The sequence below is a fragment of the Amycolatopsis pithecellobii genome, from assembly GCF_009707865.1.
GTDB lineage: Bacteria > Actinomycetota > Actinomycetes > Mycobacteriales > Pseudonocardiaceae > Amycolatopsis_E > Amycolatopsis_E pithecellobii.
This window is the reverse complement of record NZ_WMBA01000029.1, coordinates 1-57,223: the sequence shown is the minus strand read 5'-3', so window position 1 is coordinate 57,223 and position 57,223 is coordinate 1. Positions and strand designations below refer to the sequence as shown.

Sequence of the window (57,223 nt, the reverse complement as noted above, 5' to 3'; positions counted from 1 at the left end):
TTCTGTTGCACACCACCGGCGCCCACAGCGGCAAGGCGTACGTCACGCCCCTCATCTGCCTGCCTGACGGGGAGCGGCAGCTCATCTTCGCCTCCAATGCGGGCGGGGACACCCACCCGGCTTGGTACCACAATCTCAAGGCCAACCCCGACACGACGATCGAGATCGGCGTCGAGAAGGTCCAGGTTCGCGCCACCGAAGCGCAGGGGGACGAACGGGACCGCTTGTGGGGCCGCCTGGTCGAGCACAACCCCGTCTTCGGCGAGTATCAGAAGAAGACCAGCCGGGTCATCCCGGTGTTCGTGCTCGAACCGGTCCGGTGAGCAAACGCGTATCAGGTACGTTTGTATCTGATACGCGTGTACTGGAAGGCGGAGCCGTGAGTGATGCACGCACGCTGACCGCCCGTGGGGCGGCCCGGCGCACCGTGCTGTTGGACGCGGCCATCGCCGTCGTCGCCGAGGCCGGGTCCGCCCGCCTGACGCACCGCACCGTGGCCTCGACCGCCAAGGTGTCCCTGGCCTCGGTGACGTACCACTTCTCCTCCATCGACGACCTCCGCCGGTCGATGTTCGAGCGGGCATTGCAGATCGTCGACGATCAGCTCACCGAGACGGCCGCGACAGGCACTCCCGACGAACTCCCGAGGCTCGCCGCCGACTACGTCATCGCGCTCGTCGAGCAGCGCCGCGCCGCCGTCGTGGCCATGCAGGAAATGATCGTCGCGGCCATCCACGACCCCGCCCTGCAATCGACCTACCACGCCTTTCACCACCGGCTCGCCGAGTTGCTGTCGCCATGCGTCGGCGGATACCGCCGCGGCCTCGCCGTGGCGGCCACTCTCGAAGGGCTCATCCTCACCGCCCTCACCTATCCCGGGCCGGACGCCGAAGATCTTCGACAACTCCACGCGGCCGTCCTTGATCTGATCAACCGCCTGCGCGTCGAACCGCCTCGCTGAGCGCCGGCCGTCCCTTCGTTCGTGAACTGCCGTCCTTGAAACTGTACATATGTACCTGGTACATATGTACTGAAAGATCCGCGAGCGAAGGACACTTCCTTGACTTCCACCCTTCTGGACGGCTTCGACCTGCGTGGCCTGCCGCTTCCGAACCGCGTCGTGATGGCACCGATGACCCGTGCCCGCGCGCTGACCGAGGTCCCCGACGACCTGACGGTCCGCTACTACGAGCAGCGGGCCAGCGCGGGCCTGATCGTCACCGAGGGCGCACCGATCTCCCAGGAAGGCACCGGCTACCTGTTCACGCCGGGCCTCTACACAGACGAGCAGGTGGCCGGCTGGCGTCGCGTCACCGACGCCGTCCGTCGCCGCGACGGGCGCATCTTCGCCCAGCTCTGGCACGTCGGCCGCGCGTCGCACGTATCCCTGCAAGCGGACGGCGCGCCACCGGTCAGCGCCAGCGCGAAGGCCTCCGGCGACACGGCCTTCGCCTACCAGGAAGACGGCACCCCGGGCCGCGTCGTGGCCTCCACACCTCGCGCACTGCGCGCCGATGAAATCCCGCGCGTGGCGGCCGATTTCGCCGCAGCGGCGGTGAATGCGAACGCCGCAGGCTTCCACGGCGTCGAGTTGCACGCGGCCACCCAGTACCTCTTCGAGACGTTCCTCAACGCCGAGGTCAACGACCGCACGGACCGGTACGGCGGGGGCAACGTCGCGGACCGCATCCGGTTCACCCTCGAGGTCGTCGATGCCGTGGTCGAGCAGCTCGGCGCCGATCGGGTCGGGATCCGGCTGTCACCGTTCAGCACGGTGGGCAGCATGCCCGTCGACCCCAAGCAGGAGGAGACTTATCTCGCGTTGAGCCGTGAGCTCGCGGCCCGCGATCTGGCCTACGTCCACTACATCGATACGTCCATTTTCCTTCCCGAGGACGACGGTGGCGCGCTGACGCGACAGGTCCGCGCGTTGCTGCACGCGGTGCGTCAAGAACTGGGCGACACTCCGCTCGTACTGGCCGGAGGCCTGACGCAGGAGAGCGCCACCGAGCTGATCGACAGCGGACTGATCGACCTCGCGGCGTTCGGGCGGCCGTACATCAGCAACCCCGATCTGGTCGAGCGGTTCCACGGCGGGGTCCCGCTGGCGACCCCGGATCCGGCCACGTTCTTCGGTGGTGACGCGACCGGATACGTCGACTATCCGGTGGCCACCGAAGCGGTCCCGGTGGGCTCAAAGTGAGTCTCGTCAGGCGGGACGACCACCGACGGCGACCGGGTGCCGCGGTGTTGACTCCGCACATGGCCGACACACACGTGGAACTCCCCCCGGCGAGCAACTCCCGCGACCAGACCGAGAAGATTCTCGCCGCCGGTACGACCGACGGTGTCGAGATCGCGGGAATGCCGGTCGTCCTGCTCACCATCAAGGGCGCGAAGTCCGGCAAGCTGCGTTACGTGCCGCTGATGCGGGTCGAGCACGACGGTCGGTACGCCATCGTCGCCTCGAAGGGCGGCGCCCCGCAGCACCCCGTCTGGTACGGCAACGTCAAGGCCAATCCCGAATTGACGCTGCAGGACGGAGCCGTCACGAAGAAGTTCGTCGCGCGTGAACTCGAAGGCCAAGAGCGCGACGAATGGTGGGACCGTGCCGTTGCCGCCTTCCCGCTTTACGCGGAGTACCAAACCAAAACCGACCGGCTCATTCCTGTCTTCGTTCTGGAGCCGGTGGCCTGAGATTCACCTCGCTCTCGATGAGGAGACCGACATGTCACAGTGGATCGATGACTACTACGCCGATGTGGACGCCGGCAATCTGGACGGCTTCCTGAACCGGCACGCCCCCGACGCGAGCGTGGTCTTCGGGAACAACCCGCCCGCGGTCGGCAGGGCGGCGATCAGGGCGGCGATCGGCGGACTCTTCGCCGCGGTTTCGCTTATGCGGCACGAAAAGCACAACGTGTGGCCGGTCGGCGACGGTAAGAGTGCGGTCGTCGAGCTGTCGGTGTTGTACCGGACGCACGGCGGTGCCGAGGTGCGGTTGGCGTCGGTCGCACTGCTGGACCGTGACGACGCGGGGCTGGTCACGTCCCTGCGGGTGTTCACGGATCTGGCGCCCCTGTACACCGTGATCGAAGCGGAGAAAGCGAGTCAGACGCACACCTGGGACCCGCACGCCGAGCTGCACTCGCTGGAGACGTCGGCGCATGGTGACATGGCCGCCCCCTATGCCGAGCTGTTGGGCCGGTGCCCGGTCGCCCGGATCCGGGTGGACGGTTCGAAGGTGAACTGGTGGGGCGCGTTCAGCCACGCCGAGATGGTCGAGGCGGCCAGGGCGCACCAGACCCTGAGCAGCACCACGCCTTCGTCCGGGCCGGCGATCATCCCGCTGCAGGCGGACCCGCCGCTGCACGGCAAATATCGCAAGGCGCTCAACCCGCATTTCACCCGCGAGATGATCGACCGGCTGGAGCCCGATATCCGGCGCTACGCCCGCGAGATGATCTCCGATCTCGTTTCCCGGGGAAGCGCCGATCTCGCCCAGGATTTCGCCTTCCCGTTCCCGACCCGGGTGCTGTGCCGCTTTCTCGGGGTGCCCGATGACCAGTGGACCTTCCACCACGAGTTCATCGCCGACGTGGACCGCTCGACCGGCCACGGGCTCAACGACCCGGACGACCCGGTCCCGGACCGCCTCTTCGCGACCATCCTGCCGCGTTTGCGGGAGCTGATCGAGGATCACCGGCGCAACCCACGCGAGGATGTGGTCAGCGGGATTCTCGCCGGGGACTTCGAGGAACCCGAAATACTCAACCTGATCCTCACCATCATGTTCGCCGGCCACATCACCACGACCAGCGGCCTCGGCAACACCCTGCTCCGGCTTGCCCGAGACACCGAGCTGCAGGATTATCTCCGGGCCAACTCGCACCGGATCCCCGATGCGATCGAGGAAAGCCTGCGGATCGACACCCCGCAACAGGCGATGCCACGCAAGGCGCTGGTGGACGTCGAACTGGGTGGCGAGACGATCCGGGCGGGCGAGCTCATCCTGCTGAACTTCGCCTCGGCGAACCTGGACCCCAAGGTGTGGCCGGACGCCGGCCGCTTCGATCTCGACCGGGCCGATAAACGGCATGTCGCGTTCGGCCGTGGTCTGCACCAGTGTATCGGGCAGAACCTGGCGCGGCTGGAGCTGCGTATCGCGCTGGAGGAAATCCTTGCGGCGACGAGCAGTTTCTCCATTTCGGGCGACATCGCCCGGCGGACCTGGCCGCTGCTGTGCGTGAACCACCTGCCGACGTCGCTGCAGCCGGTAGCGGCCTCGGCAGTGCGATGACGATCATGCTCCGAGTGGAGGCCCGCAGGCACGCCGCTTCGGGCGTGCTGGAACTCGAGCTGGCCTCGCCCGACGGAACACTCCTGCCCGCATGGGAACCGGGCGCGCATATCGACGTGCGGGTGGGCGACGGCGAGTACCGGCAGTACTCGCTGTGCGGCCCGCCAGGGTCGCGGCAGGCCTGGCGGATCGCGGTGCTGCGTGAGCCGGACGGCCGAGGCGGATCGCAGTGGCTGCACGACGCGGTCAACACCGGTGACACCCTCGAAATTCGCGGCCCGCGCAACCATTTCCGGCTCGAAACGGCCCCGCGGTATCTGTTCATCGCAGGCGGTATCGGGATCACCCCGATCCTCCCGATGCTGGCGGCGGCGGAATCGGCCGGGGCTGGGTGGAACCTCGTCTACGGGGGCCGTAGCCGCGAAACCATGGCCTTCCGGGACGAACTCGCCCGCTACGGCGACCGGGTCCAGATCCGCCCGCAGGACGAGTCGGGGCTGCTGGAGCTGGAGCCTCTGTTGCGCGGTATATCCCCGGAAACCCGGGTGTACTGCTGCGGACCGGAGGCATTGCTGGACGCGGTCGAGCGGCTCGCCGAGGAGTTCGAGGTCGGCTCGCTGCATACCGAGCGGTTCCGGCCGCAGCCACTCGAGGACGCTCGGCCCGCGGGCGCATTCGAGGTGGAGCTGGCGAGCACCGGCACAGTCCTCGAAGTGCCGGCTGAGCGGAGCGTGCTGTCGGTGGTCGAGGCGGCCGGCGTCGACGTGCTCAGCTCATGCGCCGAGGGAACGTGCGGGACGTGCGAAACGCGGGTCCTCGCCGGGGAGATCGACCACCGCGACTCCATATTGGACGAAGGTCAGCGTGCCGGCGGGGACCGGATGATGATCTGTGTGTCGCGGTGTCTCGGCGCGCGGCTTGTGCTCGATCTCTGAGTCTCACTCAGCAAGACGATCTCAGGAAACGGTGCCGGAGCTTCTAATACCGTTCTGGATAACGTCACCGAACGAAGGAGTTCGAGATGCCACGAGAATTTGTTGTCCGTGACGCCGAGTCGGAATGGCAGGACACCGCCGACGGGGTGTGGCACAAAGTTCTTTCCGTTGACGAGCGAACCGGTGGGTTTTCGATGATGACGAGGATGGCACCGGGTGCCGTCTTTCCCAGTCACCGACACCAGGGTGCGATCCACTACTACGTCGTCTATGGCGAGGTCGAGGTCCAGGGGCAGCCTGCCAGGACAGGCGACTTCGGATTCGAGCAGGCCGGAGCCATCCACGACAGCACCATCACGCCCATCGAAACGGTCTGTTTCAACCATTACTTCGGTGCGCTGGAACTGCTCGACGAAAAGGGCGAAGTCGTGTCGGTCATCGACTGGAAATGGGCGAAGGACCAGGCAGAAAAGGCCGGCCGGCTGCCGTCGGTGACGGTGGAGCCGCCACCCGTGGCGACGAATGCCGGCTGAAATGGCGCGCGCCTACCTGGTCTTCAAGGTCGACGTGCACGACAAGGAACGATTCGAGGAATACCGCGCCAAGGCTGCGTCGTCACTCGAGCACTTCGGGGTCGAGGTGGTCGCCGCGAGCGACCCGGCGATGCAGGTGGAAGGCCAGGTCGGACCACGCCGGACCGTGATACTGGGCTTCGATTCTCTCGACGCCGCAAGGGCGTGGCACGGTTCGGAGCAGTACGCCGACGCGCTGAACCTCCGCAAGGAGATCGCGCGGTCCGATGTGGTTCTCGTCGAAGGACGGGAGCGGCCCGAGGATCTCACGCGGGCCTTGGTGACCGATGTCCTGACGGCACGTGAGCAGCAGGACGCGGGCTTGTTGCGCAACCTTCTGCACGAGCGTGTCACCTATGAACGACCGAAGAGTTTCGGACCGGAACCAGTGACCGGTGCCCGTGCCGTCGCCGCCGCGCTGGCCGGCGGCGCGGCCGGGCAGCACCTACTGGTCGAGTCCATCCACCGGGAAACCCATGCCCTGCTGGTGGATGGGAAACGAGCGATCGTCCTGCAGACGATGTCTGCGGTGACCAGGTCAGGCGACCCGTTCACCAACGAATACGCCTGGTTTTACGTCCGTGACGGCGAGCGCATCACTTTCGTGAAGGAGTACGCCGACTCCTTTCTCGCCGCACGAGCGTTCGGTCTCGCCGACTAGGGCCGCATACGGCGATGTGATCGCCGACCTCAACGTAGAGGACTGTACCAATGCTCAGACGTATCCGAGGCCGGGGTGTATTCCTGGCCGCATTGGCGGGAGCCTGCTTGCTCGCCGCGTGCTCGACCACCTCGGCCAACACCGGAGAGCAGCACTCGATCGACGTCGGTGCGGGTGATCCGGTCTCCGTATCCGGCTCGCCGCGAATCGCCGTGTTCCTGGCCGGTGCCAACAACACCCTCGGCCAGGTGACGGTCGACGAGTCCAAAAAGGTCGGTGCGGAGCAGCACATCGACGTCACGGTCTTCGACGCCCGGTATGACTCCCAGGTCCAGTACGACCAGATCCAGTCGGCCATCACGAGCGGCAGGTACAACGCATTCGTCGTGGTCGCGATGGACCCGAACGGAGTCTGCGACCTGGTGTCCAAGGACGCACCGGCCGGCGGGGTCGTGACCGTCACGGAGGCGGTTCCGTTGTGTGGCCGCGCTTTCGGTCCGCCTGACCAGCTGTACCAGCCCGGCACGCTGTCGTTTGTCAGCGGGCAGAGCGACTCCGCCAACTTCGTCCGGTGGGCCGGTGAGATCCGGAAGCGAAACCCGGGACCGCAGAAGGCGCTTTTCGTGACAGGACCGGAAATTCTCCCGTCCAGTGTGAACTCGAGCAAGCCGTTCCAGGCGTTCGCGGCGCAGGACCCCTCGTTCAAGGTGATCGTCAGTCATGGGGATTACACGCAACAGTCGGGTCAGGACCAGACCGCAAACTTGCTCACTGCGAATCCCGACGCGACGCTCATCGTCACCGACTACACCGACCTGACCAAGGGTGCCGTGCAGGCGTTGAAGGATGCCGGCCGGACCGGCGTCAAGGTCTACGACTACGGCGGCGGTCAGGATGCCGTGCAGCTGATCAAGAGTGGTGACGTCGAACTGACCGCGGCGATCCTGCCTGCCTCGTGGATCCGGACGTCCATCGGGCAGATCGTCAACGCCTTCGCCGGTAAGCCGGTCGATCGCATTGTGCCGCTCGGAGCCAACGAGCCCTTCATTACGCGGGACAACGTCAGCACCTTCAAGCCGGAGTACTAGGGAGCGTGTTGATGTGGTTTGCCTGGCGGCCCCGCGCGAGTTGACCTTTCCCGCTGCGCGAGTTGCGCGTTCCCGCCGCACGCAACGCTCAACTCGCGCGCTCCCAACGCTCAACTCGCGCGACAGAACCTAGGCGCGTGGCGAACCGAACGGAGGACGCCGTAATGCAGACAGCAGGGGTGAGCGTAAGCGGTTCGGCCGCGGCCGGGACGGTTCCGGGCGAGCCGGCGGCGCTGAGGTTGGTCAATCTGACCCAATGGTTCGGCAACACCCAGGCCCTTTCCGATATCAACTTGGCGGTGCGACCGGGCACGATCCATGCCTTCGTGGGAGAAAACGGGGCGGGGAAATCCACCTGCCTCGGCGTGATCGCCGGCCGCGTCACGCCGACCGCGGGCCGCGTCGAGGTGTTCGGCGAACGCCTGCCCACCGGTCCCCGCGCCGCCGGCCGCCTCGGTATCGCCGCCATCTACCAGGAACTGACCATCGTGCCGGCGCTGACAACGCAGGCCAACATGTTCCTCGGAAACCCGTTGGCACGCCGAGGTTTTCTGAGCGAGTCCGCGATGCGGACCCGGCTAGCGAAGGCGAGTGCCCGGCTCGGGCACATCCCGCCGGACGTGGCCGCCGGCGCGCTCTCGGTCGCCGATCAGCAGCTCATCGAGATCATGCGGGCGCTGGAGGCGAACCCTCGTGTCCTCCTGTTCGACGAGCCCACCGCGTCGCTGGCCAAGTCCGAACGGGATCGGCTGTTCGCGATCATGCGGGACCTGCGGGCCGGGGGCGTCACGATGGTTTTCGTCAGCCACAACCTCGAAGAGGTGCTGGCGATCAGCGACGCCATCTCGGTTTTCCGGGACGGCCGGCTGATCACCACGTTCACCGGGCCCGACACGACGAAGGCCGAACTGGTGACGGCGATGCTCGGCGAGGGCGCGGAAAACCTCCTGACACCAGGTGAAAACCGGGCCGCGGACAGTGATGCGTCGGTCCGGCGCGAGGAGGTTCTCCGCGTGGAGAACCTGTCCGTGCCCGGTGCGGTCAGCGGTGTGTCGTTCACTTTGGGCGCCGGTGAGGCACTCGGTATCGCCGGGCTGGTCGGCGCCGGCCGGACCACAGTGCTGCGAGCGCTGACCGGGCTGGAACCCAAGGCGAACGGGAAGTTGTGGATCAGGGGAGCCGAGAAATCCTGGCCACGCACGCCGGCGCAAGCACGCGCGCTCGGCATCGGGCTGGTGCCGGAGGACCGGAAATCACAGGGCCTCGTGCTGCGCCGCTCGGCGGTGGACAACATTTGCCTCGCCGATGTGGGCCAGGGAGCGAAGCTCGGGTTCCTCCGGAATCGCTACACCGCCGATCGGGCTTATGCGGCCGCGAAACCGGTCGGCTTCGCGGCCGAGAAGATGGCGGCGCTCGCAGGCAACCTTTCCGGCGGGAACCAGCAGAAGCTCCTGCTGGCCCGCTGGCGGTACGTCCGCCCGCTCATCCTGCTGGCCGACGAACCGACGCGTGGCATCGATATCGGTGCCAAGGGCGACATCCTGACGGCGTTGCGAGAGCTCGCCGAGCAGGGCATGTCGATGGTGATCGTCTCGTCCGAGTTCGAAGAAATCACCGAACTCTGTGATCGCGCGATCGTGCTCAACAAAGGAAACATCGTGGCTCGCATCGACTCACGTGCTGACCTGCGACCCGAGACCTTGCTCAAGGAATCATTCAACGCGGAGCCGATGTCGTGACGATTACCAGTATTGAACCTCCTCGCGGCGCCACCGGACGTGGCCGGTCGAGCGTCCTCGATTTCGCGCTGCGCTACGCCATGGTCGTCGTGCTGATCGCGGTCGTGATCGGCGCGCAGGTCGCCTACGACAAGTTCCTCACCTGGGACAATATCCGGAACCTGTTGTCGCAGAACGCACCGCTGGCGATCGTCGCGGTGGGGATGACGATCGTCATCCTGTCAGGGGCCTTCGATCTGTCGGTCGGATCGGTGCTTGCGGCCGGCTCGACGGTGTATGCGATGTACGCCAAGGAGGGGCACAGCCTGTGGCTCGCCGCGCTCATCGCCATCCTCGTCGGCTGTGTTTGCGGTGTCCTGAACGGCGTTGTGGTCACGAAGTTGAAGGTCACCCCCTTCATCACGACACTTGCGTCCGCCGCCATCGTGACCGGGCTGACTTACGTGTGGTCCGACTCGCGGCCGATCACCGTGCGGGTGCCCGGCTTCGGTGACCTGGCACGCAAGACCTTTTTGGACGTGTCCTGGAGCGTCTGGCTCACGGTGGGCATTTTCGTCGTCGGCGGCGTGCTGGTGGGCCGAACCGTGTTCGGTCGCTACATCTACGCCGTCGGTGGCAACCTCGAAGCGGCCCGGCTCGCGGGTATCCCGACCGACCGGATCCGGCTGGCGGCCTTCGTCGCGGTATCGGTCTCCGCGGCGATCGGCGGCATCGTCCTCGCGTCACGGCTCGGCGTTGGCAGCGCGGACCAAGGCGCGAACGTCACGCTCGATTCGATCGCGATCGTCGTCATCGGCGGCACGTCCTTGTTCGGCGGCGAGGGAGCGGTCTGGCGCACGGCCGTGGGGCTGCTGATCCTGGCCACGCTGAACAACCTGCTTTCCTCGCTGGCACTGGAATCCGCCGTGCAGAACGTGGTCAAGGGATCGGTCCTGCTGCTCGCGGTCATCCTCGACTCCTATACCCGGCGCCGGCGCGCGCTGTGAACGAACTTGATCCACAAAGGAGGGACACAATGGACGGAGGACGGTTCCGCGGCCGGGTAGCACTCGTCACCGGTGCGGCACGTGGTCAGGGAAGGACGCACGCGGTCAGCCTTGCCAGGGAAGGCGCGGCGGTCGTCGCGCTCGACCTCTGTGAACAGTCGACACGATGTGCCGTGCCGACCGCGAGCAAGGAGGATCTCGACGAGACCGTCCGTCTCGTTCGTGACGCCGGCGGCGAGATCCTGCCGGTGGTCGCGGATGTGCGTGACTTCGCGCAGTTGCGGGCGGCGGTGGACGAGGCTACGCAACGCTGGCGCGCACCGGATATCGTCGTCGCGAACGCCGGTATCTACAGTGGATTCCGGCCGTTCTGGGAGCTCGACCAAGCCGATTTCGCCGATGTGCTCAACATCAACGTGCTCGGCGTGTGGAACACGGTCCGCGCGGCGGTGCCCGGGATGATCGAGCAGCGAGCCGGTGCGATCGTGCTCGTGAGCTCGATTCTCGGCCTCCGGGGCGCCAAGAACCTCGTCGACTACGCCGCCTCGAAGCACGGCGTGCTGGGCATGATGCGGACGATGGCGCTCGAACTCGCCGACTTCGATGTCCGGGTGAACTCGGTGCATCCGACGAACGTCGACACCGATCTGTTCAACAACGAGCCGACGCGGCGGCTGTTCGTCCCGCAACCCGCGGGCAAGGAAATCACGAGGGAGGAATTCGAAGCGGTCGCCAAGGAAATGCATCCGCTGGACGCCGGCTGGGTGGATCCACAGGATGTCACCTCGGCTGTGTTGTGGCTGCTGGACCCGGCGAACCGGTTCATCACCGGCTCCGCGATCGCCGTCGACGCCGGCTTGATGGTGAAGTAGGGATCCGCCGATGAATCACGTCGAGGAGCTGCGCTCGTTGTTGTCCGGCATCGCGGCGGCCGTGGACAAGCGAGATCAGGATGGCATCGCCGCCGCGTATCACCCGGACAGTAGGCACCGGCACGGAGATGTCGAACTCACCGGCGCCGACTTCGCGAAGTGGGCCGTCGAGTACCTGCGGGAATGCATTTCTTCGCGGCATGAGGTCAGTGACCACCGGTTCACCGTTGACGGCACGAAGGCGCGTGGGACCTCGAAGTTCGTCGCGACGGAACTGTGGCCGGGCAAGGACTCTTCGCTGCGGGAGCTGCGGACATATCGCGGGTCCTATTCGGACGAGTACGTGCTCGAGAACGGGAAGTGGCGGGTGCTGTCGAGACAGGTCGACATCACCTCGCAGCGCACCGAGAACACCAACCGGGGAGACATCTTGACGGAAGAAACGCGGTCGCTCTGGCTCGATCTGACGAACCTGGGATTCGAGCAGCGATTCTACGATGTCGGCGGCGTGCGAACCCGGACGCTCGAGGCCGGCAGCGGGCGGGTGAGCACGGTGCTGCTGCACGGATCCGGCGGACATGCGGAGACCTGGGTGCGCAATCTCGGTGCTCTCGCCGAGTATTCGCGGGTCATCGCGCTGGACATGATCGGGCACGGTTTCACCGACGCCCCGACAACGCTGGAATACACGACCGCCGAAGTCGTCGCGCATGTCGTCGACTTCATCCGTGTGGCGAAGCTCGGCCCGGTCAACGTGATCGGCGAGTCGTTCGGCGGACGGGTCGGGGCCTGGCTGGCGATGGACCATCCTGAGCTGGTGCGCAGTCTCGTCCTGAACACCACGGGCGGCCTACCGGTCGAAGGCGATCACCACCAGCAGGATGTCGGCGAGCTGCTGAAACGCAGCACGGCCGCGATCACCGATCCCACCCGGGCGAATGTGGAGGCGCGGGTGCGGTGGCTGTTCGCGGACCAGGATGCGGTCACTGACGAGCTGGTCAGGCTCCGGCAGGTGATCTACCAGCGACCAGAAGTGCAGGTGGCGCTGACCCGCCTGTTCAGCCGCCTGTTCGATCGCGACGACCTGGCCCGGTATGTGCTGACCCCGGATCGGATTCGGCGGATCAGCGCACCGACTCTCGTCGTATGGTCGGATTCCAATCCCTTGCACGGATTCGACGACGCCCAGCGGCATCTCAAGCACATCCCGGACGTGCGTTTCGAGCTCATCTCCGGTGCCGGTCACTGGCCGCATTACGAGCGACCCGAGGAGTTCAACCGGATAGTGACGGAATTCTTCGTCGAAGCGAAGGCAACGTTGTGAGCACCATGGAGGTCGCACTCGTCGTCAACGACCTGTCCCGGTCGGAGAAGTTCTATCGGGAGCTGTTCGGGTTCGACCGCGTGGGAGAGTTCACCACCGCAATCAATTCGGCGGTGGCGTTGTCCCGGGACGGAAGCGTACTGAAACTGATCCAGTACCAGGAGTCGCCGGATCAGCACAATCCACCGGGGCGGGCATACGGTTTGCGTTTCCTGACACTGGAAGTACCCGATCTGGAACACGCGGTGACGCGATGCCGTGAATTCGGCGCGACCATCGACGGCGTTCCGGCGCGATTTCAACCGGTAAACTCGACACCACGGCAGTCGGGCGAAGACGTTTCGTGCTGGTATGTCTTCGTGCTCGATCCGGACGGGAACCGCATCGAAGTGCGCGCGGGTTCCCCGTGGGCACACTGAGCGAAGGAGTGAGCCATGCAGGAGCACGACGATGTGCGGCCCGCAGTGGCTTCGATGGACACTTCGGCGTCCGGGGTGACCGAGCGCGTGGCCCGGTTGCTCCTGGCTTTCCTTGGTACAGAAGGGCACTTGACGCTGCCGGAGCTGATGCGCCGGACCGGCCTGCCGAAGTCGACGACGTACCGGATGGTCAACGACCTGATCGAGTACGGCTTGCTGGAGCGAACGGCGGGCGGCTCGGTCATGCCGGCGATGAGCATGTTCGAGCTGGGCCTGCTCACCGGACGTTTCCGTCACTTGCGCGAGGGAGCGGCGCCCGTCATGCAGCAGCTCTACGACGAGTTCCGGCAGGTCGTCCACCTCGGCGTGCTGACCGGGATCGATGTGCTGTACCTGCTCAAGATCGGGGGCAGGCCGGGCAGCGTGCTGCCGACGCGGGACGGCGGCCGGATGCCCGCCTACCTCACCGGGCTCGGCAAGGCGATGATCGCGTTCATGCCGGACCCGGAGATCGGCACCTTCATCGGCACGGTGCTGACCGAGGTGCCGGAGATCGGGTGTGATCCGAGTGCGCCGTGGGGTGAGCTCCGGAAAATCCAGAAGTACGGCATCGCCTTCGATTCCGAAGAAGCGGTGCGCGGAATCAACTGTGTCGCGGCGCCGATTTTCCTGCCCGGCACGCATGGCACTGCCGCGGTTTCCGTGACGGGCCCGATTCGTTCCTTCGATCTTCGCCGGGCCGCGAATTCCGTGGCGCTCGCCGCTGCGACGGTGACTCGTGCACTGGGTGTGCGGAGAACATACAACTGTCCCTGAACAATTTCTTAGTGCTTTTTTCGCCACACCCTTCCTGAAGGGAAGTTCCATTCGTGCTGAACGTGTGCTGTGTCTCGCATTCCCCGCTGCTCGGCCATAATCGGGTTCCCGCCGAGATCGAACGCACGGTGACCGACGGAATCGACCGCCTGCGAAAGCAGGTGCAGAGTTACGCGCCGGATGTCATCATCATGTTCGGTCCCGATCACTACCGTGGATTCAATTACCGTTTGATGCCGCAGTTCTGCATCGGCCTGCAATGCTCGACGGTCGGCGATTTCGGCACCCCGAAGGTGACCTTGGACGTTCCACGTGAACTGGCGGAGGGATTGGCGAGTCACGTGCTGGAGGCCGGCGTCGATGTCGCGGTTTCCGAGGCCATGCGGGTGGATCACGGCTTCACTCAGGCGTTGTTCCTGCTGACCGAAGAAGCGAGCACACCGCCGGTCATCCCGGTCTTCATCAACTGCGCGGCGGCCCCGATCGCGCCGATGGCCCGCGCACGTGCGTTGGGTGAAGCCGTCGGCACCTATGCGTCGGCCACGGGCCTGCGCGTGCTGCTCGTCGGCTCCGGTGGGCTGTCACATGACCCGCCGATGCCGAAGAAACTCACTGCAAGCGGGGAGGTCTCGCCGCGGTTGCTCGTGGACGGGCCGCTGGACGATTCGGCGACACAGGGCCGGGTAATCCAGGCCGGCCTCGATTTCGCGGCGGGTCGGACCACGTTCACCCCACTGAACCCGGAATGGGATGCCCGGTTCCTGCAGGCGTTGCGCGACGGCGATATCGACGCCGCGATGGCAATGGACGGTGACGAGCTGAGCCGGGTCGCCGGCAACGCGACGCACGAAGTGCGCACCTGGATTGCGGCGTTTTCCGCGCTGGGAACAGAGGGCCGCTATCGGGCAGTTGAGGAGTTCTACAGCCCGGCGCCCGAATGGCTGGTCGGGTTCGGCGGGATGTACTGCGCGCCGGGCGAACCGGCATGAGGTTCCTGGTTGCCGGCGCCGGAATCGTCGGGCTCGCGATCTGCCGTGAACTGCAGCAACGGCACCCGGCCGCGAGGGTGACCTTGCTGGAGAAGGAATCGGCGGTCGGGCGGCACCAGACCAGTCACAACAGCGGCGTCATTCATGCGGGTCTGTACTACCAACCGGGGAGCCTCAAAGCGCAGCTTTGCCGTCGCGGTGCCGGGCTGATGAAGGACTTCTGCCGTGCGCACGGAATTCCGTACCAGGAACTCGGCAAGCTGGTTGTCGCACGCGATCCGGCCGAGGCGGAAAAGCTCGTGCAGCTCCACGAAAGAGCTGTCGCGAACGGGGTGCCGGGTATCGAAACCATGGGGCCGCAAGGGATCCGGGAGATCGAGCCGCACGTGCATGGCGTTGCCGCGATTCTGTCCCCGACCACCGCGGTTGTCGACTATGGACAGGTCGCCGCGAAGCTCGCCGAGGAATTCGTTGCGGCTGGGGGAGAACTGCGGCAAGCGCGGGGATTGCTCGGTGTGCGGCAGGGCGATACGGGAATCGAGGCGATCACCGATTCGGGACGGGTCAACGCCGACCGGGTGATCGTCTGCGCCGGGTTGCAGTCGAGCCGGCTCGCGCGGAAGCTCGGCCACCCCAGCGATCCGCGGATCATCCCTTTTCGTGGCGAGTACCTGAAACTCCGGGACCACGCGGCACACCTGATCAAAGGCATGGTCTATCCGGTGCCGGATCCCCGCTTGCCCTTCCTGGGGGTGCATCTGACCCGGCATGTCGACGACACGGTGAGCGTGGGCCCGAACGCGATCTTGGCTCTGGCACTGGAAGCGTACCGGCGGCGGGATATCTCCATCGCCGATCTCGCACAGACGTTGACGTGGCCGGGTTCCTGGCGGCTGGCGAAGCAGTACTGGCGGGTGGGCGTCAAAGAGGTCGCGTCGTCGGCGAACCGCCGGCAGTTCCTCCGGCTCGCACGTGACTATGTGCCGGAGCTGTGCCTGGCCGACCTCGAGCGTGGCCCGGCGGGAGTGCGGGCCCAGGCGGTGTCGCGGGACGGCAGGCTCGTCGACGATTTCGCCTTCTCCGGTGATCGCGACGTCCTCATCGTGCGCAATGCGCCGTCACCGGCGGCCACCTCCGCTTTCGCCATCGCCGAGCACGTCGTTTCCGGCATCCTCGCCGGCAAAGTGGCTTGACCGAAAGGAAAAACGCATGGACCTGGGCCTGAAAGGCAGTAGCGCGCTCGTCACCGGATCGACCGCGGGGATCGGCTTCGCGGTGGCCGGCAAGCTGGCCGCGGAGGGCTGCTCGGTGTATCTGAACGGGCGTTCGCCGGAACGCGTGGCGGAAGCTCGCGAGAAGCTGCTGAAGGAGCAGCCGGATGCAGATCTCCGTGCGGCAGCAGGGGATCTGTCCACCGATGCGGGCACGGCCGCCGTCCTGGAAGCGGCGCCGGAGGTGGACATCGTCGTGCACAACGCCGCGACCTACGGGTCGCCGCCGTTCTTCGAAATCGAGGACGAGGAATGGCGCCGGAAGTTCGAGACGAACGTGATGAGCGGGGTGCGGCTCGCCCGGCACCACCTGAAATTGATGTTGGCGCGCAACTCCGGGCGCATCGTGTTTCTCGGCAGCGATCTGTCCGTGACGTCTTCACCTTTCGCCCTCGACTACGCGGTGACCAAGGCGGCCGGACTTTCGCTCTCGCGGGGACTGGCCGAGCAGACGCGGGGGACAGCCGTGACGGTCAATACCGTCCTCGCCGGTGCCACGGAGACCGAAGGGTTTCACCGGCTGGCCACCGAGTCGGGGCTGGCGTACGACCAGTTCGAATCGATGATCCTCAACGAGGTCGTGCCCGCGTCACTGGTCCAGCGGGTGGCCCGGCCGCAGGAGGTGGCGAGCACCGTCGCGTTCATCGCCAGCCCGCTGGCGAGCCTGACGAACGGCGCGGCGGTCCGATGCGAAGGTGGTGCTGTCCGCTCGTTCGGGTAAGGGAATACCGGTTTCGAATTCGATCCCGCATTCGTTGCGCGGAATGAAATATTCATTTGAAAAAGGTCATGGACTTGACAGCGTGAACTGGTAGTACCAGTCTGGCATGAGCTGGGGGTTTATAGGACCAAAGGGCGAATGCGAACGTGTACGTCGCGCGCGTTTGCCGCTGGAGGGACCATGACCAGGGCGAAACCCGCCTCAGATCGCGGCTCCGGCCGGGAAGTCACACCAGGTATCGACGACGCCGACCGCGCGTTGGTGGAGGTGCTCATGCTCAACCCGAGGCTCTCGTCGGCCGCGCTGGGCCGTGCCACCGGTCTGAGCGCGGCGGCGGCCGAACGCCGGCTCCGGCGGCTGGGCCAGCTCGGCGTTCTGCGCGGTTGCCGGGCGGTGGTGTGCACGGAGCGAACCGGCATCCCACCGGACACGGCGGACCTGTTCGTCGCGATGTCCACGCCGGGCGATCCGGCCACGGACGGCACCGTGCCCGGCTCCGCCATCCGGACTGTCTATCGCACCGCAGGCCGCTGGAGTTCGGTGCTGCACGTCGAGGCCGACGAGCACGAACACCGGCAGCTGCTGCACGCCCTTTCCCATCCCGCCTTCCCGGGCTCCTACCAGGTGGCCCGCATCCGGCGTACCTACGTCAAGGTTCACCGGGGTACGGGCGGCGGCAGAGTGCGTTCGCCCTGATCCGTCACCGGGTGAGCCCGCGCAACCGCTCGCCGACCTCTTCGATCGGGTGGCCGGCTGCGGCCTTGCGGGCGGCCAGGAACATGGCGCGGCCGGACTCGTCCTCCGCAATCCAGGTCCGGGCGAACCGGCCGTCCTGAATCTCTTGCAGCAGGCCGGTGAAATGCGCGCGAACCTGGCTCCACACCGGGCGGTTCGCGGTGTGGTAGTCGCCGAATTCGGCGGTGTCCGAGATGAACCGGTACATCCCGGCGAGCCCGTGCTCGTAAATGAGATCGACGACCAGCTTCAGCTCGTGGGCGCACTCGAAGTACGCCGACTCCGGCTGGTAGCCCGCATCGACCAGGACTTCGAACGCGGTCCTGATCAGCCCGGTGACACCGCCGACGAGCACGGACTGCTCGCCGAACAGGTCCGTTTCGGTCTCCTCGGCGAAGGTCGTGGCGAGGATTCCGGCCCGGCCGCCACCGATCGCGTCGGCATAGGCGTTGGCCAGTTCCGTTGCCTGCCCGGTGAAGTCCTGCGACACCGCGGTCAGGCAGGGGACGCCGTGCCCGTCGGCGAAGGTGGTGCGGACCGCATGACCCGGTGCCTTGGGCGCCACCATGATCACGTCCACCGTCGCCGGAATGTCCACAGTGGAGTAATGGACGTTGAACCCGTGCGCGAACAGCACCGCGTCGCCCCGTGCGAGATCCGGCGCCACCCACTCCCGGAACACGGCGGGCGCGGCGGTGTCCGGGATCAGCATGGCGACCAGCGTCGCCTCGGCGACGGCGGTGGGCACGTCGACCACGCGCATCCCGTCGTCCCGTGCGCGCTCCGCGGAGGGCGCGCCGTCGCGTAGACCGACCCGCACGTCCACCCCGGAGTCGCGCAGGTTCAACGCCTGCGCGCGCCCCTGCGAGCCGTAGCCGAGCACCGCGACCGGTTTTTCCAGCAGTATGGTCTGATCGATATCGGCGCTGGTGAGTACCTGGGCCATCAAACTCCTCCGTTCCCGGTGGGCCGTGTTTCGGTCAGATAGCTGGACACCTCGTGCATATCGCCCCACAGTTGCCGGCGCAGCTGGCATCGCTTGAGTTGCAGGTGCAGTGGTTCGGACCAGCGAAGCCCGTCGGCGCCGAACAGGTGCAGCGCCGTGGTCAGCACCCCGAGCGACTCGTGCCAGACCAGCAGCCACGCCTGTGCGGCCAGGCGCCGGTCGGGGATACCGCCGCCGTCGTGGGTGACCGCGGCGGCGTAAACCAGCGAGCGGCACAGTTCGACCGTGCACAGCAGGTCCGCGCACTGGTGGGCGACGGCCTGGAACGCACCGATCGGGCGGCCGAACTGCTGCCGGGTGCGTGCCCGTCCGACCGCGGCGTCGAGTGCCCACTGCATGACCCCGACCAGTTCGGCGGCGGACAGCAGCCGGCCCAGCGAGTTCAGGTCGGTGAGCGATCCTGCCGTTGCGGGCAGCGGAAAAACCTGGTCCGGGGCCAGCCGCGCGTTGGTGAAATCCAGTTCCAGCAAGGTGGTTCCGGCCGCGACCGGATGCCGTTCAGTGGCCTCGATCCCGGGCTCGGCCGGGTCCACCGATACCAGCACGATCCGCCCGTCCTGCTTGGCCGGCAACAAAACGCGGTCGGCGGGCTGACTGCACACGGCCTGACACCGTCCGCTCAGCTGGTAGTTGCGGCCCGCCCGGCGCAACCGCGCGGTCGGCGTCCCCGGAGCGCACGAGAACGCCGCAACATGCCGCCGTCCGGCCAGCGCTTCGGCCAGTTCCGCGGAACCGGCGGCCAGCCTGCGCAGCAGGACGAGTTCGACGATGCTCGACACCGGGAAGGCGCCGCCTGCCGCCTCGGCGACCAGCGCGGTGCGCAGCAGCCGGTCGTCACCCGCGGCGGGCTCGCCGTCCCACACCCCGTCGATGAGCGCGCCGAACTGCGTGACCTCCTGCCGGTCGTCGGCCGGCTCGGCAGGCATCAGCCGGTCGCCGGGATAGGGCGGCCACGGCACCGGCAGCGGCCGGAAGGACTCCGCCGCCTTACTGCGTAAGGCGATCTGGTCTTGGGTGAGAGTGAACCTCATGGATGCGCTCCGTCCGGGTTTTCAGCAGGGCAGCCCCAGGACGTGCCTGGCGATGATGGTGCGCTGGATTTCGTTGGTGCCGCCCTCGATCTCGTTGGCGAATGACCGGTAGAGGTGGCGGCGCCAGCCGGTGGAACCACCCCACGGGCCGGCCTCGGTGACACCCAGCAGGCCCGCGCTGTCCAGCGCCAGCTCCGCCAGCTGGGTCGAAAACCGGGCCCACAACAGCTTTTCCGTGGAGGCGATCGGGCCGGGCTCGCCGTCCTCCACCATTTCCCCGATCTTGCGATAAGCCAGGAACCGCAACGCTTCCAGGCGCGCGCCGGTCAGTGCCAACGGCTGCGGCAGGACGTCATGTGCGGTCCGTGCGGCCAGTGTCTCGGTCGCGAAGTGCCGGTACAGGCTGCCCAGGGTGCGGATGCGGGCGAGCGTCGCGGCGCCCCTGGCCAGGCTGAGGCTGGTCATCACGACTTGCCAGCCCTGGTCCACCTCACCCACCACGGCATCGGCGGGCACGTGCACGGAATCCAGGTGCACGTCGCATTCCTCGGCGTCGCCGTAGAGCATCGGGATCGGCGTGACCCGCACCCCCGGCGCCGAAAGTGGCACGATGAAACAGGTCAGCGCCCGGTGCCGGGCGCTCTCCTCGCCGGTTCGCGCCAGCACCAATGCGTACTGGGCGAACTGCGCCCAGCTCGTCCACTGTTTGTGCCCGGTGAGCACGAAACCCGTCTCGGTGCGGGTCGCAGTGGTCTGGACCGCGGCGAGGTCCGACCCCGCATCGGGCTCCGAAAAGCCCTGGCACCACACTTCGGTCCCGGCGAGGATCGGCGGCAGGTGCCGCTCTCGTTGCGCGGGCGAACCCCAGCGCAGCAAGGTCGGCGCCACCAGTTCGACCCCCACCCAGGTGGCCAGCTGTGGGGCGTCGATGGCGTCGAGCTCCTCGTTGAGGATGATCTGGTACGCCCCGTCCAGCCCGCGCCCGCCGTATTCGGTGGGCCAGTCCAATCCGAGCCAGCCGCCCTCGGCGAGCGCGCTGTGCCACCGCCGGCCCGCGGTGAACCGCATGGCGACCGTATCGCTGTCATCCGCGGAGCCCTGCCGGCGATGCGGCACCGATGCCAGCCACTTCCGTAGCTCCAACCGGAAGCGGGTTTCCTCATCCGTCTCACGAAAGTCCATGGCAACTCACAACTTCGTGCCGCAGTGACCGCAGAAGGCGTGCCGCTCGGGCAGTTGCCGCGCCCCGCATTCGGGGCACTCACCGACCGGGGGGCCATCGGCGAACTCCGGTGATTCGTCGCGGACCGCGCGCTCGCGCAGCCCGATGCGGTCCGGCTCGCGCTTGTCCAGAAACGCCCGCATGCCTTCGTGTGCTTCGGGGGAGCCGGCGTGGATGGCCAGCCATTCGGCGGCGTGGGGTGCGGTCGCCGACCACACCTGCTCGCGCAGGGCGTTGACCTGGACCTTGGCGTAGCGCAACGCTTCGGGGAACTTGTCGGCCAGCTTGCCCGCCATCGCGGCCACCGCGGTGTCGAGCTCGGCCCGCGGCACCGCGTGGTTGATCATGCCCCACTCCACCGCCTGGGTGGCGCTGATCGGCTCGCACAGGAAGATCGCCTCCCGCGCGCGCCGGTCTCCGACCGCGAGCGGCAGCCACTGGGTGACCCCGATCCCGGAGACGCTGCCGCGGGCGGGCTCGGCCTGCTGGATGATCACATCGTCGGCGGCTATCGCCAGGTCGCAAGCCATGTTCAGCTCGTTGCCCCCGCCCAGCACCAACCCGTTGAGCCGGGCGATGGTGGGTTTGGGGCAGCGCATCAGCGCCGTCTGCATGGCCACGAACTCGCGGATCCACTTGAGGTAGTCCCGCGGCCGTTGGCACAGCTCCCAGTGCTCCCGGATATCGGCGCCGGAACAGAAGGCCCGCTCACCCGCGCCGGTCAGCACCACCACCGCCACCGCGTCGTCGCGTTCGGCGATCCGCAGGGCGTCCTGGATCTCCTCGAACAACCGGAGGCAGAAGCTGTTGAGCGTGCGTTCCCGGTCGATCGTGATCGTGGCGACCCAGCCGTCACGTTCGTATCGCACCGTGTCGAACGACTGGTGCGCCACGCCGGCCAGGCCCGCAACCCTCGCCATCGCTACTCCCGGATGTCTCGATCGAAACTTGTCTTGACTGGACACATATGCAGTTCGAAACCCGAACGGTAAACTTTCGTACGGAAAAACCCGCCGCTGGCAGGACACTGTTTCCGGAGGAGGTCATCAGGTGAAAAGCCCCGGTCTGCGCAAAGCCGCCCAGCCGGCAGGTCCGAACAGCTCCCGGCTGGACGAGATCGACCGCAGGATCCTCGAACTGCTCACCGCCGACGCGCGGCGTTCCTCGCGAGCGCTGGCCAGGGAGATCGGCATGTCTCCCGGCGCGGTCACCGAGCGGGTCAACCGGCTGGAGTCGACGGGCGTGATCCTCGGTTACCACGCGGATGTCGACGCCGGCGCCCTCGGCTTCGGGATGGACGTGCTCGTCGGCACGCAGCTCAACCGGCAGCAGGACGTGGACGAAACCGTCCGCGAGTTGCTCGCCGTGGACGAGGTGCAGGCGGTGCACGTGACCAGCGGAACGTGGGACCTGGTGATCAGCCTCCGGGTTCGTGATCACCTGCACCTGCGGGAGATCATGCTGGAGGTGCTGCACAAGATGCCCAACATCCAGCGCAACGAGGCGATGATCATTCTGCAGAGCGAGCATCGGCGTAAGCACCTCCCTGGCGGGGCCGAACCGGAGGAGCTGACGTCGCGGCGTCCGAGCGCCGACTGAACTCGGTGACCACATTGGACACGAGGCGATGCCCGTTGCGGTTGTCCAGTGTCAGCAGGGATTCGGGATGGAACTGCACGCCCAGCAGTGGCAGCCTGCGGTGGCGCACGGCCATGACCACGCCGTCGTCGCTTTGCGCCGTCATCCGGAGTTCGCCGGGCAAATCGAGCTGCCGGGCGCGTAGCGAGTGGTAGCGCCCGGCGACGAATCGTTCCGGCAGCCCGGCGAACAGCGGGTCACCGGGCTCGGTGACGGTGATCTTGGTGCCGCGCCCGTGCACCGGCCGGGGCAGCGTCCCGATCCGCCCGCCGCAGTACTCGACGATGCCCTGCAAACCGAGGCAGACCCCGAATACCGGCAGTCCCCGGCGCACGCAGCGCTCGATGGTTTCCCGCACGACGAAGTCCTCGGGACGGCCCGGGCCCGGCGACAGCACGACGAGATCGGCTTCGTCCAGGTGGTGTTCGGCGAAGCCCCACCGCCGGGTCGTGGTGAGGCAGCCGGCCTGGCGGAAGTAGTCGGCGAGGGTGTGCACGAACGAGTCCTCGTGGTCCACGACCAGCACGGACGGGCCATCCGGTTCCGCCTGAGCCGCGGCTACGGGAGTCACGGGCGCGGGGCCTTCGATCGCGGCGACGACCGCGGCCGCCTTGAGCCGCGTCTCGGCCTCTTCCGCTGCCGGGTCGCTGTCGGCCAGCAGTGTGGCCCCGACCCTGATCTCGGCCGAGCCTTCGCACATCCGCGCGGCCCGCAGGGTGAGCCCGGTTTCCATCGACCCGTCGAACCGGGCGACTCCGACCGCGCCGCCGTACCAGCGCCGGGCCGAAGTTTCGTGGTCCTCGATGAACTGGGTGGCGGCCCGTTTCGGCGCGCCGGTCACGGTCACCGCCCACATGTGGCTCAGGAACGCGTCCCACGCGTCGCAGTCGTCGCGCAGCCTTCCCTGCACGTGATCCACGGTGTGGATGAGCTTGCTGTACAGCTCGATCTGCCGTCGCCCGATGATCTCCACCGTGCCGGGGCGGCACACCCGCGACTTGTCGTTGCGGTCCACATCGGTGCACATCGTCAGCTCGGCTTCGTCCTTTTCGGACTTGAGTAAAGTCATGATGTGCACGGTGTCGTCGAGCGCGTCCGCACCCCGGCTGACCGTGCCGGAGATGGGGCAGGTCTCGACGCGATCCCCGCGCACCCGCACGAACATCTCCGGGGAAGCGCCCACCAGGAACTCGCCGCGGCCCAGGTTCAGCAAGAACTGGTACGGGCTGGGGTTCGCGGTGGTGAGGCGCCGGTAAACGGCGGCCGGGCTTTGCCGCACCGGCTGGACGATGGTCTGGCTCAGCACCACCTCGAACAGATCACCGCGGTGGAAGCGCGTCAACGCCTCCCGCACCCCGGCCTGATAACGCTCCGCATCGGCGGTGCAGCCGGGCAGCGAGTGCGAGCTTTCGGCTGTCCGCACGTAGTCCGCGGTGCCGTCCGGCACCGGTGTATCCGGGTCCCCGCAGCGGTAGACGTGCTCGGTCAGCGCGTCCCCGTCGGCCCCGGCGACGAGCAGCCTGCCCGGCAGATACGCCACCACCGTGCGCAGGTCGTCCGGACGCGGCAGGCGCGGCTCGATCGGGTCCCATTGGGTCAGCAGTTCGTAACCGAAGGCGCAGTACCAGCCCAGATAGGCGTCCGCCGTGGTGCGCAGCGCCGCGCCGGTCGCCCGCAACGGGTGCACCGCGGTCGGGCGCAACGTGCGCTGCTCCTCCGTCAGCTCCCCTTCGGTGGTCTCGATACGGCCGGTGAATCCGTCGGGCGACCACGACAGGTCCGCGATGGCCGGCGCGGATTTCAGTGCGGCGTAAAGGAAATCGAGCACCGGACGCGCGTCCGAGCGGAGGCTCAGGAACCGGAAGCCGGTCCCGGTGGACTCGTATACGACGTACGGATCGGCGAAGCCGAGGCGCCACGGCAGGTAGCGGCCCGGGTAGGTCACCTGGCATTCGAGCACGCCGCCGGGCCGGTGATCGACCCCCGCGAGCAGCTCCTGCCAGTCCCGGTCGGTTGCGGCGGCGCTCGTCCGCCGGATCCGCAACCCGCCCGCGGTGTCGAATTCGGTTCGCTCGACGATCACCGTGCCGCTGCCTTTCCTTGCCGCAGATACCTTTCGGCCAGCGCCCGGTACAGCTGGGGCGGGCGGACCAGACCGGCCCGCTCCTGCTCGGTGAGTTCCCGCACGACCTTCGCCGGTGACCCGACGGCGAGCACGCCCGGCTCGATCTCCCGGCCCGCCGGCACCAATGCCCCCGCGGCCACGAGCGCCCCGGCGCCGATGGAAGCCCCGTCGAGCACGATCGCCCCGGACCCGATCAGCGCGCCGGAGCCGACGCTGCACCCGTGCAGCACCGCGCCGTGCCCGACCGTGACGTCTTCGCCGAGCAGCACCGGATATCCCGGGTAGTCCGCCGGATCGGCGTGCAGTACGGCGTTGTCCTGGATGTTCGTCCCGGCGCCGATTTCGATCCGGTTCTGATCGGCGCGCAGCACCGCCCCGAACCAGATGCTCGCGCCAGGTCCGATCCGCACCGCGCCGATCAGCGCCGCGGTGGGTGCGACGAAGACGTCCCCAGCCAGTTCCGGGGTGGCGCCGTCGAGGGTGAACGTCAGGTCCGCCATCGGCTGACCTCCTTCCGGCCGGTTCAGATCTCGAGCTCGGTGAGGTGTTCGAACACAAGGCCCAGATCGGTGACCGCGATGGCCACCGCGGCCAGCGCGTTGCGCAGATTGGCCTGGGTGCTCGGGGCGAGGTCGTCCCGCCCGAGCAGGTCCTTGAGTTGTTGGTACACGGTGACAATGCGCTTCTCGGCGGCATTCAGCGGCGCGCCGAGCAGATCGGTTGGTTCAGACATGTGCCGGCACCATTTCCGGCCGGTCGTCGACAAGCCGTCTGGCCTTGAGCTCGAACCGCGGCAACCCGCCCGGTTCGCAGAACTCGACGCGGAACCGCAGCCCCTCGTGCGCCTGGGCCAGCTCGTCGAGCAGCCGCTTCCGCAGGCCGTCGTCGGCCCGGCCGGCCTCCACCCTGAGCGTGATTTCGTCACGCGTGCCCTCGCGGCTGATCCGCAGCTGGAACTCGCTGATCTCCGGATGTCCGCGCACGATCGACTCGACCGCCCGCGGGTAGACATTGGTGCCACGGACCAGTTTCATGTCGTCGACCCGCCCACGCACACCTCCGGAATAGAGGTCGAATATCCGGCCGCACGCACACCGCGAGCCGGGTTCTCTGATCACCAGATCCGAGGTGCGGTACCGCAACAACGGCACCGCGCTGCGCCCGAAACTCGTCACCACTCGCTCACCGAGCTCGCCGTATCCGACGGGGGTGTCGCCACCCGGTTCGAGCACCTCTTCGAGCAGGTGGTCCTCGATGATGTGCGCGCCGCCAGGCTGGTAGGCGCATTCGAACATGAAGATCGTTGACACCTCGGTCATCCCGGCGGTGTCGAAGGCCCGTGCGCCCCACTGCTCTTCGATGAGCTGCTTGGTGGCGGGGATCGACCCGGCTGGTTCGCCGGACAGGATCACCTTGTCCACAGTGGACGAAGGAAGGTCGACGCCCAGTGCTCGGGCCTCTTCGGCGAGCCGTAGCGCGTAGGTCGGAGTCGAGGCCACCACCGTCGCGCCGAAGTCGACGATCTGGCGCACCCGGTTCGCGGTGTCCTGCGCGCCGCCGGGAACCACCAGCGCACCGATCTTCTCCAGCCCGTAGTGCAGTCCCCAGAACCCGATGAACGAGCCGTAGCCGAAGGCCACATAGGCGGTGTCGGCCGGGCGCACCCCTGCGCCCCACAACCCGTAGCACCACATTTCCGCCGCCCACGCCCAGTCCTTGCGGGTGTCGAGTGCGCGCAACGGTTCCCGCCCGGTGGTGCCGCTCGTGGTGTGCACCCGGACGGCCTGGTGTGCCTCGATCGCGGGCAACGTCCCGTAGGGCGGGGAGGCCGTCTGCGCCGCCATCCACTCGTCCCGGGTCAGCAGCGGCAGGGCGGTGACGTCGGCGACCGTGTGCAGGTCGGCCGGCGTCACGCCCGCATCGGCGAGCCGCTGCCGGTAGAACGGGCTCCGGTCGGCCGCCCAGGCGACGACGCGACGCAGCTTCGCCGCCTGTAGCCGTTCGAGACCGGGCCGGTCGAGCGTCTCGGTACGCGGATTCCAGAACGTGTGCATGGAGATTGCCACCGCACAATCGAAAAGCCGTTGTGCCAGAAAATGATCGATTGACTGGCTCAAGCTATGGTTTTTCTGACATATGTCACTCTACTGAGAGGACGGGTCACCAAGCAAGTGGCAAGTTCGATCGGGCTTGAGTGCACATTTGTGCACCCGCGTACCGAGAGGCCGGACAGTCAGCTCTGCGGAGGGGTGGCCAGCGTCGACGACACCCCGCGCGGCTCGGAGGCGTACCCACGTGGCGTGTCACCGAGGCTGCGGGCCAGCATCCCGCCCGCCGTCATCACCAGGCCGATGGTGACCAGGCCCCACTGAGCCGACCCGAACAGGCTGGACATCCAGCCCACCCAGTACGGCCCGATGAACCCCGAGAGGTTGCCGATGGAGTTGATGATCCCGATCGCCCCTGCCGCCGCGGCGCCGGCCAGGAACGCCGAGGGCATCGTCCAGAACGCCGGGAACGCCGCCATCACGCCGATCGCACAGGCACACAGCCCCGCGTAGCCCAGCCACGGCGCACTCGTCAGGAACGCCGAAACGACCAGCGCCACCCCGCCGACCACCATGGGCAGCATCGTGTATGTGGCCGACTTGCCCGCCCGGTCACACGCGCGGCCCCAGACCACCATCGCCACCGCACCCACCGCATAGGGCGCGGCGGTCAGCAACGTGACGCTCAGATTGTCCTTGATTTCCAGGCTGGACTTGATGATCTGCGGCATCCAGAAACCGAGACCGTAGAGCCCGAAAGCGATCCCGAAGTAGACAAGGCCCAGCGCCAGCGTCCTGCCGTGCAGCAACGCGCGCCGCACCGGCATCGGGTTGCCCTTCTCGGTTTCGGCCGTCTCCTTGGCGAGCACATCCTCGATCGCCGTGCGCTGCTCGTCGGTCAGCCACTTGGCCTTCGCCGGCCGGTCGGGCAGCAGCCACAGCAGCGCGATCCCGAGGATGACCGCGGGCACGCCCTCGGCGAGGTACAACCACTGCCAGCCGCTCAGCCCCGCCGCCCCATCGAGTTTGAGCAGCAGTCCGCCCAGCGGTGCACCCAGTGCCGTCGACAACGGCACCGCCACCATGAACAGGCCGGTCACAGTGGCCCGCCGCGCGGCCGGGAACCAGTAGGTCAAGTAGAGGATCATGCCGGGGAAGAACCCGGCCTCGGCCACGCCGAGCAGAAACCGCAGCACGAAGAAGCTGACCTCGCCGGAGATCGTCGCGCAGGCCGCGGCCACGATTCCCCACACGATCATGATCCGGGCCATCCACCGCCGGGCGCCGACCCGGTGCATGATCAGGTTGCTCGGCGCGTCGAGCAGCACATACCCCAGAAAGAGCACGCCGGCGCCGAAACCGTAGGTCGTCGCGTTGAAGCCGAGTTCCTTGTTCATGGTCAGCGCGGCGACGGAAAGATTCGTGCGATCGAGATAGGCGACGAAATAACAGATCGCCATCAGTGGGACCAGCCGTTTGGTGGCCTTCCGCATCGCCGCGGACGTCAAGTCGGTCATGACCTCTCCTCGCAACCCGGGTGAGGCCGTTTGTCCGACCCCCCTGTCGGTGATGACGGCACAGCGTCGCCGGTCGGGCGCGCCGGTCGTCTCGGCAGAGCGACGCTAACAGAGTGCGGCGAAAATCGGTAGAACCAATTGGGGCCGTCGTCCTGCCGTCAGACGGACTGACAGGCCGCCCGTGATCAGGCAGGATTCCCCTGTGGCACAGGAGCAGGTGTGGAGCGCAACCGTGGATCACCTGCGTGCGCTCATCGACAGCGGCGAGCTCCCCGCGGGGTCTCGGTTGCCCGCGGAACGCAAGCTGTGCGACCAGCTCGACGTCAGCCGCGGCTCGCTGCGCCAGGCGCTGCGGGTGCTGGACTCGATCGGATATGTCTCCATCCGCCCGGGCTCGGGCACCTACGTGCGGGACCGTGACAGTGGGGACAGGCAGCTGCGCAGCTGGTTCCGTGAGCACGACCAGCTGGTGGACCGGCTGTTCGACCTGCGCATGATGGTCGAACCGACACTCGCCGAGCGGCTCGCCCAGCAGCACACCGAACCGGTGCTCGCCAAGCTGCGGGCCAACGTGACGGAAATGGAGGAGGCGGCGGCCGGCGGCGACATGCTGCGGGTGATCGCCACCGACGCCGAGTTCCACCGGGTCATCGCGGAGAACGCCGGCAACGACGACGTGGCCGCGTTGTTGCGTTCGGTACTGTCCCTGGTCGGTGCGGAACGCCGCGCCGCGCTGCGGTTGCCGGGCCAGATCAGCAAGGCGGTCAAGGAACATCGTGAAATCCTCGCGGCCATCCGCCGCTCCGACGGGACGTCCGCCAGGGAGCGCACCCTGAGCCACCTGCACGAGGCCAAAGCGCTGGTGCACCAGTACACCGGCGACGACGAGCCCGCTCAGTCCACTTCGGACTGACGAGGAACCACGGCCACTGCGACCATTTCGATCATGGCCGTGGCGTCGAACAACTCCCGCACCCCGAGCAGCGCCATCGCCGGGTAATGTCGGCCGAAATGCTTGCGCCACAACCGGCCCAGCGGTCGCAACGCGGCCCGGTACGCGCCGACGTCGGTCACGTAGACCGTCATCGAAACCAGATCCTCCGGCACGCCGCCCGCCGCCCGCAACGCGGTGACCACATTGCCCGCCGCCACGTCGAACTGCTCCGCCATGGTCGTCCCGGCGATCTGCCCGTCGCGGTCCTGTGCGGTCTGCCCCGCCAAGTGGACGAGTGCGCCAGGGGCGGCGACGATCGCATGCGCGAACCCGGTCGGTGTGGCCAGCAGTGGCGAGTCGACCACCCGGTGCGGGCTCACGGGATTCCCCCTCCGTCGAGTGCGAGCGCGCGCCCGTTGACCGCGCCGGAACCCGGGTCGGCGAGATAGCCCACCGCGGCGGCCACCTCCGCCGGATCCAGCAGCCGCCCCAGCGGGTTCATCCCGGCGAGCGTGGCTTCGGCTTCCTGCGCCGTGCGGCCGGTTCGGGCGACGATGGTACGCACGGATTCCGCCGTCAGATCGGTGCGCACGAAGCCGGGGCAGACCGCGTTCGCCGTCACCCCGGTCCCGGCCACCTCCGCGGCCACGGTTCGCATGAGCCCGACCGCGGCATGCTTGGCGGCCGTGTAGGCGGCGGTGTACCGCGTGCCGGCCAACCCCGCGGTGGAGGCCACCGTCACGATCCGGCCGCTGTCCCGGCTGAGCATCCCGGGCAGCACCGCCCGTGTGCACAGGAACGCGCCGAATGCGTTGACAGCCATGGCTTTCTGCCACTGCTGCACCGTCGTTTTCGCCAGTGGTGCACTGCTGGCGACACCGGCGTTGTTGACCAGCACGTCCACCGGCCCGGTCCGGTCGAAGAACGCGGCCACGGCGGCTTCGTCCGTCACGTCGCATTCCGCGTGCCCGATCGCGATCACCTCGTCGCCCGCGGCCCGGAAGCGCGCCGCGATCGCCGCGCCGATACCGCGGGTGCCGCCGGTGACGACGATCCTGCGGGCGCTCATCCCGGCATCACCGGCTCCAGCGTCACCGGGGCCAGCACGCACAGGTCCGCGCGACCCGCGCCGACGGCGGTGTTCACCTCGTCCGGGGTGGTCAGATAGCCGCTCACCAGCGTGGGTACGCCCGCTTCGGTCCGGACCCGATCGGACAGTGCAGTCAGGTGTCCGCTCCGGTAGTCCGCCCGGCTGTCGGCGACCGAATGGCCGGCGCGTACGTGCACCAGATCGGCGCCGTGTTCCCGCACGGCGCGGGCCAGCCGGATCCCTTCGTCCTCGGTCAGCCCGCCGGGGAACCGATCGGCCACGGTCAACCGCACCGACAGTGGCCTGCCCGCGGGCCACGCCGCCCGCACCGCGTCCAGTACCGACAGCGGATAAGCCCACCTGTCCTGTCCCCAGCGGTCGGTGCGCCGGTTGGTCAGCGGGGACAGGAACCCCGCCAGCAACCGGCCGTCGGCCATGTCCAGCTCCAGCAAGTCCACTTCGGACAGAGCGGTTTTCGTTGCTGCATCGGCGAAAGCCGTGCGTACCTGGTCCAGTTCGGCTTCGTTCAGCTGGGACGGAACCGGCGCGAACGGCGTATACGGAATCGGCGATGCCGCCACCAGGGGCCACGACTGCGATGGCGGTAACGGCAGGTCCACGCCTTCCGAGGAAGCCTGCGTCGCCCCGCGCGCGCCGGCGTGTGTCAGCCGGACCCCGAGCCGGGCACCCGCCTCCCGTACCTTTGCCGCGACCACGGTCCAGTCCACTTCGGACAGTACGGGGGTCTCCGGGCTCACCCGTGCGGCGCGGTCGATCGCCACCGGGCCGGCCAGCACCAGACCTGCACCGGTGGCGGCCTTTTCCGGTGCACCGGCCTCGTCCGGAGTTTCCACCACGATCCGGTTAGCCAGCCGCAGGCCGCCCACCGTCAGCGGGCTGAACATCGGCGGCGCCGCGACCGCCCCCGGCGGCGCGGGTTCACCGAGGCGGCAGAAGGCGTCGAGCGCCCGCACCAGGTGCGGATCGCGTTGCGTCAGATTGGCGTGCGTGATCCGGCCGCTGCGGGTGAGCAGGTTGAACGCGAACTGCACGGGCTCGAACCGCTGGTAGCGCGCGGTCCGCAGGAAGTAACCGGCGCTGTCGGCCGCCGCCTGCTGAAACCGTTCCACCATGGGCCTTCGCGCCGACTCGTACTCGGTCAGCGCCACGTCGAGTTCGCCCGCCCCCTCCAGCGCGGTCGCCAGCTCGATCGCGTCCTCGATCGCGAGTTTGGTGCCGGAGCCGATGGAGAAATGCGCGGTGTGCGCGGCGTCACCGAGCAGTACGACGTTGTCCCGGTGCCACCGATCGCACTGCACCAGCGGGAAATCCAGCCAGAGCGACCGGTTGGACAGCACCCGGTGCCCAGCCAGCTCGGCCCGGAACAGCTCCTGGCAGAACGCGATGTTGCCCGCTTCGTCAAGGTGGTCCAGACCAGCGGCGCGCCACACGTCCTCTGCGCATTCGACGATCCAGGTACTGGTGTGCCCGTCGAAGGGATAGGCATGTGCCTGGAAAAGCCCGTGCTCGGTTTCCCGGAAGGCGAAGGTGAAGGCGTCGAGCACCAGATCCGTACCGAACCACACGTACTTGCCGCCCTGCGGACGCGTGCGGGCCCCGAAATCGAGCTGGGCGCGGCTGCGGCTGTTCGCCCCGTCGGCCGCGACCACCAGGTCGGCCTCGACCCCGGCGGGACCGTCCACTTCGGTCTCGAACCGCAGTGACGCACCCAGTTCCCGCGCCCGTTCCTGCAAGATGGCGAGCAACCGCTTGCGTGCGATCGCGGAGAACACGTGTCCGCGAGAGCGAATGGTCCTGCCACGGAACCTGATGTCTACTTCTGCCCATCGGGCGAACGAGTCGCGGATCCGTACGTAGGTCGGCGGGTCGGCGTCGCGGAGTGAGCCGAGGGTTTCCTCGGAAAAGACCACGCCCCAACCGAAAGTCGCGTCCGGCGCGTTGCGTTCGAGCACCACCACCTCGTGCCCGGACTTGCGCAACTGAATCGCGGCGTACAACCCGGCGGGGCCGCCCCCGAGTACGACGACCTTCACGACAGGATCTCCGCGAGCCGATCCACTTCGTCGGGATCGCCGGTGGTGGGGAACAAAAGCAACTCGTCGCAGCCCTCTCCGGCGTAGCCGCGTACGAAGTCGCGTACCGAATCCGCGTCGGTGAGCACACCGGCCGCGATGCGGGCGGCGAACGGTCCGGTGAACGCGTAGTAGTCGAGCAGGTAGTCGCGGCCGCGGTCGGCGTCGCCCAGCGCCACGTACCCCTGGCCCCACAACACGGGTTCGCCAGGGCGGTCGAGATCGCGCCACGCCGCACGCGCCTTCGTGGCCGCCGAGGCGAAGGCCCGTGGCGGGCCGCCGCCGTGCACGTAACCGTCGGCGTACCGGGCCATCCTGGTCAGCGCGGCCCCGCCGGCGCCACCGATCAGCACCGGGATGCCACCGGCGCCGAACTTTGTGGCGGGTCCGATGCCCGCCGAGTCGAAGGGACCACGCAGGTAGGCCAGTTCTCGCGACAAGGCCGTGCCCCGGTTTTCGTAGGCGGCCTCGGCCACCTCGTAGTCATCCGGCCGGGCGCCGACCGCGAGCCCGAGCGTCATCCGGCCCGGGGCCAACGCGTGCACGGAGGCCGCTTCCTTGGCCAGCATCGCGGCGCGGCGCAGCGGGCCGATCGCGATCGTCGTGGCCAGGCCGATCCGTTCGGTCACCGCCGCGGCGGCGGCCAGCGCCACGAACGGATCGACGCTGTCGTAGCGCAGCCTGTCCAGCACGCCGAGCGTGCTGAACGGCCCGGCGTCGGCGCGCCGCGCCCACTCGCACAGGGTGGCCCCCGTGGTACCGGGGACGGTGCTGGGAAGTCCGATTCCGACCTGCATCACGCCCCCGTGAGACTTGTCAAACGGTCAGTGCAACATCCGATGTTAAGACAAATTCTCGGTTGGAGGCAAGAATTATGATCGTTCGTCCTGTGGTTCCTCCGCGGCTCGCGACGGCAGCCTGCGGACTCCCACCTGCGCCAGCAGGGCGATCACGGCCGCGGTCACCACCGTCCCGGTCGCCGACGTCGCCGCCAGCGTGAGCCCGCCGAGCGCTCCGGCCGCGGCTACCCCGAGGAACTGCGCGGAGAAGTGCAGGCTCAGCGCCGCCGATCGCTGTGTGGGCGCGAGCAGGGCGAACCGTGTCTGCTGACTGATCCCCGCGCACCAGAACGCCGTGCCCAGCAACAACACCGCCGGGAACAGCACCACCAGGTGCACAGTCTCGCCGGGGCCGGTCGCCGTCAGTACCGCGATGACGATCATCATCGCGGCGACCGACAGCAGCCCGATCCGCAGCACCCGGCCGAGGTCGTGGCGGGCGAGGAGGCGCCCGACCAGCCGGCCCCCGGCCAGCCCGCCGATCCCGAAAACGGCCATCAGCGACGCGACCGTGTCGCTGCCGCGGCCGGTGGCCGCCGCCGTCACCGGCGCCAGGTACGTGTACAGGGTGTACGTCGCCAGCAGCAGGCCGAACGTCGTGATGAAACCCCACCGCACCGCCGGCGATCTGAGCAGTTCCGCCCGGTCACCGGCGCCGCCCGCGGCCGGTGGCACGTCCGGCAACAGGAGCCTGACCAGTACGGCGGCCGCGACGGCGAGCACCGCGACGAACACGAACGCCGCCCGCCAGCCGAAAGCCGAGCCGATCACGGTGCCGATCGGCGCACCCGCGGTGAGCGCGAGGGCGTTGCCGGTGGCGGTGAGCGCAATGGCCCGTGGCAGGTCCTCCGGTTTGCTCAGCGCGGCGGAAAAAGCCGCCGCGGGCGCCATGAACAACGCCGCGCCGGCGGCCGCCACGACACGGGCGGCGATGAGCGTGCCGAGGTCCGGAGCGCACGCCGCCAGCACGTTGGCCACCGCGAAACCGAGCGCTGCGCCGACGAGCAACCGCCGGGGGCGGACCCGGCGGAACCGCGCGATGAGCGGTGGGCCGCCGAGGGCGTAGGCCAGCGCGAACACCGTGACCAGCTGACCGCCGACGGCCACCGTGGTGTGCAGATCGCGCGCCACCTCCGGCAGCAGGCCCGCGATCACGTACCCCTCGGTGCCGACCGTGAAGGTGCCGAACGCGAGGATATGCACCCGTGGGTTGACCATGCTGTGATTGTTCTTGTCACGGCCGCGCGCGGCAGGCGGCGGCTTTCAGATCACTCCAATGTCGCAGCACATCGTCCAGCAACACTTGCGTAAAGCAATTATTGCCCGCCGGTACCGTCCGGGTGAATGTGCAAGGCCGCTTCGGCGAAGGCCTCGAATACCGGGATGACCGCGTCCTGCACGCTCGGGTCGAGCCGCTCGAGGACGGCGCCGAGCGCCTGCCGCCGGTCGTGATCGACGCGGTTGACCAGCGAGTGGCCCGCAGCGGTCGGTGCGAGCAGCGTCTCCCGCTTGTTCAGCGGATTTTGCGCTCTGTGTATCAACTTCTCGGCCACCAGCTTCTCGCATGCCCTGGTGACCGATGAGGGGTTGATGTCCAGTTCGGCGGCGACCTGGCTCATCGTCACCGGGGTTCGCTCGGCGATCGCGCGCAGGGTGCGGAACTGGGTGAGGGTGAGCCGGCCGCTGCTGTGCTCGACGGTGGCGTCGGCAATCGCCACCATCGCGCGCAATGTGGCCAGTGCCGCGTCGGTTTCCGACTTCGACGTTTGCGTCACGCAATGATGGTAAACCCCCGGAACGAAGGGAGCTGAATGATGCATTCACGCACCGATGCACCGGTGGTGGTGGTGACCGGCGCCAGTGGCGGGGTCGGCCGGGCCACCGTCCGCGCTTTCGCCCGGCGTGGTTACGCCGTGGCGTTGCTGGCCCGCGGCGGCGGGGGGCTGGACGCGGCGGCCGAGGAGGTCGAACGTGCCGGCGCGACCGCACTGCCCCTCACGGTGGACGTCGCCGATTACGAAGCCGTCGACCAGGCGGCCGGCAAGGTGGAGGAGACCCTCGGCCCGATCTCGGTCTGGGTCAACGACGCGTTCACCTCGGTGTTCGCCCCGTTCATCGACATCGGGCCGGATGAATACCGGCGGGTGACGGAGGTGACCTACCTCGGCTATGTGCACGGCACCCGCGCGGCGCTGAAGCGGATGCGGCACCGGGACCGCGGGGTGATCGTGCAGGTCGGTTCCGCGCTCGCCTATCGCGGCATCCCGCTGCAGTCGGCGTATTGCGGAGCCAAGCACGCGATCCAGGGATTCACCGAGTCGCTGCGCTGCGAGCTGCTGCACGAGGGCAGCGAAGTGCGGGTGACGATGGTGCAGCTGCCCGCGGTGAACACGCCCCAGTTCACCTGGGTGCTGTCGCGGCTGCGGCGCCAGGCCCAGCCGGTACCACCGATCTACCAGCCGGAGGTCGCCGCGCGGGCCATCGTCTACGCGGCCGAGCACCCGCGCCGGCGGGAGTACTGGGTCGGCGGCAACACGGTGGCCACCCTGATCGCCAACGCCGTCGCCCCCGGCGTGCTGGATCGCTACCTGGGGCGCACCGGGTTCTCCTCCCAGCAGACCGATCAACCGCATGACCCGGACCAGCCGGTGAACCTGTGGGCACCGGTCGACGCGGCGCCCGGCACCGACGCCGGAGCGCACGGAGATTTCGACCAGAGCTCACACCGCCGCAGCCCCCAGCTGTGGGCCTCGCAGCATCACGGGACCGTCGCCGCGGCAGCGGGCGGGGCGGCACTCGCGGCGCTCGCCGGGATCCTGCGACGCTGACCCCCGAAAGGAGCGGATGTGACCACGTCCCAGCTGCCGGACCCGGTGCTCCGGCCCCCACAATCCACAGTGGACAATGCTGGCCTTGCCGACGCGTTACGGTCACGTGTGGACGGAGAGGTGCGGTTTGACGCCGGCAGCCGCGCCGCGTATTCGACCGATGGCTCGAACTTCCGGCAGGTCCCGCTCGGGGTTGTGCTGCCGCGCACCATCGAGGCCGCCGTGGAGGCGGTGGCGGTGGCCCGCGAGTTCGGCGCGCCAGTACTTTCGCGCGGCGGCGGGACCAGCCTGGCCGGGCAGGGCACCAACACCGCCGTCGTGCTGGATTGGTCGAAGTACTGCCATCGCCTGGAAAGCGTGGACGCCGGCGAGCGAACCTGCGTGGTGCAACCCGGTATCGTGCTCGACGATCTGAACCAGCAGCTCGCCTCCGACGGGTTGCGGTTCGGGCCGGAGCCGGCCACCCACCGCAACTGCACGCTGGGTGGCATGATCGGCAACAACTCGTGCGGTGCCACCGCGCAGCGCACCGGCAAGGTCGTCGACAACATCGCGGCGCTGGAAGTGCTGTGCTACGACGGCACTCGCTTCTGGTGCGGGCCGACCAGTGACGAGGAGTACGCCGAGATCGAGCGGCACGGCAACAGCCGGGCGACCATCTACCGGCAGCTGCGGCAGCTACGTGACGAGTATGCCGACGAAATCCGGGCGCGCTACCCCGACATTCCGCGTCGGGTCTCCGGCTACAACCTCGATTCGTTGCTGCCCGAACACGGTTTCGACGTCGCCGGTCTGCTGGTCGGCAGCGAATCGACGTTGGTCACCGTGCTGCGGGCCAAGCTCAAGCTGGTTCCCGTGGTGCGCAAGCGAACCCTGGTCGTGCTGGGCTACCGCAACGTGGAGGAGGCGGCCGGCGCGGTCACGGACGTCTTGCCGCACGAACCCATCGCGCTCGAAGGCCTGGACGCCAAGCTGTTGCGCGACGAAGAGATCAAGCGCCTCAAGTCCGAGGCGCGACACCAGCTTCCGAACGGCCGCGCATTCCTGATGGTGCAGTTCGGGGGCGAAACCCTTGACGAGGCCACCACGCGTGCGAATCGGCTGATCGACGTACTACCCGAGACGCCGCACCGCCTTCTCGACGATCCCGAACACGAGGCCGAGTTGTGGCAGGTGCGGGAGGCTGGACTTGGTGCCACCGCGCATATTCCCGGTGAGCCGGACACCTTCGAAGGCTGGGAGGACTCGGCGGTCCCGCCCGGCCGGCTGGCCGAATACCTGCACCGATTGCGCGCGCTGTACACGGAATTCGGTTACGAGGGCGAAACCGGGCCCGCGCTGTATGGCCACTTTGGACACGGCTGCGTGCACACCCGCATCCCGTTCGACTTGTACACCGCCGACGGGGTCGCTACCTACCGCCGGTTCCTGGAGCGTGCGGCCCAGCTGGTCACCGAATTCGGCGGCTCGTTGTCGGGTGAGCACGGCGACGGGCAGACCCGCGGCGAGCTCCTGCCCACGATGTTCGGCCCCGAAGTCACTCGCGCGTTCGGCCGGCTCAAGGCGATCTTCGATCCGGACGACCGGATGAACCCGGGCAAGGTGATCGCCCCCTATCCGCTGGACACGCATCTTCGCCTCGGCGGCGACTGGTCGCCGGCCACCACGCAGAGCCTGTATTTCCGGTTCCCGCACGACGGCGGTTCGTTCGCACAGGCCGCGAACCGTTGTGTCGGCGTGGGTCGCTGCCGCCAGCACGTCACCGAAGGCGGGGAGGTGATGTGTCCGTCCTATCAGGTCACCGGCGAGGAAGAGCATTCCACCCGCGGCCGGGCGAGGCTGCTGTTCGAGATGCTCAACGGGCACGGCGACGGCCCGATCACCGACGGCTGGCGCTCGGAAGCCGTGGCTGACGCGCTGGACTTGTGCTTGGCGTGCAAGGGATGCAAGACGGACTGTCCGGCCAATGTGGACATGGCAACCTACAAGGCCGAGTTCCTCGCCCAGCACTACCGGCACCGCCCGTGGCGACGACCGCGTGCCCACTACGCGCTGGGCTGGCTGCCGGTCGCGGCGCAGGCTGTCGCGAGCACACGGAGTGCCCGGCTGATCAACGCCGCCACGCACACCCGCAGCCTCGCAAGGCTGGCGACGGCGGCGGCGGGCATCGAAAACCGCGAGATCCCCGCGTTTGCCAAGCAGACGCTGCAACGCTGGTTCGCGGGACGCGGTCAGCAGGGTGCCGGCGCTCGCGGCGAAGTGCTGCTGTGGCCGGACACTTTCACCAACCACTTCCACCCGCAGATCGGGCAAGCCGCGGTGCGCTTGCTCGAAGACGCGGGCTGGCGCGTGGTGATGCCGGCGCAACCGCTGTGCTGCGGGCTGACGTGGATCTCCACGGGTCAGCTCGGAGTCGCCAAGCGCGTGCTGACCCGCACGGTGCAGGCGCTCGCGCCCCATGTCCGGCGTGGTGGGCTCGTGCTCGGTCTGGAACCCAGCTGTACGGCGGTGTTCCGGTCCGATGCCGCCGAGTTGTTCCCCGAAGATCACGACGTGCGGCGCCTGCGCCGGCAGACCGTCACGCTCGCCGAACTGCTCACCGAGCATTCCCCCGGATACCGCCCGCCTGCCCGCGGTGGACGCGCGGTGGCGCAGGTGCATTGTCACCAGCACGCCGTGCTGGGCTGGGACGCCGACCGCCGGTTACTGGAGGCCGCCGGGACCGAAGTCGAACGGCTGGACTCGGGATGTTGTGGCCTGGCAGGTAATTTCGGCTTCGAACGCGGTCACCTCGACGTGAGCCGGGCCGCTGCCGAACGTGTGCTGCTGCCCCGGTTGCAAGAGTCCACATCGGACACGGCTGTGCTGGCCGACGGGTTCAGCTGCCGCACCCAGATCGAGGAGTTCGACGGGCGGCGCGCCGTGCACCTGGCCGAACTACTCGCCGGAGGAGCATCCTCATGAGCGATCCCGTGGTGAACGAGGTCCGTGCGGCGGCGTATCGCATCCCGACGCCGGGCCCCGAGGCCGATGCCACCCTGCGCTGGACCGGCACGACCCTTGTGGCCGTGCACATCAGGGCCGGGGACGTCACCGGGCTCGGCTGGACCTACGCCCACGAGGCATGCGTCCCGCTGATCACCGGGTTTCTGGCGCCCCTGGTCGAAAACCAACCTGTGCTGGACGTGCCGGCCCAGTGGTCGGCGATGCAGCGGGCGGTGCGCAACCTCGGGCGGCCAGGCCTGGTCTCTTGTGCACTGTCCGCTGTGGACATTGCACTGTGGGACGCCGCCGCCCGTGTCCTCGACATCCCAGTATCACAGCTGCTGGGCCGGGTGCACGACGAGGTCGCCGTCTACGGCAGCGGGGGGTTCACCAACCAGTCGACCCACGAACTGCACGATCAACTCGACATCTGGGTCCAGGAGCAGCACCTGCCCGCCGTGAAGATCAAGATCGGTGAGGACCGCGGTCACCGCATCGACCGGGACCTCACCCGGATGCGGACGGCTCGCGATGTCATCGGCGACAGCGTGGAACTGTTCGTCGACGCCAACGGCGGCTACCACTGTGGGCAGGCCCGCCGCCTCGGCCCGATGCTGGACCAGCTGGGTGTGTCCTGGTTCGAGGAACCGGTCTCCAGCGACGATCTTGCCGGCCTCGCCGCCCTGCGCACGGCGACGGCGGCGGATATCGCGGCGGGCGAATACGGTTACGACCTGACCTACTTCGCGCGGATGATCGACGCCGGTGCCGTGGACTGCCTCCAGATCGACGTCACCCGCTGCGGCGGTTACACCGAATGGCGCCGGATCGCGGCGCTCGCCGCCGCCGCGAACCTCGAGGTCTCCGCCCATTGCGCGCCTCACCTCGCGGCGCATGTGGCCGCGGCGACCCCGAACGTCCGGCACCTGGAGTGGTTCGCCGATCACGACCGGATCGCGACGAAATTTCTCGACGGCGCCCTCGATCCGACCGGCGGCCAGGTGCGGCCGGATCCGTCCGCCGCCGGGCACGGTTTCGCGCTCAAGGACGCCGACCTGCAGGCCTTCGCCGTCTGAGCCGGAAGGAGTGAGCCAGGATGGCCGCGCTGATCGAGGATTACGCGTTGCTGGGCGATCTGCACACGGCGGCGCTGGTGTCACGCCGTGGCGATATCGACTGGCTCTGCCTGCCACGGTTCGACTCGGCCGCCTGCTTCGCCGCGTTGTTGCAGGACGAGCAGGCCGGCACCTGGCAGCTCGCCCCGGTGTCCGGAGAGGCCCGGCGGAGTTACCGCGACGGCACGCTCGTGCTTGCCACCGAATGGGAAACCCCCGACGGCACGGTGCGGGTGCTCGATTTCATGCCACCGCGTCGTGACACGCCGACCGTCGTCCGCATCGTCGAAGGGGTCACCGGACGCGTCCCGATGCGCATGACGGTGCGCCCACGGTTCGACTACGGCTCGATCGTTCCCTGGATTCACGGCGACGGCACCGCGCACACCGCGATCGCGGGCCCCGACGCCGTCTCGTTGACCACCCCGGTCTCCGTGACCAACGACGGCGCAGCCCTGAGCGCGCGGTTCGAAGTCGCGGCCGGTGAACGGGTGCCGTTCGTGCTCGGCTACCGGCCTTCGCACCTGCCCGAACCCCGCGCGCTGGACGCGGAACAGGCCCTCGGGGACACCGAGCGCTTCTGGACCGAGTGGATCTCCCGCTGCCGCTACCGCGGTCCGTGGGAGGCCGCGGTCCGGCGGGCGCTGATCACCGTGAAAGCGCTTACCTACGCGCCCACCGGCGGGATACTGGCCGCGGCCACCACGTCACTGCCCGAGCAGCTCGGCGGCAGCAGGAACTGGGATTACCGCTACTGCTGGCTGCGGGATTCCACGTTCACCTTGCAGGCCTTGCTGGGCACCGGTTACACCGAGGAAGCGCGCGCTTGGCGGGAATGGCTGGTGCGTGCCGTCGCCGGTGACCCGGCCGATCTGCAGATGATGTACGGCCTCGACGGTGCCCGCCGCATCACGGAGTCCACTGTGGACTGGCTTGCCGGGTATGAGAAATCCCGGCCGGTGCGGGTCGGCAACGCGGCCTCCGGGCAGTTCCAGCTCGACGTGTGGGGTGAGGTTCTCGACGGGTTGCACCTGGTGCGTGACACCGGCCTTCCGGTCGAACACGAGGCATGGGAACTGCAACGCGGCATGCTCGATTACCTGGAGGGGCATTGGGATCAGCCGGACAACAGTCTGTGGGAGGTCCGCGGCCCGCGCCGGCATTTCACGCATTCCAAGGTCATGGCCTGGGCTGGCGTGGATCGCGCCGTACACACCGTCGAACGCCACGGCCTCGACGGCCCGCTCGACGAATGGCGAGCGCTGGCCGCACGCATTCACGACGACGTGTGCGCTCATGCGTATGACCCCGACCGCAACACGTTCACCCAGTTCTACGGGTCAAAAGCCCTTGATGCGGCGCTTCTGCTCATCCCGCGGGTGGGCTTCCTGCCGTGGCACGACCGGCGGGTGGTCGGCACCATCGAAGCGGTGCGAAGCGACCTCGCCCACGACGGCCTGCTGCGCCGTTACGACCCTGACCCCGAACTGGAAGGCCTCAGCGGTTCCGAAGGAGCGTTCCTGACCTGCAGCTTCTGGCTCACCGACGCCCTGCACGGCATCGGCCGCACCACCGAGGCCCAGCAGCTGTTCGAGCAGCTGCTCGCGTTGCGCAACGACGTGGGCCTGCTCAGCGAGGAATACGACACCGGCCGTCACCGCCAGATCGGCAACACCCCGCAAGCGTTCAGCATGGTCGGCCTGATCAATACCGCCCGCCTCCTGCACCCCGGCCCGTCACGGCGCCACCGGGTGCGGCGGTAACGCGGGCCGGCGCAGCCCGAACCGGGTTGCCTGCTCGAAGGCGTGGCCGATCTGCAGCAGACCGAACTCGCCACGATGGGGCGCGACCAACTGCAACCCCACGGGGAGGCCGTCGGGCGTGAACCCGGCCGGCACCGACAAAGCCGGCGAGCCCGTCACGGTGATGTAGTAGCACGACCGCATCCAGTCGAGGTAGTCGTACTGGGGCACGCCGTCGACGGAGGTCGGGTACTCCAGTTCGATGTCGAACGGCGGCACCTGGCTGACCGGCAGCGCCAGCACGTCATACCGGTGAAAGAACCGCCGCATCTCGTGGTACAGCTGGGTGTGCAGGGTTTCGGCGCGTGCCAGGTCCGTGCCGTGCAGGCGCCTGCCCTGCTCGATGTTGTCCGCCAGGCTCGGTTTGAGCAGCTCGCGCGATTGGTCCAGCACCGGGCCCAGCGTCAGCTCGAACTGCCACGCCCGCAGCGTCCGGAACACCTCGTCCGCGCCGGTCAGTGCGGGGCTCGCCTCCTCGACCACGCAACCGAGTTCCTCGAATACCCGCACCTGCGCCGCCAGTGTCGACCGCACCACGGGGTCAACGGGGAAACTCCCCCCGAGGTCCGGACTCCACGCGACGCGCAACCCGGTGAGATCGCGTTCGAGCGGCTGCGTGAAAGCGCTTCCAGACTCACTGATCGAGATCGGCGAACGGTCGTCCGGACCGGCGATCACGGACATCATCAGCGCGACATCCGCGACCGTGCGCGCGAGCGGACCGGACACCGCCATCGTCGACCAGGCAGCAGGGCCGGGAAAGCCCGGCACCCGGCCCGGCGCGGGCCGCAGGCCGACGACATTGTTGAACGACGTCGGGTTGCGCAATGAGCCACCCATATCGGACCCGTCGGCCAGCGGCTGCAGACCGCAGGCGAGCGCGACGGCCGCGCCCCCGCTGCTGCCGCCCGCACTCCGGTCGGGCCGGTACGGGTTGCGCGTCGCGCCGAACAGCGGGTTGAACGTGTGAGAGCCGGCGGCGAACTCGGGCACGTTCGTCTTGCCGAGGGTGATCACGCCCGCCCTGCGGAGCCGCTCGATGATCAGCTCGTCCGTGTCCGGCACGTTGTCCGTTCGCACGGGCGAGCCATAGGTGGTGCGGATGCCGGCCGTGTCGTGGGTGTCCTTGTGTGCCATCGGAATCCCGTGCAGGGCGCCGGCCGGCTCACCGGCCGCGAGTCGCCGGTCGGCGTCGGCGGCCTGTTCGAGCGCATACTCCGGCAGCAGCGTCACGATCGCGTTGACCGCCGGGTTGACGCGCTCGATCCGGTCCAGCTGCGCGGTCACCACCTCGCGCGCGGACAGCTCCCGCTCGCGCAGCGCATGGACCAGTTCGGTCGCGCTCAGCCAGCAGATGTCCTCGGTCATCGCGACACGCGGGCCGTGCGGCGCAACCACAACAGGCCGAGCACGGGCAGCACCAACGGGATGAACAGGTAACCCTCGCCGTAGCCGGACCAGACGGTCGCATCGGGGAAGGCCTCGGTGTCGAAGACGCTCAGCGTGCCGATGCTCAGCACACCGAGGAGCTCGACGGACAGGCACACCAGCGCGACACGCCACGATGTCGAGCCGCGGCGGGCCAGCGCCACCGTCGCGATGATGTAGATGACCGCCGCCACCGCGGAAAGGACGTACGCGAGGGGCGCTTCGTGGAACTTGGTCGAGATCTGCACGGCCGCACGCGACGTCGCGGCCAGCGCGAAGATCGCGTATACGGCGACGAGCACCCGGCCCGGGCCCGTGGCGGTGTTCCGCGGTTCAGGCACTCGCGCCTCCCCAGATTTGGTGCAGCCGCAACACCATCACCGGGATCGCGAGGCAGGCCACGCCCAGGATCACCGTGCTGGACCGGCTGCGCTCGGCCAGTGCCCACGCCGCACCGGCCGGGATGATCACCAGCGCGCCGATGAGGTACGCCAGGTACGTCACGAGATTGCCCGGCCGCCCGCCGCCGATCAGCAGCACGATCCCGAGCACCAGCTGCGCGACCACCAGCAGCTCGACCACGGCCAGTCCGGCGAGCAGCGCGCGTTGCGGTTCCCGGTTCCGCGCGGCGAGCACGAACGCCCACGCGGCGACGACCAGTGAGGCCACCGCCACGACCACCGCGAACCCGGAATTCACGGGTCGAGAGTAGCTCGCAGTGGTTTTCGCACGGCGGGCACGTTCACCACAGCGAAACCGAGCGGCGGAAGATCCCGGCGAGATCATCCGCGGTCGGGGTTCGCGGCGCGCCGGCCAGGAGTCGTTGCTGCTTCAGCGCACCCTCGACCAGACTGTCCACATCGGACTCCGTGTAGCCGACCGCGCCGATACCGTCCGGAATCCCGATTCGGGCCATCAGCCGCCGCAGTACCGCGGGCAGGTAGTCGGCGTCATCGCCTGCGCGCTCGACGTCCGGGCCGAGCAACTGCGCGACCCGGATGTGCCGTTCCGGCGCGGCCTCGAAGGTGAACCGGAACGCTTCGGGCGCGGTCAGTGACACCGCCATGCCATGCGGCACAAGGGCTTCGCCGGGCGGGTACCCCGCCGGCACGAAATCGCGGACCTGCCCCGCGATCGGATACGCGTTGGCATGCGGGATGTGCACCCCGGCGTTGCCGAAACCGAGGCCCGCGAACGTCGCGGCGAGCGCGAGGTTCTCCCGTGCCCGCTCATCCTCGCCGTTCTCCACCGCCGCCGGCAGCGAATCGCGCAGCAGCACCAGCGCCCGCTCGGCGAACATGTCGGAGATCGGGTTGGCGCCGCAGTACGGAACCCGCTGCTCGGGCTTCTTCTGCTCGAAATCCGTATAGAACTTCGACGTGTAGCTCTCCGCGGCGTGGCACAGGATGTCCATCCCGCTCGCGGCGGTCACCATGGCGGGCTGGCTGACGGTCAGCCGCGGATCGACGACGGCGAGCGTCGGCCGAAGGCGCAGGTGGCTGATCCCGGTTTTCACCTTGAGCGACAACACATCCAGCACGCAGACTGTGGTGCTCTCGGCCCCCGTCCCGGTTGTGGTCGGCACCGCCACCAGCGGCTTCAACGGGTTGCCCGGTGCGCGGCCACCACCGACCGGCGGGTTGACGTAGTCCATCAACTCGCCCTCGTTGCTGGTCAACAGATTCACGGCCTTCGCGGTGTCGATCGTGGACCCACCGCCGACGGCGACGAACGCGTCCCACGGCCCGGTACCGCGCGCGTGGTCGACGGCCTTGGCCATGCTCACGTCCGTCGGCTCGATGTGCACGCCGTCGTAGATCTCCGCGTGCAGGCCGTATCCGGCGAGCCCCTCGGCGATCCGCGCCGGCCAGCCGGTCGCCGCAACCTGAGGGTCGGTCAGTACCAGCACCCGCCGGGCACCGGCCTGCGTCAGGTCGTATCCGATTTCTTCGCAGGCGCCGGGCCCGTACTTGAGCGCGGGCGCCCCGTAGGTGAAGACGGTTTCGTTCGGCACAAGCCCACCCTAGGTCTACTCAGGGATGATCGCGCCTCACTGTCGATACCTTCCGTTCACTTGACCGGGGTAGTGAAGGTTGCTTACCTTGATCCATCACGTATCAGCAAGGGTGGACCGTGGCGCGGATGGCGGTCCGGGTATTGAGCGACGCCGGGGTACAGCGCGCGTACACCGTGGCCGGTGACTCGTTCCTCGAACTCCTCGACGTCCTCCAGTTCGAAGGTCCCGTGGCCCTGGTCACCGCCCGGCACGAGGTCGGCGCCGCCTTCATGGCCGAGGCCGAGGGCAAGCTACGGGACCGGCCGGCACTGCTGCTGGGCACGCGCGGCGCCGGCATGCTGAACCTGCTGACCGGGGTGCAGACCGCGAGCCAGGACGAGACTCCGCTGGTCGTGCTGCTGCCCGACCGGCCATCGGTGAACCTCTCCGGCGACAAAACCGACGGGCCGGATCTGTTCTCGCCGTTCCGCCCGTTCGCGAAATGGTTCGCGCGCGCCGGCACCGCCGCCGAGGTCCCCATCATGCTCGCCGACGCGCTCAGCGAGGCGCGGCGCGGTCGCCGTGGTCCGGCGGTGCTCATCGTGCCCGACGATTTCTGGGTCGCGCCGTACGACGCGGGCGTGCCTCAGCCCGATCCGGGTCCTGACCGAGGCGGCGCGCTGCTGCGGTCCGCGGACGAGGTGTCGAACCTGCTGGCCGATGCCCGCTACCCGGTCGTCATCGCGGGCAGCGGCGTCCGCCCGGCCCGTGACGAGCTGATCAAGCTCGCCGAGCAGCTGGGGTTGTCGGTGTACAACGCGTTCCGCCGTCAGGACGCGTTCCCGGAGAACCACGCCCGCTACGCCGGGCACCTCGGCATCGGCATCCCCGCGCGGCAGCTGGACGCGCTCGACCGCGCCGATCTGGTGCTCGCGATCGGCACCCGCCTCGACGAGGTCACCACCCAGAACTTCCGTTACCCGTCGACGAGTCAGACGCTGGTGATGATCGGTACCGGGCTGATCCCGTCGCACCGGCGCGGGCTGACCTTTCGCATCGAGGCCGAGGTGGGGCCGTTCCTGCGTGAACTGAACGGGCTGGTGTCCCCGCGCACGCGGCGCAGTTCGGCGGCCAACGCGGCGACGCACACGTTCATGACACCTCCGGACGTGCGCGACAGTGTGCTGGTGCACCCCGCGGACGTGGTGCGCGCGGTGCGCAAGATGGTGCCCGAGGACACGGTTGTCACCACGGATTCCAGCAACTTCGCCAGTTTCGTGCACCGCTACTGGTGTTTCACCGAACCGCACACCCAGCTCGGCCCCGCCGACCGGGGCGTCGGCTACGCGGTGCCCGCGGCGGTCGCGGCCAAGCTCGCCGCACCGCAGCGCACGGTCGTCGCGATGGTCGGCGACGGCAGCTTCATGAGCACCGGGCACGAGCTGGAGACGGCGGTTCGCTACCGGGCGCCGGTGATCGTCGTGGTCAGCCAGAACGGGCTCAACGCCGACGTCGCGATGCATCAGGCGCGCACACACGGGCGGCTGTCCGGGGTGGCGATGGGCACCCTGGATTTCGCGTCGTCGGCGCGGGCGTTCGGCGCGGTCGGCTACACCGTCGAGTCACCCGAACAGCTGGAGCCGACCGTCGGTCGCGCGATGCGTCACCAGCGTCCGAGTGTGATCGATGTGCGGACCGATCCCGACGTGCTGGAGCCCGAGGTGAGGTTGTCCGCCTTGTTCCGTTCGGACCGATCTTCGTGAACAGGTTGGCGCCGCGCGCCGAATTGTGCTTGACTGAGTGCCGGAGCATCGCACCGGTGCTCCATTTCTTTGCTGTATTTGGAGATTGTTTTTATGGTTCAGGGCACCGTGAAGTGGTTCAACTCCGAGAAGGGGTTCGGCTTCATCACCCCCGACAACGGCGGCGGCGACGTTTTCGTGCACTACTCGGAAATTCAGGGCAACGGCTTCCGTAGCCTCGACGAGAACGCACGCGTCGAGTTCGAGATCGGTCAGGGACAGAAGGGCCCGCAGGCCACCTCTGTCAGCCTCATCTAAGAGCTTCGCGAATGGGGCGCCCCTGCTCGCGCAGGGGCGCTTCGCCGTTTTCGCTCCGCGTGTCTTTCGGGGGTCGAGCCCCCGTGCCCCCGCCAGGGGGCAAGCCCACTGGACCCCCGGGGCGCTTCGCCTTTTTCTTGCTCCCGCCATGACAAACGGCCACACTCCATGGCGACGTCCGCGGCGACTCGGATACCTTCATGCGGGTACGTGACGCGGAGGGTGGAAATTTCATGACGAGTACCGCGGTGCGGCCGGGGGCGCCGAGCGGACCCGTGCCGGAACCTCCCGTGCCCGAACCCGAGGGCGAACCCGGGCGCAGCGGTCTCGCCGGTCTGGTCGAGCTGCCTGTCACCGCGTGGCGCCGGCTGATCCAGTCACTGCGTCGCAGTCCGGGCAGGCTCACCGCGATGGGTGTCGGACTTGTCGTGCTGGTCTTGGTGTTCGGCGCGGTCGGGACTTTTACCGTCCAGCACAAGCAAGACACGATCAACGAGCTGATCGACCACCGCGAGCCGTTGACCGCCGCATCGCAGGAGATCTACCGCTCGCTCTCAGACGCGGATGCCACTTCGGCCAACGCGTTCCTGGTGATCGGCGCCGAGCCGGCCGAACTGCGTGACCGGTACAACGTGGACATTGCGCGGGCCGGTGCCGCGCTCGCGAAAGCCGCTTCGGACTCCGAAGGCTACGGCGACGCCGCCAAGAAGGTCGACATCCTCAGCCGCAATCTTCCGGTCTACACCGGCATCATCGAGCGCGCGCGGGTGAACAACCTGCAAGGCTTCCCGGTGGGTGCGTCCTATCTGCGCGAGGCCTCGAATCTCATGCGCACGGTGATCCTGCCCGCGGCCGGGGATCTGTACCAGCTCGACACCGGCAGGCTGACCGCCGAACAGGAGGCCGTGAGCGGTTTCCTTTCGGTCAGCACGCCACTGCTCATCGTCGTGATCGCCGCCCTCATCGCGACGCAGATCTACCTGACCCGGCGGACGAACCGGTTGCTCAACATCGGGCTCGTCGTCGCGACGGGCGCGATGGTGGTGGTGTTGTTGTGGGGCACGGTCGCGCTCATCGTGCAGAGCGTGCTCGTCGCCGACGGCCGCGACGACGGTAGCCACCCGGTTGACGTGCTGGTTCAGGCGCGCAGCGGCGCGGTCCAGGCCAGGGCCGACGAGCTGATGACCCTTGTCTCGCGCGGCGACGGCTCCACCTACGAGGCGGACTACCAGCAGCTTCACCCGCAGGTCACCAGTTTGCTGAAACAGGCGCACGGGCTGATGAGCGGTAAGGCAGGCGAGCAGATCGAGGCGGCGCAGGCGGCCGGCACCACGTGGTTCGACATCCACAAGGACATCCGCGCGAAGGACGACGGCGGCAACTACGCCGACGCGGTACACGAGGCAGTGGACCCGACGGCGCCGAACGGCGCCGCCGCTTCGTTCGCCAAGGTGGACCAGGCGCTGGGCACCGCGATCGACATCGGCCGCCAGAACTTCCTCGACGACACTCGCTCCGCCGAGCAGGCGCTGACGTTGCTGGCGCCGGGGGTTGCTGTGTTCTCGGTGATCGCCGCCGCCGGCGTCACCATCGGGATCCGTGACCGGCTGAGGGAGTTCCGGTGAGCAGAACGAGGCTCGCGACGGTTCTGGTGGCCGTGGTGTTGCTCGTCGCGGGGTGTGGCAACGCGGGCAGTCCGATCGATCCGGCGCCGGTCGGCGCGGTGCAGGTGCCGACGCCCGCGAACGTGGGCGGCGCGGACAAGACCAACACCGGTGCCGATTCCGCGAACTGTGACACGCGCAGTCTCGCGCCGAGCCCGGGCATCCCGCCGGGGTCCACCATGGCGGCGATCCGCCAGCGCGGCAGGCTGATCGCCGGAGTGGACCAGACCACTTACCTGTTCGGTTTCCTCAATCCCGCCAACGGTCAGCTCGAGGGTTTCGACATCGAGATGGTCAAGCAGCTCGCCAGCGCGATCTTCGGCAGCTGGGAAGGACACGTGCAGTGGACGACGATCCCGTCGTCCCAGCGGGAGAACGTGTTGCGCACGCACGCGGTGGATCTTGTGGTCCGTACCTACAGCATCAACTGCACACGGCTCAAAGACGTGGACTTCTCCGCGACCTACTACGTCGCCGGGCAGCGGGTGCTCGCGCCGCGTAACTCCGGCATCACCGGGTTGTCCGATCTCGGCGGGAAGAAGGTCTGTGCCACAAGGAGTTCCACCTCGCTCGGCGCGATACAGGCGGCACCGTCGAAGCCGGTCCCGGTGTCGGTGGACAACTGGTCGGACTGCCTGGTCCTGTTGCAGCAGGGACAGGTCGACGCGATCTCCACGGACGACGTGATCCTGGCCGGCATGGCGAAACAGGATCCGAACGTGGCGGTCGTCGGCGAGCGGTTCACGCAGGAGAACTACGGCATCGGGATCCCGAAGGGCCAGCAGGACATGGTCCGGTTCGTCAACTCCGTGCTCGAAAATGTCCGGAACAACGGGGCCTGGCAGCGGAACTACAACACGTGGATCGCGCCGATGCTCGGGCCGGCCGGTCCGCCGAGTGTTTCGTACCAGTGAGGAAGTAATGCCCGACAACGAACCCATCTCCGGCCGGCTGGACGAGGCACCGCCGGAGGCGACGCGGTTCATCCGCCCCGCTCCGCAATCGCAACCGGAGGAGCCACTGGCGACGAGCGTGCTCGCCAGCGCGCCGCCGACCACGAGCATCGCCGTGCCGCGCCCCGCGGCCGAGCACGGCGGACCGGGCGTGCTGCCCGATCCGGGCACCGACAGCGTGCTGCCGGAGATGTCCAGCGGCCGCGGGTCCGGTTCCGGCAGCGGCCCCGGCACCGGTCCGGGCACGGGGTCCGGCCCGTTCGCCGGCACCTCCCGGCGCAGCGGCCGCCGCAGCTCCCGGCGCGGCCGGCTCGGGCTGGGTCTGGTGGACGTGCCACCGGTGCCCTACCGCGACCCGGCGTCCGCGGTACTGACGAATCCGGTGGTGTCGGAGGAAAAACGGTACTGCGGCAACTGTTCGGCCAAGGTCGGCCGAGGTGACGACGGGCCCGAGGGCGTGTGCGAAAAATGCGGCACGTCGTACTCGTTCGTACCGAAGCTACAGCCCGGTGACGTCGTCGGCGGGCAGTACGAGGTGCTGGGCGCGATCGCCTACGGTGGCCTCGGCTGGATTTACCTGGCGCAGGACCACAATGTCAACGACCGCTGGGTTGTCCTCAAAGGACTGATCGACACCGGCGACGTGACCGCGATGAACGCCGCCGTCAACGAAACCCGGTTCCTGGCCGAGGTCGAGCACCCGAACATCGTCCGGATCTACAACTTCGTCCAGCATCCGGATACTCGCACCGGGCACTCGGTCGGCTACATCGTGATGGAGTACGTGGGCGGTCAGTCGCTGCGGCAGCTCGCGCTGGCGCACTACCGCGCGGTGGGCAGGCCGGACCCGCTGCCGATCGCCCAGGTCATCGCCTACGGTCTGGAGATCCTGCCCGCGCTCGGCTACCTGCACAGCCAGAACCTGCTGTACTGCGATCTCAAGCCGGACAACGTGATCCAGACCCACGAGCAGCTCAAGCTGATCGATCTCGGTGCGGTGCGGCGGATCGATGACTATTCGAGCCCGCTGTTCTTCACCACCGGTTACAGCGCACCGGAACTGGCCACCCATGGCGCGTCGGTCGCATCCGATCTGTACACGGTGGGCCGCACCCTCGCCGTGCTCAGCTTCGAGTTCAACGGCTACACCACGAAGTACAAGGACTCGCTGCCGAGCGCGGACGAGGTCCCGCTGTTCAAGCTTTTCGGTTCGTACCACCGGTTCCTCAAGCGCGCGACGCATCCCGACCCGGACCGCCGGTTCATCACCGCGGAGGACATGGCCGATCAGCTGGCCGGGGTGCTGCGCGAGATCATGGCCATGGGCACCGGAAAAGCCCGGCCCGGAGTGTCCACTGTGTTCGGTCCGGAGACCAGCACGTTCGGCATCGACATCGTGGTACCAGAGCCGGGGCAGCCGGTGCCGCTGCCGAAGGGCGCCGAGGTCGTCGGCGGGCTGCCGATCCCGCAGGTCGACACGAGCGACCCGGCGGCCGGTGTGCTGGCCACGACCACCGCACTCGACCCGCAGGGCGCGATCGACGCACTCATCGGCGCGCCGCGCGAGTCGATCGAGGTGCGGCTGCGGATCGTCCGTGCCCGGATTGAGCTGGGCGAGCTCGCCGAGGCGAGCAGGCAGCTGCAAGCCGCGCAGTACCTGGCGATCCGCGCGGGATACCCGCACGACTGGCGGATCGACTGGCACCGCGGGCTGATCGAGCTGGCCGGCGGTCGGCAACGCGTCGCACAGGTCGCTTTCGAAGCGGTGTATGACGATCTGCCCGGAGAGCTCGCGCCGAAGCTCGCGCTGGCGGTGAGCGCCGAAGGCGTCGGTGACCATTTCGCGGCTTCGCGGCTCTACGAGCTGGTGTGGCGGACCGATCGCAGTTACGTGAGCGCCGCTTTCGGCCTGGCCCGGGTGTATCTGGCGCAGGGCGCCCGCGCAGGCGCGGTCGAGGTGCTCGAATCGGTGCCGTCCTCGTCGACGCACTACGTCGCCGCACAGGTCGCCGCGATCAAGATCAAGACCAGGGCGAGCGGCGACGGTTCGGTGACCGAAGGAGATCTCCTCGACGCGGGAACACGGCTCGAGCGGCTCAGCCTCGACGCGGAGAGCCGGACGAAACTGACCGCGGAGGTACTGGAAGCCGCATTCGAGTGGGTGCGCTCCGGTCCACCCGATCACCATACGTCGACGCGTGTGCTGGGCTACGCACTGTCCGAACGGGACGTCCGATTTGGACTGGAGCGCTGTTATCGCACCCTGGCAAGGCTTGCCCATACTTCGTCGGACCGCATCGACCTCGTCGACCGCGCCAACGAAATCCGGCCGCGCACCCTGACCTAGCGGCTGGGGTCAGGGGTTGATCTGCTCCGCCCGCTTCAACTTCGTCAGCGCGTCCGGCGCGCCGTGTGTCGTGAAGTGTTCGAGGGCGACTTCGACGAACAGCGCGCGGGCGCGCACGGCGACGGGCCCGTCCTCGGTGTCGAGCCTGCCTTCCGCGCTCGCGTAGAGCTTCCGGCCCGCGACCCCGTCGACCTTCGCGGTGATGAACAGCGTCGATCCGACCGGTACCGGCCGTACGAAGTCCGTCTCGAGCTTCCCGGTCACCGACGGGCGGCGCAGCACGTTGCCGACCGTTGAGCCAATCGCTTCATCGAACGCGCAGGCCAGCAGGCCGCCGTGGGCCAGTCCCGGCGCGCCCTGGTGTGCCTCGGTGACGGTGAACCGGGAGTGCACCAGCGCATGCTCGCCCATCGTCGAGCGCATGTGCAGCCCGCCGTCTAATTCGCCACAGCCGAAGCACCGGTCGTAGTGCATCGGGAGTTCCGTGCCGGGCGGCGGTGTGTCGGGATGCGGCGCCGGCTGCTCGGTCCGGACCGGGGGCCACACTGCGGGAAACCGGGTTCCGTCGCTCATTCGACCAAGCTAACTCGCGGCCGCACTGGATTTCCCACATGCCCCTTCTTCGGAGAGACAAGGAACACGCGAAGCTGGAAAATTACTGCCAATCGCGCGGGAGCGACTAAGGTCGCCACATTGCCCGCTGGCTACGGAACTGTGCATGAGGAGGTCGGGGAGTATGGCGGATTCGGCGGCCCAGGAACAGGAAATCGACCCGAGAACCGTCAAACGGGCGGTGATCGCCTCGGCGATGGGTAACGCAACCGAATGGTACGACTACGGTGTGTTCACCTCCGGTGCGATCGCCACGGCCATCGGTACCGTGTTCTTCCCTGGTGAGGGCAACGCGGTCCTGAAATCGCTCGCGCTGGTCGCGATCGGGTTCGTGGTCAGGCCCTTCGGCGGAGCGTTCTTCGGGCCCCTCGGCGACAAACTCGGCAGGCAGAAGGTCCTCGCGATCACGATCCTGCTGATGTCCGGCTGTACCTTCCTGGTCGGCTGCCTGCCCACCTACGCGGGCGGCTACGCGATCGGGATCGGCGCGCCGATCCTCGTCCTGCTGCTCCGGCTGATCCAGGGCTTCTCGACCGGTGGCGAGTACGGCGGCGCGGCGACGTTCATCGCCGAGTACGCCCCGACCCGCCGCCGCGGGTTCTTCGGCAGCTTCCTGGAGTTCGGCACGCTGACCGGTTACGTGCTGGGCAACGTCGTCGTGCTCGCGGTGACACTGTCGTTCACCGCGCAGCAGGTGGAAAGCTGGGCGTGGCGGATCCCGTTCTTCGTTGCGCTGCCGCTCGGCCTCGTCGGGCTCTACCTGCGGTCGAAACTGGAGGACACCCCGGAGTTCCAGCGGCTGGAGAAGTCCGGTGAGAAGGCGGAGAAGGCACCGCTCAAGGAGACGCTGACCCAGAACTGGCGGATGATCCTGAACCTCGTCGGGATCGTGCTGCTGCTCAACATCGCGGACTACATGCTGCTGACCACGATGCCGACCTACTTCACGGATACGTTGAAAATCAACGACAACACCTCGACGATGATCATCATCGGGGTCGAGCTCGTGCAGATGGCGCTGATCGCACCGCTGGGCGCGCTGTCCGACCGGATCGGCCGGAAACCGTTGCTGCTCACCGCGGCGATCGGGTACATCGTGCTGAGCTACCCGTCGATCAAGCTGATGCAGAGCGGGAACATCGCGTTGCTGGTGGTCGGGTTCGCCATCGTGGCGTTGCTGCTGGTGCTGATGCTCGCGGTGATCGGCTCGACGTTCCCGGCGATGTTCCCGACGCGGGTGCGCTACGGCTCGTTCGCCATCGGGTACAACGTGTCCACGTCGATCTTCGGTGGTACCTGCGGCGTGGTCGTCACCGCGCTCATCCATGGCACCGGGAACAATGACTGGCCGGCGTTCTACCTGATGATCGCGGCCGCGATCGCGGTGGTGCCGATCCTGCGCATCCCGGAGACGGCACGGGTTCCGATCGCGCAGATCGAGGTCCAGACCACGCCGTCGGCAGGGCTGCGGACCGCCACGAGCTGACCCGATTCGGGCAGGGGCCGCGCTTTCTTCCGAAGGCGCGGCCCCTGCCGGCTCAGTCGGCGGTGCGGCGAGGAGCGAAGTGCCGGCGTGACCACGCCGCCAGGATCGCCGAAATACCCAACGCGACGCCACCTTCCACGAGCAGCACAGTGAACACCATGGACTTCCTCCTCTTCACCGGATCGTCCGGCGAGTGCCGGCACGGTACTTGGCTGGACCACTTGGTGGGTCCCGAGTGTTCATCGTTCACGAACTGCGAGGTATTTCAGCAGAACCTTGCGTTGAGTCGTGATCTCGGCCACGGCAAGATGGGGGCACCGTAAGTGAGGAGAGGGCGGCGATGACCGACCGCAACGAGACCCCGGGAATGGCGGATGCCGCGCGGTTGCTCGACGACTGCACCCAGCAGCTGATTCCGGTTCCGGCGTTCCTTGACGAACAGACCACCACCGAGCGCCTCGAATGCACGCAGGCCGCCGAGGAGAACCTCGACGGCCACGTGCTTTAGTGCCGGGTAAGGGTTACGCGCTCGCGGAGAGCTTGGTCCAGTCCTGCCAGGAGTAGGTCCAGTCCGAGTAGTCGCCGTCCTGCGGACTGAGTTGCTGGGTGCTGCCGGTGATTTCGACCGGGTCACCCATGAGCACCCCGTCGTAGTACTCCTTGGCTCGCGCGGGCGAGAGGTTCAGGCAACCGTGCGAGATGTTCTTCTTGCCCTGGGCCCACACCGAGGCGGCGAGGCCGTGGATGAACTCGCCGTTGTTGGAGATGCGCACGGCCCACGGCACGTTCACGTCGGTGTAGCCGTAGCGCGGATTGCTCATCGAGTACACGGGGTGCTTGTCCATCACGACGTGGATCCCGCTGTGCGTGACGCGGCCAGGGTCGGAGTCGAGCCCGTAGCTGACCGGGTAGTCCGCGATCTGCTGCCCGTCGCGGATCACCTGCATGTGGTGGGTCCTGGTGTCACCGCGGACGATCTGCGAGCGGCCGATGGTGAAGGACGAGGTCACGTCCTGCTTGCCGTAGGTGCCATCGGCGAGCTTGACCCCGTAGATCTTCGCGGCCACGGTGACCTTGGTGCCCGGCTGGAAGTAATCCTTGGGGCGCCAGTGAACCTGGGTGTCGGACAGCCACGCCCATGCCCCCTCGGTCTTGGGCGTGGTCTCCACGGAAAGCGCCTTCTGCACGGCGGCCTTGTCGGTCACCTTGCTGGAGAAGGTCAGCGCGATCGGCATCGCGATGCCGTAGGTCTGGTCGTCACCGACGTTGAGGCTGCCGGAAATCTGCCGTTTCGGGGTCACGGTGCTGAACTGGCCGGCCAGCGGGACCGGTCGTCCGTCGGAGCCGACCGCGGTGCCGGACCAGGTGTAGGTCTTGCCGTAACCGAGCGACTCGGTGGGCGCCCAGCTGTGCTTGTCGGCGGCGAGCTGACCGGCGACCTGCTTGCCGTCCGGGTTGGTCAGAGTGACTGCCTGGAGGGCGCCGTCGGTGACGGACACAGTGACCGGATCCCCCGGCGCGACGTTCGTGGCCCCCGCGGCGGGCTGGAAGCTCAGTGCTGCCTTCGCCTCCGTCGAGCCACTTCCCGCCGGACTCGGGGTGCCGTTCACCGGCGTCGGCGTCGGATTGCCCGTGCAGGCACTGAGCGCGAGTGTCGCGGACACGCCGAATGCGATCAGCGCGGCTGGCAGACGACGTGTTCTGAGTAGTCTCACCGGTGGATGCCCCTTCTCCCCTTTAGCCCCGAAGACGTCCGCCAACTTGGCACGTTGACACCCGAACGGGTGACATGTGTCACTACTTTGTGTGGACGGAACAGATCATGAGAGTACCCGGCCTCCTCCGCCGCGAACCCTGAATTCACCGTACGACGTTCCGGTGACATCGAAGAACGGGTGTGGAGGGGCTTTCGATTTCGCCAGATCCCGGTACGCTGCCCACTAGGCCGTCGTTTTGCGTGTTCGTGGCTTCACACTCGCGGAACTTCTGACGCGAGCCATGAGCCGGACACGCGCTCTTCGCTCGTCTCGTTGGAACCGCCCGGGACGGCCCGGGTGTCGCCGCGGTGGCGCCCGATGCGGATGTAACGAGGAGTACAGCGGTGGCGCAAGGCACTGTGAAGTGGTTCAACGCCGAGAAGGGCTTCGGCTTCATCGCCCAGGATGGCGGCGAGGGCGATGTGTTCGTGCACTACTCGGAGATCGATGGGCGCGGCTTCCGCACCCTCGAGGAGAACCAGCGGGTTGAGTTCGAGGTCGGGCAGGGCCAGAAGGGCCCGCAGGCCCAGAAGGTGCGCGTCATCTGACGCTTCCTGCAGCACGTCGCAAGCCCCCGGTGGGATCTTCCCGCCGGGGGCTTGTTCGTTGTTCGGGGGCCGGGTTGTTTTCTTTGCGCCGACGGGGGAATCAGCGGCTTGCGGGCGGGGTCAGGACCAGTTCTTGTCGAACACGTGCTGGTCGGTGTTGGCGGTTCCGGCGTGGTCGGCGAACTGACGTCGCTGCGCGGAGGCGGCCTGGGATTCCCAGGAAAGGCGCTCGAGGATCCAGTCACGCGCCAGCGCCTGCGGCGAGGTGCCGCGTTCCTGGGCGATGTCCCGGAGCTGAGAGCTGGCGATGAGGCTCATCCGCAGCTGGTACACCTGCGCCTCGCCGAAGCGCTTGCCGGTGCCGGTGCTTTCGGGCCCCGTAGCGGTCTCCGGCGCCAGCGCGGCGAGGTAACTGGTCAGCTCGTGATCCTCGACGGCGCCGTCGGCTTCCCGGGCGCTGTTGCGATGCCGCCCGGGGTTGATGGGCTTGACCGCCTTGAGGTCGGTTCTCGTGTTACCGCGACGTCCTATCGATGGAAGAGGCACGCGCCCACGATAACGGTTAAGTCACGCCAACCGCCCCAATGTGACCCGAGCCACACAAGACAGCGGCTCGCGCTACTCCACCTGAGCGCCGCGGACACCCACATAGCCCAACCCCGCCACAACCC

55 protein-coding genes (1 of these 55 cut by a window edge) are annotated in these 57,223 nt (G+C 68.0%); 33 read left to right on the top strand and 22 right to left on the bottom strand.

Going from position 1 to position 57,223, the window contains the following annotated elements:
* The 19 genes from GKO32_RS19150 to GKO32_RS19060 all read left to right on the top strand — a co-directional run.
* On the top strand, positions 1–323 hold the 3' portion of the coding sequence (locus tag GKO32_RS19150) for a nitroreductase family deazaflavin-dependent oxidoreductase (protein ID WP_246244086.1). The gene continues 118 nt to the left of window position 1, outside the view; the window shows 323 of its 441 coding nt (coding positions 119–441); its start codon lies off the left edge, out of view; it ends in the stop codon at positions 321–323.
* Between the two features lie 56 nt (positions 324–379).
* Complete coding sequence (locus GKO32_RS19145; RefSeq protein ID WP_312868119.1) at positions 380–961, top strand: TetR/AcrR family transcriptional regulator; 582 nt, start codon at positions 380–382, stop codon at positions 959–961.
* Between the two features lie 99 nt (positions 962–1,060).
* Positions 1,061–2,203: an alkene reductase gene (locus tag GKO32_RS19140; RefSeq protein ID WP_208024464.1), complete on the top strand. Its 1,143-nt coding sequence runs from the start codon at positions 1,061–1,063 to the stop codon at positions 2,201–2,203.
* A gap of 59 nt (positions 2,204–2,262) precedes the next feature.
* A complete protein-coding gene (locus tag GKO32_RS19135; RefSeq protein ID WP_154758245.1) occupies positions 2,263–2,697 on the top strand; it encodes a nitroreductase family deazaflavin-dependent oxidoreductase in 435 nt (144 codons plus the stop codon).
* A 31-nt stretch (positions 2,698–2,728) separates the two neighbouring features.
* A complete protein-coding gene (locus tag GKO32_RS19130) occupies positions 2,729–4,300 on the top strand; it encodes a cytochrome P450 (protein WP_154758244.1) in 1,572 nt (523 codons plus the stop codon).
* Positions 4,301–4,305: 5 nt separating this feature from the next.
* Positions 4,306–5,235, top strand: a complete 930-nt coding sequence (locus GKO32_RS19125) for a PDR/VanB family oxidoreductase (protein ID WP_446680217.1) — start codon at positions 4,306–4,308, stop codon at positions 5,233–5,235.
* Positions 5,236–5,321: 86 nt separating this feature from the next.
* A complete protein-coding gene (locus GKO32_RS19120; RefSeq protein ID WP_154758242.1) occupies positions 5,322–5,768 on the top strand; it encodes a cupin domain-containing protein in 447 nt (148 codons plus the stop codon).
* Positions 5,758–6,468, top strand: coding sequence for a DUF1330 domain-containing protein (locus tag GKO32_RS19115; RefSeq protein WP_154758241.1), 711 nt, complete (start codon positions 5,758–5,760; stop codon positions 6,466–6,468). Before GKO32_RS19120 ends, GKO32_RS19115 begins: the two co-directional genes overlap by 11 nt.
* Before the next feature lie 50 nt (positions 6,469–6,518).
* On the top strand, positions 6,519–7,556 hold the full coding sequence (locus GKO32_RS19110) for a sugar ABC transporter substrate-binding protein (RefSeq protein ID WP_154758240.1): 1,038 nt from the start codon (positions 6,519–6,521) through the stop codon (positions 7,554–7,556).
* Positions 7,557–7,693: 137 nt separating this feature from the next.
* Positions 7,694–9,295, top strand: coding sequence for a sugar ABC transporter ATP-binding protein (locus tag GKO32_RS19105; protein WP_208024463.1), 1,602 nt, complete (start codon positions 7,694–7,696; stop codon positions 9,293–9,295).
* Positions 9,292–10,281, top strand: a complete 990-nt coding sequence (locus GKO32_RS19100; protein ID WP_208024462.1) for an ABC transporter permease — start codon at positions 9,292–9,294, stop codon at positions 10,279–10,281. The genes GKO32_RS19105 and GKO32_RS19100 overlap by 4 nt, the downstream gene beginning before the upstream one ends.
* A gap of 29 nt (positions 10,282–10,310) precedes the next feature.
* Positions 10,311–11,153 carry a mycofactocin-coupled SDR family oxidoreductase gene (locus GKO32_RS19095; protein WP_154758239.1) on the top strand — a complete coding sequence of 281 codons (843 nt, stop codon included), beginning with the start codon at positions 10,311–10,313 and terminating at the stop codon, positions 11,151–11,153.
* Between the two features lie 10 nt (positions 11,154–11,163).
* Positions 11,164–12,477, top strand: coding sequence for an alpha/beta fold hydrolase (locus GKO32_RS19090; RefSeq protein WP_154758238.1), 1,314 nt, complete (start codon positions 11,164–11,166; stop codon positions 12,475–12,477).
* A gap of 5 nt (positions 12,478–12,482) precedes the next feature.
* A complete protein-coding gene (locus GKO32_RS19085; RefSeq protein WP_246244103.1) occupies positions 12,483–12,896 on the top strand; it encodes a VOC family protein in 414 nt (137 codons plus the stop codon).
* Positions 12,897–12,911: 15 nt separating this feature from the next.
* Positions 12,912–13,712, top strand: coding sequence for an IclR family transcriptional regulator (locus GKO32_RS19080; RefSeq protein WP_154758236.1), 801 nt, complete (start codon positions 12,912–12,914; stop codon positions 13,710–13,712).
* A 53-nt stretch (positions 13,713–13,765) separates the two neighbouring features.
* Positions 13,766–14,701: a 3-carboxyethylcatechol 2,3-dioxygenase gene (locus tag GKO32_RS19075; RefSeq protein WP_208024461.1), complete on the top strand. Its 936-nt coding sequence runs from the start codon at positions 13,766–13,768 to the stop codon at positions 14,699–14,701.
* On the top strand, positions 14,698–15,894 hold the full coding sequence (gene lhgD, locus GKO32_RS19070) for an L-2-hydroxyglutarate dehydrogenase (protein WP_154758235.1): 1,197 nt from the start codon (positions 14,698–14,700) through the stop codon (positions 15,892–15,894). The genes GKO32_RS19075 and lhgD overlap by 4 nt, the downstream gene beginning before the upstream one ends.
* 16 nt (positions 15,895–15,910) lie before the next feature.
* Positions 15,911–16,693, top strand: coding sequence for an SDR family NAD(P)-dependent oxidoreductase (locus tag GKO32_RS19065; protein ID WP_154758234.1), 783 nt, complete (start codon positions 15,911–15,913; stop codon positions 16,691–16,693).
* Positions 16,694–16,873: 180 nt separating this feature from the next.
* Positions 16,874–17,389, top strand: coding sequence for an AsnC family transcriptional regulator (locus GKO32_RS19060; RefSeq protein ID WP_166459646.1), 516 nt, complete (start codon positions 16,874–16,876; stop codon positions 17,387–17,389).
* A 4-nt stretch (positions 17,390–17,393) separates the two neighbouring features.
* Here the strand turns inward: GKO32_RS19060 and ilvC are convergent, their stop codons facing one another.
* Genes ilvC through GKO32_RS19040 form a run of 4 tightly spaced genes read right to left on the bottom strand, consistent with a single transcriptional unit; the run spans position 17,394 to position 21,607 of the window.
* Positions 17,394–18,377: a ketol-acid reductoisomerase gene (ilvC, locus tag GKO32_RS19055; RefSeq protein WP_376765977.1), complete on the bottom strand. Its 984-nt coding sequence runs from the start codon at positions 18,375–18,377 to the stop codon at positions 17,394–17,396.
* Positions 18,374–19,465 (bottom strand): acyl-CoA dehydrogenase family protein, encoded by a 1,092-nt coding sequence (locus tag GKO32_RS19050; RefSeq protein WP_154758231.1) that lies wholly within the window; start codon positions 19,463–19,465, stop codon positions 18,374–18,376. Before GKO32_RS19050 ends, ilvC begins: the two co-directional genes overlap by 4 nt.
* 21 nt (positions 19,466–19,486) lie before the next feature.
* On the bottom strand, positions 19,487–20,647 hold the full coding sequence (locus tag GKO32_RS19045; RefSeq protein WP_154758230.1) for an acyl-CoA dehydrogenase family protein: 1,161 nt from the start codon (positions 20,645–20,647) through the stop codon (positions 19,487–19,489).
* Between the two features lie 6 nt (positions 20,648–20,653).
* Complete coding sequence (locus GKO32_RS19040) at positions 20,654–21,607, bottom strand: enoyl-CoA hydratase/isomerase family protein (protein ID WP_154758229.1); 954 nt, start codon at positions 21,605–21,607, stop codon at positions 20,654–20,656.
* A gap of 130 nt (positions 21,608–21,737) precedes the next feature.
* Between GKO32_RS19040 and GKO32_RS19035 the strand changes: the two genes are divergently transcribed.
* A complete protein-coding gene (locus GKO32_RS19035; RefSeq protein WP_154758228.1) occupies positions 21,738–22,286 on the top strand; it encodes an Lrp/AsnC family transcriptional regulator in 549 nt (182 codons plus the stop codon).
* Here GKO32_RS19035 and GKO32_RS19030 read toward each other — a convergent pair.
* The 5 genes from GKO32_RS19030 to GKO32_RS19010 form a co-directional block, all read right to left on the bottom strand.
* Positions 22,198–24,408, bottom strand: a complete 2,211-nt coding sequence (locus GKO32_RS19030; protein WP_208024460.1) for an anthranilate synthase component I — start codon at positions 24,406–24,408, stop codon at positions 22,198–22,200. The two genes, GKO32_RS19035 and GKO32_RS19030, sit on opposite strands and share 89 nt — an antisense overlap.
* Positions 24,405–24,950, bottom strand: a complete 546-nt coding sequence (locus GKO32_RS19025; RefSeq protein WP_154758227.1) for a gamma carbonic anhydrase family protein — start codon at positions 24,948–24,950, stop codon at positions 24,405–24,407. The genes GKO32_RS19030 and GKO32_RS19025 overlap by 4 nt, the downstream gene beginning before the upstream one ends.
* Before the next feature lie 23 nt (positions 24,951–24,973).
* The gene (locus tag GKO32_RS19020; protein ID WP_154758226.1) at positions 24,974–25,183 is read right to left on the bottom strand and encodes a hypothetical protein; all 210 of its coding nucleotides are present in this window, start codon (positions 25,181–25,183) and stop codon (positions 24,974–24,976) included.
* Positions 25,176–26,516, bottom strand: a complete 1,341-nt coding sequence (locus GKO32_RS40195; RefSeq protein WP_208024459.1) for a phenylacetate--CoA ligase family protein — start codon at positions 26,514–26,516, stop codon at positions 25,176–25,178. Before GKO32_RS40195 ends, GKO32_RS19020 begins: the two co-directional genes overlap by 8 nt.
* A gap of 167 nt (positions 26,517–26,683) precedes the next feature.
* Complete coding sequence (locus tag GKO32_RS19010) at positions 26,684–28,015, bottom strand: MFS transporter (RefSeq protein WP_154758225.1); 1,332 nt, start codon at positions 28,013–28,015, stop codon at positions 26,684–26,686.
* Positions 28,016–28,217: 202 nt separating this feature from the next.
* Between GKO32_RS19010 and GKO32_RS19005 the strand changes: the two genes are divergently transcribed.
* Positions 28,218–28,928, top strand: a complete 711-nt coding sequence (locus GKO32_RS19005) for a FadR/GntR family transcriptional regulator (protein WP_312868118.1) — start codon at positions 28,218–28,220, stop codon at positions 28,926–28,928.
* On the opposite strand, the gene GKO32_RS19000 is transcribed toward GKO32_RS19005, so the two are convergent.
* From GKO32_RS19000 to GKO32_RS18975, 6 genes are all read right to left on the bottom strand, one after another.
* A complete protein-coding gene (locus GKO32_RS19000; RefSeq protein ID WP_312868117.1) occupies positions 28,910–29,329 on the bottom strand; it encodes a RidA family protein in 420 nt (139 codons plus the stop codon). The genes GKO32_RS19005 and GKO32_RS19000 overlap by 19 nt on opposite strands.
* Positions 29,326–30,018, bottom strand: a complete 693-nt coding sequence (locus GKO32_RS18995; protein WP_154758224.1) for an SDR family NAD(P)-dependent oxidoreductase — start codon at positions 30,016–30,018, stop codon at positions 29,326–29,328. The genes GKO32_RS19000 and GKO32_RS18995 overlap by 4 nt, the downstream gene beginning before the upstream one ends.
* Positions 30,015–32,093: an FAD-dependent monooxygenase gene (locus GKO32_RS18990; protein WP_312868116.1), complete on the bottom strand. Its 2,079-nt coding sequence runs from the start codon at positions 32,091–32,093 to the stop codon at positions 30,015–30,017. The genes GKO32_RS18995 and GKO32_RS18990 overlap by 4 nt, the downstream gene beginning before the upstream one ends.
* On the bottom strand, positions 32,090–32,929 hold the full coding sequence (locus GKO32_RS18985; protein WP_154758223.1) for an LLM class flavin-dependent oxidoreductase: 840 nt from the start codon (positions 32,927–32,929) through the stop codon (positions 32,090–32,092). Before GKO32_RS18985 ends, GKO32_RS18990 begins: the two co-directional genes overlap by 4 nt.
* Positions 32,930–33,004: 75 nt before the next feature.
* Entirely contained in the window at positions 33,005–34,189 is a 1,185-nt protein-coding gene (locus GKO32_RS18980) for an MFS transporter (RefSeq protein ID WP_154758222.1), read from the bottom strand.
* Between the two features lie 98 nt (positions 34,190–34,287).
* Positions 34,288–34,746: a MarR family winged helix-turn-helix transcriptional regulator gene (locus GKO32_RS18975; RefSeq protein ID WP_312868115.1), complete on the bottom strand. Its 459-nt coding sequence runs from the start codon at positions 34,744–34,746 to the stop codon at positions 34,288–34,290.
* Between the two features lie 36 nt (positions 34,747–34,782).
* Between GKO32_RS18975 and GKO32_RS18970 the strand changes: the two genes are divergently transcribed.
* The 4 genes from GKO32_RS18970 to GKO32_RS18955 are packed head-to-tail and all read left to right on the top strand — an operon-like array spanning position 34,783 to position 41,662.
* Entirely contained in the window at positions 34,783–35,799 is a 1,017-nt protein-coding gene (locus tag GKO32_RS18970) for an SDR family oxidoreductase (RefSeq protein WP_166459645.1), read from the top strand.
* An 18-nt stretch (positions 35,800–35,817) separates the two neighbouring features.
* Entirely contained in the window at positions 35,818–38,763 is a 2,946-nt protein-coding gene (locus GKO32_RS18965) for an FAD-binding and (Fe-S)-binding domain-containing protein (RefSeq protein ID WP_312868114.1), read from the top strand.
* Complete coding sequence (locus GKO32_RS18960; RefSeq protein WP_154758220.1) at positions 38,760–39,860, top strand: enolase C-terminal domain-like protein; 1,101 nt, start codon at positions 38,760–38,762, stop codon at positions 39,858–39,860. The genes GKO32_RS18965 and GKO32_RS18960 overlap by 4 nt, the downstream gene beginning before the upstream one ends.
* Before the next feature lie 20 nt (positions 39,861–39,880).
* Positions 39,881–41,662, top strand: a complete 1,782-nt coding sequence (locus GKO32_RS18955; protein WP_154758219.1) for a glycoside hydrolase family 15 protein — start codon at positions 39,881–39,883, stop codon at positions 41,660–41,662.
* Here the strand turns inward: GKO32_RS18955 and GKO32_RS18950 are convergent.
* The 4 genes from GKO32_RS18950 to GKO32_RS18935 are packed head-to-tail and all read right to left on the bottom strand — an operon-like array spanning position 41,636 to position 45,143.
* Positions 41,636–43,069, bottom strand: coding sequence for an amidase (locus GKO32_RS18950; RefSeq protein WP_154758218.1), 1,434 nt, complete (start codon positions 43,067–43,069; stop codon positions 41,636–41,638). The genes GKO32_RS18955 and GKO32_RS18950 overlap by 27 nt on opposite strands.
* Entirely contained in the window at positions 43,066–43,470 is a 405-nt protein-coding gene (locus GKO32_RS18945; RefSeq protein ID WP_312868113.1) for a hypothetical protein, read from the bottom strand. The genes GKO32_RS18950 and GKO32_RS18945 overlap by 4 nt, the downstream gene beginning before the upstream one ends.
* Positions 43,463–43,828 (bottom strand): hypothetical protein, encoded by a 366-nt coding sequence (locus GKO32_RS18940; RefSeq protein WP_312868112.1) that lies wholly within the window; start codon positions 43,826–43,828, stop codon positions 43,463–43,465. The genes GKO32_RS18945 and GKO32_RS18940 overlap by 8 nt, the downstream gene beginning before the upstream one ends.
* 43 nt (positions 43,829–43,871) lie before the next feature.
* The gene (locus tag GKO32_RS18935) at positions 43,872–45,143 is read right to left on the bottom strand and encodes a hydroxyacid-oxoacid transhydrogenase (protein ID WP_312868111.1); all 1,272 of its coding nucleotides are present in this window, start codon (positions 45,141–45,143) and stop codon (positions 43,872–43,874) included.
* 128 nt (positions 45,144–45,271) lie between these two features.
* Between GKO32_RS18935 and GKO32_RS18930 the strand changes: the two genes are divergently transcribed.
* The 5 genes from GKO32_RS18930 (at position 45,272) to GKO32_RS18910 (ending at position 52,149) form a co-directional block, all read left to right on the top strand.
* Complete coding sequence (locus tag GKO32_RS18930; protein WP_154758217.1) at positions 45,272–46,888, top strand: thiamine pyrophosphate-binding protein; 1,617 nt, start codon at positions 45,272–45,274, stop codon at positions 46,886–46,888.
* Between the two features lie 93 nt (positions 46,889–46,981).
* Positions 46,982–47,185, top strand: coding sequence for a cold-shock protein (locus GKO32_RS18925; protein ID WP_144637787.1), 204 nt, complete (start codon positions 46,982–46,984; stop codon positions 47,183–47,185).
* Between the two features lie 233 nt (positions 47,186–47,418).
* Positions 47,419–48,810, top strand: a complete 1,392-nt coding sequence (locus GKO32_RS18920; RefSeq protein ID WP_154758216.1) for a GlnX family signal transduction membrane protein — start codon at positions 47,419–47,421, stop codon at positions 48,808–48,810.
* Positions 48,807–49,763: a glutamate ABC transporter substrate-binding protein gene (locus GKO32_RS18915; protein ID WP_312868109.1), complete on the top strand. Its 957-nt coding sequence runs from the start codon at positions 48,807–48,809 to the stop codon at positions 49,761–49,763. Before GKO32_RS18920 ends, GKO32_RS18915 begins: the two co-directional genes overlap by 4 nt.
* Before the next feature lie 7 nt (positions 49,764–49,770).
* Positions 49,771–52,149 carry a serine/threonine-protein kinase gene (locus tag GKO32_RS18910; RefSeq protein ID WP_154758215.1) on the top strand — a complete coding sequence of 793 codons (2,379 nt, stop codon included), beginning with the start codon at positions 49,771–49,773 and terminating at the stop codon, positions 52,147–52,149.
* Between the two features lie 9 nt (positions 52,150–52,158).
* Here GKO32_RS18910 and GKO32_RS18905 read toward each other — a convergent pair whose 3' ends face one another.
* The gene (locus tag GKO32_RS18905; RefSeq protein WP_246244084.1) at positions 52,159–52,722 is read right to left on the bottom strand and encodes a PaaI family thioesterase; all 564 of its coding nucleotides are present in this window, start codon (positions 52,720–52,722) and stop codon (positions 52,159–52,161) included.
* 163 nt (positions 52,723–52,885) lie between these two features.
* Here GKO32_RS18905 and GKO32_RS18900 point away from each other — a divergent pair, with 163 nt between their 5' ends.
* Together GKO32_RS18900 and GKO32_RS18895 are read left to right on the top strand one after the other, a co-directional pair.
* Positions 52,886–54,247, top strand: a complete 1,362-nt coding sequence (locus GKO32_RS18900; RefSeq protein WP_154758214.1) for an MFS transporter — start codon at positions 52,886–52,888, stop codon at positions 54,245–54,247.
* A 340-nt stretch (positions 54,248–54,587) separates the two neighbouring features.
* A complete protein-coding gene (locus tag GKO32_RS18895; RefSeq protein ID WP_154758213.1) occupies positions 54,588–54,755 on the top strand; it encodes a hypothetical protein in 168 nt (55 codons plus the stop codon).
* A gap of 13 nt (positions 54,756–54,768) precedes the next feature.
* On the opposite strand, the gene GKO32_RS18890 is transcribed toward GKO32_RS18895, so the two are convergent.
* The gene (locus GKO32_RS18890; protein ID WP_312868108.1) at positions 54,769–55,962 is read right to left on the bottom strand and encodes a L,D-transpeptidase; all 1,194 of its coding nucleotides are present in this window, start codon (positions 55,960–55,962) and stop codon (positions 54,769–54,771) included.
* Between the two features lie 386 nt (positions 55,963–56,348).
* On the opposite strand from GKO32_RS18890, the gene GKO32_RS18885 reads away from it, so the two are divergent.
* Entirely contained in the window at positions 56,349–56,552 is a 204-nt protein-coding gene (locus GKO32_RS18885; RefSeq protein WP_027941311.1) for a cold-shock protein, read from the top strand.
* Between the two features lie 120 nt (positions 56,553–56,672).
* Here the strand turns inward: GKO32_RS18885 and GKO32_RS18880 are convergent, their stop codons facing one another.
* Complete coding sequence (locus GKO32_RS18880) at positions 56,673–57,098, bottom strand: hypothetical protein (protein WP_312868107.1); 426 nt, start codon at positions 57,096–57,098, stop codon at positions 56,673–56,675.
* Positions 57,099–57,223 lie beyond the last annotated feature (125 nt).

Excerpts from the sequence above, each read along its gene's own strand:
- GKO32_RS19135 (WP_154758245.1), top strand. The coding sequence starts at position 2,263 with ATGGCCGACACACACGTGGAACTCCCCCCGGCGAGCAACTCCCGCGAC.
- GKO32_RS19060 (WP_166459646.1), top strand. The coding sequence starts at position 16,874 with ATGACCAGGGCGAAACCCGCCTCAGATCGCGGCTCCGGCCGGGAAGTC.
- GKO32_RS18930 (WP_154758217.1), top strand. The coding sequence starts at position 45,272 with ATGGCGGTCCGGGTATTGAGCGACGCCGGGGTACAGCGCGCGTACACC.
- GKO32_RS19110 (WP_154758240.1), top strand. The coding sequence starts at position 6,519 with ATGCTCAGACGTATCCGAGGCCGGGGTGTATTCCTGGCCGCATTGGCG.
- GKO32_RS19045 (WP_154758230.1), bottom strand. The coding sequence starts at position 20,647 with ATGGACTTTCGTGAGACGGATGAGGAAACCCGCTTCCGGTTGGAGCTA.
- GKO32_RS18955 (WP_154758219.1), top strand. The coding sequence starts at position 39,881 with ATGGCCGCGCTGATCGAGGATTACGCGTTGCTGGGCGATCTGCACACG.
- GKO32_RS19010 (WP_154758225.1), bottom strand. The coding sequence starts at position 28,015 with ATGACCGACTTGACGTCCGCGGCGATGCGGAAGGCCACCAAACGGCTG.
- GKO32_RS19125 (WP_446680217.1), top strand. The coding sequence starts at position 4,306 with ATGCTCCGAGTGGAGGCCCGCAGGCACGCCGCTTCGGGCGTGCTGGAA.
- GKO32_RS18960 (WP_154758220.1), top strand. The coding sequence starts at position 38,760 with ATGAGCGATCCCGTGGTGAACGAGGTCCGTGCGGCGGCGTATCGCATC.
- GKO32_RS18925 (WP_144637787.1), top strand. The coding sequence starts at position 46,982 with ATGGTTCAGGGCACCGTGAAGTGGTTCAACTCCGAGAAGGGGTTCGGC.
- GKO32_RS19040 (WP_154758229.1), bottom strand. The coding sequence starts at position 21,607 with ATGGCGAGGGTTGCGGGCCTGGCCGGCGTGGCGCACCAGTCGTTCGAC.
- GKO32_RS19085 (WP_246244103.1), top strand. The coding sequence starts at position 12,483 with ATGGAGGTCGCACTCGTCGTCAACGACCTGTCCCGGTCGGAGAAGTTC.
- GKO32_RS18970 (WP_166459645.1), top strand. The coding sequence starts at position 34,783 with ATGATGCATTCACGCACCGATGCACCGGTGGTGGTGGTGACCGGCGCC.
- GKO32_RS19115 (WP_154758241.1), top strand. The coding sequence starts at position 5,758 with ATGCCGGCTGAAATGGCGCGCGCCTACCTGGTCTTCAAGGTCGACGTG.
- GKO32_RS19095 (WP_154758239.1), top strand. The coding sequence starts at position 10,311 with ATGGACGGAGGACGGTTCCGCGGCCGGGTAGCACTCGTCACCGGTGCG.
- GKO32_RS19080 (WP_154758236.1), top strand. The coding sequence starts at position 12,912 with ATGCAGGAGCACGACGATGTGCGGCCCGCAGTGGCTTCGATGGACACT.
- GKO32_RS19050 (WP_154758231.1), bottom strand. The coding sequence starts at position 19,465 with ATGAGGTTCACTCTCACCCAAGACCAGATCGCCTTACGCAGTAAGGCG.
- GKO32_RS18995 (WP_154758224.1), bottom strand. The coding sequence starts at position 30,018 with ATGAGCGCCCGCAGGATCGTCGTCACCGGCGGCACCCGCGGTATCGGC.
- GKO32_RS18985 (WP_154758223.1), bottom strand. The coding sequence starts at position 32,929 with ATGCAGGTCGGAATCGGACTTCCCAGCACCGTCCCCGGTACCACGGGG.
- GKO32_RS18905 (WP_246244084.1), bottom strand. The coding sequence starts at position 52,722 with ATGAGCGACGGAACCCGGTTTCCCGCAGTGTGGCCCCCGGTCCGGACC.
- GKO32_RS18980 (WP_154758222.1), bottom strand. The coding sequence starts at position 34,189 with ATGGTCAACCCACGGGTGCATATCCTCGCGTTCGGCACCTTCACGGTC.
- GKO32_RS18950 (WP_154758218.1), bottom strand. The coding sequence starts at position 43,069 with ATGACCGAGGACATCTGCTGGCTGAGCGCGACCGAACTGGTCCATGCG.
- GKO32_RS19130 (WP_154758244.1), top strand. The coding sequence starts at position 2,729 with ATGTCACAGTGGATCGATGACTACTACGCCGATGTGGACGCCGGCAAT.
- GKO32_RS19025 (WP_154758227.1), bottom strand. The coding sequence starts at position 24,950 with ATGGCGGACCTGACGTTCACCCTCGACGGCGCCACCCCGGAACTGGCT.
- GKO32_RS19090 (WP_154758238.1), top strand. The coding sequence starts at position 11,164 with ATGAATCACGTCGAGGAGCTGCGCTCGTTGTTGTCCGGCATCGCGGCG.
- GKO32_RS18900 (WP_154758214.1), top strand. The coding sequence starts at position 52,886 with ATGGCGGATTCGGCGGCCCAGGAACAGGAAATCGACCCGAGAACCGTC.
- GKO32_RS19120 (WP_154758242.1), top strand. The coding sequence starts at position 5,322 with ATGCCACGAGAATTTGTTGTCCGTGACGCCGAGTCGGAATGGCAGGAC.
- GKO32_RS18895 (WP_154758213.1), top strand. The coding sequence starts at position 54,588 with ATGACCGACCGCAACGAGACCCCGGGAATGGCGGATGCCGCGCGGTTG.
- GKO32_RS18910 (WP_154758215.1), top strand. The coding sequence starts at position 49,771 with ATGCCCGACAACGAACCCATCTCCGGCCGGCTGGACGAGGCACCGCCG.
- GKO32_RS19065 (WP_154758234.1), top strand. The coding sequence starts at position 15,911 with ATGGACCTGGGCCTGAAAGGCAGTAGCGCGCTCGTCACCGGATCGACC.
- GKO32_RS19020 (WP_154758226.1), bottom strand. The coding sequence starts at position 25,183 with ATGTCTGAACCAACCGATCTGCTCGGCGCGCCGCTGAATGCCGCCGAG.
- GKO32_RS18920 (WP_154758216.1), top strand. The coding sequence starts at position 47,419 with ATGACGAGTACCGCGGTGCGGCCGGGGGCGCCGAGCGGACCCGTGCCG.
- lhgD (WP_154758235.1), top strand. The coding sequence starts at position 14,698 with ATGAGGTTCCTGGTTGCCGGCGCCGGAATCGTCGGGCTCGCGATCTGC.